Raw genomic sequence first — 57671 nt, forward strand, 5'->3', positions numbered from 1 at the left:
GGCCGACGAGGACCGGATCTACCGGCACTACGGGATCCAGCCCGACCCGCCCGAGCCGATGCCGACCCACTTCGCGCCGCGCGGCCGGCACGCCAAGGTACCCCAGCAGCCCCGGGGGCCCTTCTCCGCTCCGTCGTACGACCAGCCCCAGGTGTGAGACGCCCGCGTGCGGCGCCGGCCACTGCTTCCGTGGTCCGGCGCCGCACGCGACGGTCATGACTCCGTTCGTTCTGGGCATGGGTCGGGCAATTCGTGGATTCTCCGCAACTCGTCGGGTAGGGCGTACTCTGACCTGCTGTTACGACCGGTCCTGGTGGTGATGTCAGCAGGGACCGCCGCAGGCGGGACGACGATCAGGGGAGTTGATTTCCATGGCACCGAAGCTCGAAGTCCGGGAGCTGATCGACCACCGACTGCTCGACCGCGAGGGCAGCAATGTCGGCAAGATCGGTCAGGTCTACTTCGACGACCAGACCCAGACTCCGAGGTGGGTCACCGTGCACACCGGCTTCTTCGGGATGCACGAGAGCTTCGTGCCGCTGGAAGGTGCACAAGCCGCGGGCGAGGACCTGATGGTCCCCTTCGACAAGGACCTCATCAAGGACTCCCCGCGGTTCGAGGCGGGGCGGCACCTTTCCCGCGATGAAGAGGCCGAACTCTACCGCCACTACGGGGTCCGTCCCTCGGTGCCGGGCCAGCGCGCCGACACCGAAGGCGGTCAACACGCCAGTGGCGCACCCGCAGGAGTGAAGACGGCCGACACCGAGGGGATGGCGGAGACACCGGGCACGGCCGGGATCATCGACGAGGAGAGGACCGGGCCCGCCGGCACGGCGGGGACCGATGACATGGCCGCGATGCCGATGGCCGGGGCCGCCGACATGCGGGACGACGCCCACATGCGCGAAGACGCCCGCATGGGAGAGGCCGCCCGTGCCCGCGAGTCGGATTACGGCGACACCTTCATGACCCGCTCGGAAGAGCAGGCCCAGGTGGGAGTGGAGAGCCGGGAGAGCGGTCGGGCCCACGTGCACAAGTCAGTGGAGACCGAACACTTCGAACGCGATGTCCCGGTGACCCACGAGGAACTGCGGATCGAGCGCGAGCCGGTCACCGAGGCCGACATCGCCGCGGCCGATGCCCGGATCGAGGCCGACGACCAGGACATCATCCTGCACGAGGAGCGCGCGGTCGTCTCCAAGAAGACCGTCCCCGTGGAGAAGATCCGCATCTCCAAGGAGCAGGTGACCGAGGAGCAGCGGGTCCAGGGCGAACTGCGCAAGGAGCACATCGAGGTCGAGCGCGACGACGACGAGCCCGGATGGCGCGACGGCGCCTGACCGTCCGTCCGCGGGGCCGGGGCCTGGTCGGTGGCCCCGACCCCGGGACACGGGATCAGCGCCGTTCCACGGTGATCTCCGCGGGCTCCTCCGGAACGGGATCGGTGTGCACCGCCGCTGTCTTGAGCGGCCGGGTGTGCCGGATCATGTCCACGGCGAACAGCGCCAGGGCCGCCCACACGATCGAGAACCCGATCCATCGGCCAGGCGACATCGTCTCGTTGAAGATCAGCCAGGCAACCAGGAACTGCAGCACCGGCGCGATGAACTGCAACAGTCCGACCAGGCTGAGCGGAATCCGATGCGCCGCAGAACCGAACAGCATCAGCGGGACCGCGGTGACCAGCCCGGCACCGGCCAGGAGCGCCGAGTGGGCCGGTGAGATGCTCAGGAACGTCCCGGTTCCGTCAACCTCCAGGAACACCGCGAACGCCAACGCGGGCAGGAACAGTACGGCGGTCTCGACGGTGAGGCTCTCGACCCCGTCCAGACGCACGAACTTCTTCACCAGCCCGTAGAAGGCGAAGCTCAGGGCCATGGTGAGGGCCATCCACGGCAGCGACCCGTAGTCAACGGCCAAGACGACGACGGCGACGCCGCCCAGCGCGACGGCCACCCACTGGGTGACCCGCAGTCGTTCGGAGAACACCAGGACCCCCATGGAGACGCTTACCAGGGGGTTGATGAAGTAGGCCAGCGCTGCCTGGAGAGTGTTTCCACTGTTCACGGCGTAGATGAAAACGCCCCAGTTGAGTGCGATCAGTACTGCCGCCAAGGTGAGCAACAGCATCTGTCTGGGGCTGCGCAGTACCCCTAGGACCCATCGCCAGTGCCGTCGTGCCGCGAGCACCACCAGGACGACGACGAGCGACCAGATCATCCGTTGGGCGAGGATCTCCAGCGACCCCGAGGGGGAGACCAACGGCCAGTAGAGGGGGACGATGCCCCACAGCAGGTAGGCGCTCACCCCGTAAGCGACGCCCTTATTGAGTTCAGACACATGATTCAGATTATTGGAATTATCGTGCTATGAGTAATTAATTTTGCTTAAGTGTTCTCTTTAGTGCGGAATAGGGAGACGCAGGTCACCGGGTTCGACGAAACGCTGTTGCCGTCGTGCGTCCCACCAGAAGGAGGACCGTTCCCGAGAGGTGTTTCCGGTTCGGCGGATCACGTGGCCCCGGGCAGCGGCCCGGACCGCTCCGGGCCGTCTCCGCGCGGCGCCGTGCGCGTGGGCGCGGTGGACAGCCCGACTAGGCTGAAAGCATGTTCGGGTTCATGAAGAAAACGATGGTCAACCAGGCCGACGCGTTGTCCGGTCGGGACACGCGGATGCCGGTTCCCGATCACCACGAGGTCCTCGACACCCCGCCGGCCGGCCCGTACCCCGAGGGCGCCCAGATCGCCGAGTTCGGCATGGGGTGCTTCTGGGGCGTCGAACGGATCTTCTGGCGTCTGGGGCAGCAGAACGGCATCATCACCACGGCCGTGGGCTACGCGGGCGGGTACACCGCCAACCCCACCTACGAGGAGGTCTGTAGCGGGCGGACAGGTCACACCGAGGCGGTACGCGTTGTCTTCGACCCACGCCTCACCTCCTACGAAGACCTGCTCAAGGTTTTTTGGGAGGGGCACGACCCCACCCAGGGAATGCGTCAGGGCAACGACGCCGGCACCCAGTACCGCTCGATGATCCTCTACCGCGGCGAGGACCAGCGCAAGGCCGCGGAAGCGACGCGCGACGCCTTCCAGCCGGCCCTGACGTCGTCGGGATACGGGCCCATCACCACCGAGATCGTGCCGGCGGGCGAGTTCTACTTCGCCGAGCCCTACCACCAGCAGTACCTGTCCGATGCCAAGAACCCCAACGGCTACTGCGGTGTCGGCGGCACGGGCGCGGTCTGCCCGATCGGGGTGGCGCGCACCGACGGATAGCCCCTTGCGCCGTCCGGCCGGTACCCGTCCTCGACGGTGGCGGACGGCGCAGGATCGGGAAGGGCGCCACGAGGGCCGGTACGGGCCGTTGCCGAGTGCGATCGTAACGACAGCGATGCTCTGCTGCGCGTTGGCGTGCCGGGCCCAAGTGGTTGTCACGTCCAACCTGCGTGATTTTCCCCGATCCGCACTTGCCGACTGGGATGTCCATGCCAGGAGCCCGGACGATTTCATCGTGGACCAGATCCACCTGGATCGTAAAGTCGTGTGGTCCTGCGTCCGCCAGATCGCCGGCTCGTGGCGCAACCCTCCTGGAACGGTTGACGACGTCCTGTCACGTCTGGAACGAAGCGGATTACTTCGAGCCGTGGCCGAACTACAGTCGGGTGAATAGACGCCTCTGCTGACAGTGTCGGTACGAACAGAGGGCCCTGCGGTGAGGAACCGGGTGGTCTCGTGCCGACAGGGGCGATCAGGGTCGCCGCGCTCGCGTGTTCCGTCGGCCCGGCCGGTGCCGGCGATAGCGTCGGCTCGTCGCCTTTCGACTACGAGAACCGGTGGAGGGACCATGCCCGACGCGACGCCCACGCCCCCTGGTCCGGCCGAGATCCCCGACGACGCTTCGGTGATCACCAGTGACGTCCCCGGCTCGTTCGCCTGGCGGGTGATGCGCGAACGCAACCCCGCCCTGGTCCGCAAGGTGCGCGACGCCTTCCCGTTCTCCCCCGAACGGCGGGACCGCTTCGCGGCGCTGCTGGACCAACTCGACGTCGGCGTCGTCGAGCCGATCGGCGCGGACGCACACGACCACCGGTCCTGGCAGGACTGGGGAATCGCCCGCCACATCGGGACGTCCCTGCTGCACGCCCCGTTCCTGTGGGCGGAAAGCTATTTCTACCGGCTCCTTCTGGACGCCTCCGGATACTTCGGCCCCGGCCCCTGGCGGGGCGTCAACCCCTTCGCCCCGTTCAAACGGGCCGAGCTGGCCGGCCCCGAAACCGCCGCCGAGATCCGGGCACTGGACACCCTCACCGGGCTGGACCCGCGGGAGCGAGCCGACGTCCTGCTCCGGTCGTCGCTGTGGGGGAACCGAGCCGACCTCAGCTTCCAGGAGGGGGCCCACGGCGTGGACGCCGAGAAGTCCCGTCTGGTCGCCGACGCCACCGAACGCTTCTGGAACCTGCTCGACGAGGGTTCCGGCGGACGGGTCTGCCTCGTGGCCGACAACGCCGGCCGGGAACTGTTGCCCGACCTGGTGCTGCTCGACGACCTCCTGGCCACGGGGCGCGCGTCCGAGGTCGTGCTGCACGTCAAGCCGCACCCGTACTACGTTTCCGACGCGACCACGGCCGATGTCCTCGACTCGCTGCGCCACCTGTGTGCTCGTGAAGGACAGGCGTACGACGTGGGAACGCGGCTGTGGCGCGCCATGGAACAGGGCCGCCTGCGTGTGCGGGCGCACGCGTTCTCCTGCGCGCCGCTGCCCTATCAGGAGATGCCCGAGGACCTCGCGGCCGACTTCGCCGCGGCCTCGCTGACGATCATGAAGGGCGACCTGAACTACCGGCGCCTGGTCGGCGATCGCTACTGGGCGCCGACGACGTCCTTCGCCACCGCCACCGGCTACTTCCCCGGTCCGGTCGCCGCGTTGCGCACCCTCAAGTCCGACGTCGTGACGGGGTTGGATCGGGCGACAGTGGCCGCTCTGGACGAAAGCGGCCCGGCCTGGCGCTCCAGTGGAACCCACGCCCTCGTGCAGCTCCGGGGGTAGTGGGGGCGGCGCACCCCCGGAAAGGGCGGGCGGCCCCGATACGTGGTCGCGCCAGGGGCGGGGCCGCCCGCCTCCCGGTTCTCAGGACGCCTCCACCGCCTCCTGTACGTAGGCGATCAGCTCCGGTGTCGGACCGCCGTACTGCTGCCGGATCTCCTCGCTGTTCTCCGCCTGCATCCGGTACAGCGAGTCGCGCAGACCGGGGTCGCCGCCGTGAAACGCCTCCAGTAGCTCCATCCACCGCTTGGCCAGGGCCTGAACCCTGGGGGAGGCCGCAGGGGTGCCCGCGTCCAGCTCGGTCCGGACCTCGGCGATGAGCCGGGGCCACTCGGCCTGCACCTCGGTGACGAGTTGTTCGCCGACCTGCTCGCGGCGGGTCTCCAGCGCGGCCAGCTGCTCCGGGGAGAAGTACCGCTTCGTCGTCTCTTCCATCCTGATCACCTCTTCGGTCAGAGCGAGGAGTTCGATCGGGCCGGGCGTGCCCGCCGACCGGGTCGCGGCCAACAGGGCGGCCAACCGCGACCGCAGCGACATGAGCGCGGTGAGCCGGCGCTCCACGTGGTCCAGGTGCTCGCCCAGGACGACGGTGATGTCCAACTCGCCGGCGAGCACCGTCGCGACCGTCCCCAGGTCCAGACCGAGGTCGCGCAGCGCGACCACCTGGTAGAGACGCTGGACGTCGGTGCAGTTGTACAGCCGGTGCCCGGACTCCGTCCGCGCCGACGGCACCAGTACGCCCACGTGCTCGTAGTGGTGCAGCGTCCGCACGGTCAACCCGGTCAGCCGGGACACCTCCCCGACCTTCCACGTCTGTCCGCCGTTGTGCGCGGCCATGCCCGTTCCTCCTCGCGCCGCCCCACGCGGGGCGGCGCCACCGACGCTAGGACCTGACGTCGCGTCAGGTGCAAGCTGCTTCCCCCGCCTCCGGGACAATCACGGCACGGGCCGGGTCAGCGCAGGTCCAAAGACATCAGCACGTCGTCCACGTACTGGCCGTCGAGAAAGAACAGCCCTTTCAGCACACCCTCCGGTTCGTAGCCCGCCGACTGGTACAGCGCCATCGCGTGGTTGTTGGTGCCCAGCACCCTTAGCGTCAGCTTGCGTGCCTTTCGCGCCAGCGCGAGCTCGCGCGCGCCCTCCACCAGTGCCCGGCCGATCCCGCGCCCCTGCATGGCCGGATCCACCGCAAGGCCCCCGATCTCCTGGGTACGTGCCGCGCTCTCCAGTGGAAAGACCTGGGTCAGGCGTATCCAGCCCGCCACTCGGCCGTCCGCCTCGGCCACCAGGACGTCGGCGACCGCCACCCGGGGGCCGAAGAAGTCCGCGTCCTCGCGGCACGGGGGGCCGGGCGAGATCCGGGGGGACCAGGTCGCGATGTCGATGAGGGTGAGGGCCGGGCCGTCCTCGGCGGTGGCGGGTCTGATCACGGGGCCGGTGGTGCGAGCGGACACGGGGGAGGGCTCCTTCGGGGGTGGTACGGGGTGTCTGGCCAGACCCTAGCCGTCCGTGCACCGCGTCCGCGTCCATCAGCCCGGTGGTGTCCGGCGCGCACGGCGCAGGGCGCGCACCCGCCCCGACCTCCGGCGGTGCGGACAGGGCGTTGCCTCGCGTGCTCCGCGGCCCGCCCGGGCCCGCGCCGGCCGTAGCCAAAATACCCGGGCGGACGACCGGTCGGTCACGGCGACCGTGTACGACACAGGTCGCCCGGACCGGTCGGGCACGGTCATCGTCACCACAGGCCGACGGCCCCGGAACCGGTGGTGGCCCGGCTCCTCTCGGAAACCGGGCCACCACCGCTCGGGGCCGTCACCACTGCTGCTGGCCGTACCCCGGATATTGCTGGCCGTAGCCCGGATACCCCTGTTGCTGCGGGTATCCCTGCTGCTGGCCGTATCCCGGGTACTGCTGTTGCTGCTGGGGGTACCCGTGCTGGTCGTAGTGCTGTCCCGGCGGGTACTGGTAGCCGGCGTAGGGGTCCTGGTACGCCTGCTGCTGCCCGGACTGCTGGTTGGTCGGCGGTTGCTCCTGCGCGGCGGCCTCCGGCTCGGGCCGGTCCTCTTCCACGGGCGCGGGCCGGAACACGAACAGCTGGGCGGGCTCACCGTTGTTGTTCTGGCTGTAGGAGGTCTGGTCCAGGCGCCAGCCGGCCTCCTCGATCCCCTCAAGGATTCTGGTGAGGCCCGGCCGGACGCTGCTTGAAGCGTCGTCATAGGTGTTGACGCGCAACTGCACCACGAACATCTTGCGTTTCTGCTGCGCGGCGACCTTGGCGTGCTCGACGACAGTGCTGTCTCTCACGACCTGTGTGACGCTCATCTGTCCAACCGTACCCATCTGCCCTTGTCGCGCTTCGCAGCGCTGCTGTTCGTCCGCGGTGATCGCGGAGAAGACCCGCAGGGCCGTCTCTGTCCATGATGCCTTCTGGCGGCCCCTCCCGGCCACTGAATGAGGGGGAGGACTACCGGCCGACGGCAGTCACCGCGTCCCTGATCGGAGTATTGCCCCCGACCAGTTCCAGCACGTGTCCGATCGTGGCGGGTGCGTCAAGCAGTGCCACCAGCACCGCGGCGACGTCCTCGCGCGACACCTGCTCCCGCTCAACCTTGGGCGCAAGCCAGACCAGCCCGGTTCCCGGATCGTCGGTCAGGCCGCCCGGACGAAGGATCGTCCAGTCGAGCTCCAGGTAGCGCTCCCGAAGGTCGTCGTCGGCTGCCTTCTTGGCGTTGACGTAGGCCGCCCACACGGGTTCGGCGTCGGGAGAGGGGCCGTCGTCCACGGCGATGGCCGAGACCATGAGGAAACGGCGAACCCCGGCCAGAGTCGCCGCGTCTGCGAACAGCTTGGCGGCGGCACGGTTGACGGAGTCCTTGCGGGCCACACCGCTGCCTGGGCCGGCACCCGCGGCGAACACCACCGCGTCGGCGCCCATGACCGCCTCGGTGACCTCGGTGACGGTGGCCGACTCCAGGTCGATCACGACCGGTTCCGCGCCTATCGCGCGCAGTTCGTCGGCATGGTCGGGGTTGCGGATGAGGCCGACGGGAGAGTCACCCCGAGCGGCCAGAAGCCGCTCCAGGTGCAGTGCGATTTTTCCGTGGCCTCCGGCGATGACGATACGCATACCCGCAGGCTACGTGGTGATCGACCAAAGGCGCAGCAGGACTCAGCGCCAGTTGGCGGACTCGCGGTCCCAACGGCGTGCCACGGGCGGCAGGTAGGTCCAGGCCAGCATGGTCAGCGCCAATGCCACGATCCCCAGGCTCACCCCGGCGAAGATGTCGCTGAACCAGTGCACACCGAGCATCGGGCGGCTCAGTGCGGTGCTCATCGCGATCCCGATCGCCACCCAGCACGCCACATGACGCATCGCGCCCCGGAGCAGCGGCAGTGCCGCGAACAGTGCGATTCCCATGCCGGTCGTCGCCATCAGAGCGTGTCCGGACGGGAAGGAGGGGCCCACCCCGACCAGGATCGGGTCGGCGAACTCGGGCCGGGCGCGATCCACCGTCAACTTGACGACCAGTCCCAGCAGGTTGGCGGTGAACACCGCCGCGCACGCCCACGCCGCAGTGGCGAACTGGCGCCGGAAGACCAGCCAGGCAGCGGCCAACAGCGAGACGATCCGCATCGCCCAGGTGCCGAACAGCTCCGTCCAGATCTCCAGTCCGTGGGCGAAGGCCGGGTCGGGGTGCACCCGTTCGTAAAGACGTTCGGCGATCGTGGCGTCCGCGGTGAGCAACGGTGACCAGCCACCGGTGACGAGGGCGCTCAGGGCCAGGAAGGGCACCAGCGCCACGGCCACGGTCAGGCCCAGCACCGCCCGGTTGGTCGGAAGAGGACTGCCCGATTCGTGCGTGCGCGCACGGGGTTCACTGTCATGGTCGTCCTCGTACCCACGGCGGGAGGAGCGACGGCGGACGGTCGAGTCGAAGTCAGCTGAATCGAGGGTCACAAGTCGAAGAGATTACCGGTTTCCCACGGGAGTAAGGCATCTCGACGAACAAAAGCGAAATTTGCGATGGACCGGACATTCGACGTCGGTGGCATGACGTGGCCGTGCCGACCCGCCACCCAGCGGCGGCTCCACCGCGTTCAACCAGTTCATGAGGTGTACACGTCGCGCAGCGAGCGCTTCAACAACTTCCCGCTCCCATTGCGCGGCAGTGCGTCGGTCACGTGCACACGCTTGGGCACCTTGAAACCCGCCAGGTGTTGACGGGCGAAGTCGATCAGCTCCTGTTCCTCGGCGGCCTCCCGCAGCACCACGACGGCCGTCACCGCCTCGCCCCACCTCTCGTCCGGCACGGCGATGACAGCCGCCTCCGCCACCGCGCCGTGCCGGTAGAGAACGTCCTCGACCTCGCGCGACGCCACCAGGACGCCGCCGGTGTTGATCACGTCCTTCAACCGGTCCACGATCGTGAAGTAACCCGCGTCATCGCATCGGGCGAGGTCCCCGGAGCGGAACCAACCGTCGGCGAACGCCTGCTCGGTCTCGGCGGGGCTGTCCCAGTAGCCGTCGCACAACTGCGGGGACCGGTAGACGATCTCCCCGGTCCGCCCGACCGGCACATCGGCACCGTCCTCGCCCACCAGTCGCGCCTCGACGAACAGGACCGGCCTTCCGCAGGACTCCATCCGCCCCTCGACGTGTTCCTCGGGCCGCAGTACCGTCGCCAACGGACCGATCTCGCTCTGCCCGAAGCAGTTGTAGAACCCGATTCCCCGATAGCGCTCCCTGAGTTGACGCAGAATCGGGAGCGGCATGACGGCCGCTCCGTAGTACGCCTTGAGCAGCCCGGACAGGTCGCGGGTCGCGAAGTCCGGATGGTTGACCAACGCCATCCACACGGAAGGCGCGGCGAAGAACGAGGTGATGCCCGCGGAAGCGAGCCGGCGCAGGAGGTCCCCCGGCTCGGGCTCCTCCACCAGTTCGTTGACCGCCCCCACCATGAGGGACGGCATGAGGAACACGTGCATCTGCCCCGAGTGGTACAGGGGCAGCGCGTGCAGCGGCCGGTCCGCGGCGGAGAGGTCGAGTGCCTGAACACAGCTCAGGTATTCGTGCACCAGCGCCCGATGACTCATCATCGCGCCCTTGGGGCGCGATGTCGTGCCCGAGGTGTAGAGCAGCTGGACCAGGTCGGCGTCACCGACCGCCACGTTCACCGACCCGGGCGCTCCTGGATCCCGTGCGACCTCCAGGGCCGACTCCGGGGCCGAGCGAAGCGCCAGCACGTCGCGCACCCGTACCCGGGACCTGATCCGCTCGACCTCTCCTGCCAACGACGGGTCGGCCAGCAGCACGGTACTGCCCGACTGCGCCAACAGGTAGGACAGCTCGTCCCCGGTGAGGCTGTTGTTGATGGGCACGTGCACCAGGCCCGCTCGGGCGCAGGCAAGGAACGCCAGGACGTAGGCGTCGGAGTTGCGGCCGTAGGCGGCGACCCGGTCGCCCTTGGCCAAACCCAGTCCGAGCAGCCACGCGGCCACTCGGCTGACGCCGATGTCCAGTTCCGCATAGGTCCAGGACCGGTCGGCGAACCGCAGTGCCGTCCGGTCGGGGAAGCGCGCCGCCGACCGGCGCAGCACCCCGTCCACCGTGCTCGCCTGCGCCGGAAGTCCAACGGTCATGCCTGTCCTCCAGGTCCGGGTGCGCGCCACCGATGTGATGCGACGCACACCCCAACCTAGGTCGAGACCTGTCGGGCCGCCAGGAGGGCGCGGTCAGTCCACCGTCCAGGTGTCGCCGCCCGCCAACAGCGCGGCGAGGTCGCCCCGGCCCTGGACGGTCTCCGCCTCGGTGAGCTGCTCCAGCATCAGCTCGTCATAGCTGGGCCGTTCCACGTCGCGGAAGACACCGATCGGCACGTGTTCGAAAGCCGGGTAGTCCAGCCGGGACAACGCGAACGCGTACCCCGGATCGGCGCGGTGCGCGTCGTGGCGCACCACCCGCGCGGAATCCGCCCCCGAAAGCTCGGACACCCCCAATTCCCCGTACTCGCCCCGGACCACCCCGCGCCCCTCGCCGATGAGCAGTGGCTCGCCGTGCTCCATGCGCAGCAGTCTCAGGTCGCGCTGTCCGGGGTCCTTCAAGGGGGCGAAGGCGTCGTCGTTGAAGATCGGGCAGTTCTGGTAGATCTCCACGAACGACGCGCCCTGATGGTCGGCCGCGGCGCGAAGTACGCCGGTGAGGTGCTTGCGGTCGGAGTCCAGGGTGCGCGCCACGAACGTGGCCTCGGCGCCCAGCGCCAGCGACACCGGGTTGAAGGGGGCGTCCAGCGAGCCCATCGGAGAGGACTTGGTGATCTTGCCCGGCTCCGAAGTGGGGGAGTACTGGCCCTTGGTCAACCCGTAGATGCGGTTGTTGAACATCAGGATGTTGATGTTGACGTTGCGGCGCAGCGCGTGGATCAGGTGGTTGCCGCCGATGGACAGTCCGTCGCCGTCGCCGGTGATCACCCACACCGACAGGTCGGGCCGGCTGGCCGCGAGCCCCGTCGCCACGGCCGGGGCGCGTCCGTGGATGGAGTGCATCCCGTACGTGGTCAAGTAGTAGGGGAAGCGGGAGGAGCAGCCGATCCCCGAGACCATGACGATGTTCTCCCGCGGGACGCCCAGCTCCGGCAGGAAACTTTGGAACGCGGCCAGGACGGCGTAGTCCCCGCAGCCGGGGCACCAGCGCACCTCCTGGTCGGACTTGAAGTCCTTCATCGTGTACTGCTCGTCGCTCACCGGGACCAGCTTCAGGCCCTTGAACGCGGGCCCTTCGCGGTGCCCGCCGGTCTGCTCAGACATTGTCGATGACCTCCTGGAGCACCCCTGCCAGTTCTTCGGCCTTGAACGGCAGGCCACGGACCTTGGTGTAACTGATGGCGTCCACCAGGAACTTGCCGCGCAGCAGGAGCGCCAGCTGTCCGAGGTTGATCTCGGGGACGAGCACACGCTCGTAACCGCCCAGCACATCCGCCAAATTCTCGGGGAAGGGATTGAGATGGCGCAGGTGCGCCTGGGCGACTTCGCCACCGGCCCGCCGGACCCGGCGCACCGCCGCGCCGATCGACCCGAAGGTGCCGCCCCACCCCAGGACCAGCACCTTGGCCCGACCGCTCGGATCATCCACGTCGAGCCGGTCGATGTCGCGCGCGATCCCGTCGATCTTGCCCTGGCGGGTGCGCACCATCAGGTCGTGGTTGGCGGGGCTGTAGGAGATGTTGCCGGTGCGGTCGCTCTTCTCGATCCCGCCGATCCGGTGCTCCAGACCTGCCGTTCCCGGAACCGCCCACGGACGGGCCAGGGTCTCGGGGTCGCGCAGATAAGGGAGGAACTCGCCCTCGGGACCGTTGGGGGAGGAGGCGAAACGCACCGAGAGGTCGGGCAGCTGCGCGACCTCCGGAAGCCGCCACGGCTCCGAGCCGTTGGCCAAGTAGCCGTCCGACAGCACGATCACCGGTGTGCGGTACCGGGTGGCGATGCGTGCCGCCTCGATCGCGATGGCGAAGCAGTCGGCCGGCGAGCACGGCGCCAGTACCGGAACCGGCGACTCGCCGTTGCGACCGTACAGCGCCATCAGGAGGTCGGCCTGCTCGGTCTTGGTGGGAAGACCGGTTGAGGGGCCACCGCGCTGCACGTCGATGACGATCAACGGAAGCTCGGTCATCACCGCCAGCCCTACCGTCTCGGCCTTGAGGACCATGCCCGGGCCCGAGGTGGTCGTGACGCCCAGCGCACCGCCGAACGATGCGCCCAGCGCTGCTCCCACGCCGGCGATCTCGTCCTCCGCCTGGAAGGTGCGTACACCGAACCGCTTGTGTTTGGAGAGTTCGTGCAGGATGTCGGACGCAGGGGTGATCGGGTAGGAACCCAGGAACAACGGCAGACCGGTCAGCTCCGATCCCGCGATCAGTCCGTAGGACAATGCCGTGTTGCCGGTGATGTTGCGGTAAGTGCCCGGAGGGAGCGCGGCCGGCCTGATCTCGTAGGAGACCGCGAAATCCTCTGTGGTCTCGCCGAAGTTCCAGCCGGCCTTGAACGCCGCGATGTTGGCGGACATGATGTCGGGCCGATTGGCGAACTTGGCACGCAGGAAGCCGAGGGTGCCCTCGGAGGGCCGGTTGTACATCCACGACAGCAGCCCAAGAGCGAACATGTTCTTCGCCCGTTCCGCGTCCTTCTTGGAGATCGAGAACTCTTCCAGCGCCTTGACCGTCATTGAGGTCAGCGGCACGGCGCTCACCTTGAACTCGGCAAGGGAGCCGTCTTCGAGCGGATTGGCCGAGTAGCCGACCTTGGTCAGGGCGCGTTTGGTGAACTCGTCGGTGTTGACGATGATCGTCTCGCCCTTGGGGACGTCCTCCACGTTGGCCTTGAGGGCCGCCGGGTTCATCGCGACCAGTACGTTGGGGGCATCCCCGGGGGTCATGATGTCGTGGTCGGCGAAATGCAGCTGGAAGCTGGACACCCCCGGCAGGGTGCCGGCGGGGGCTCTGATCTCGGCGGGGAAGTTCGGAAGAGTCGAAAGGTCGTTGCCGAAGGATGCGGTTTCCTGGGTGAACCGGTCACCGGTCAGTTGCATGCCGTCGCCGGAGTCCCCGGCGAAGCGGATGATGACGCGATCGAGTCGTTGGACCTCTTTTGGCACTGAGATTGCCGACCTCCTCGGGAAGCCGCCGCGCGCGGCGCGGCGGTTCAGGGTTGCCTCGGCTTCGCTACGGTTTCGCCAACCGGGCGGCTGCCCGGCCGGCTATGGATCGTGCTTCTTGCACCCTATGAACCCGCGGGGTCGCTTGTCGGGTGAAGAGACGGGATGTGGCGCACCGGTCATTGGCGGTGCGCCCGGAGGGCGGTCAACGCGGACAGAGACCGCCGTTGATGTGCAGCAGATCCATGTACACCCGCTTGACGGGCAGGTGGCCAGGAGCCGCAGGGAGCGTAAGGAACGTCACATCCGAACTATAGGTGCTCCCTCTCCGCGGTGAGCGGGACAGGGGACACCGGTGATCGGGAGACCGCCCGCACCTCGTGCACGTACGTGAACTTCACCGCTGGGTCACGGGAACGCTGGACCCCGACTCAGACGTTTGTAACGGTGGACGGGCCTGGAGGAGGGCCGCGCCGAAGACGAGGAGAGAGGGCCGTGGTGACCCTGCACTACAACGCGCTCTTCACGGCGGGACTGCTCGCGGGCCTCTCCGGCCTGCTGGTTCTGTCCTGCTGGATGTGTGCGGGAGGGCTGGGGCTTCAGCTCGGTCTGGTCGCCGCCATCGTGGTCAACGGCCTCGTCTACTTCTTCGGTGACACCATGACGCTGCGCGCCATGCATGCCCGGCCCATCAGCGAGATCGAACGCCCCGACCTCTACCGGGTGGTGCGCGAGCTCGCCACGGAGGCACGCCAGCCGATGCCCCGGCTGTACCTGTCGCCCACGGTTGCGCCCAACGCCTTCACCGCGGGACGCAGCCGCCGCCGGGCCGTGATCTGCTGCACGACCGGTCTGCTGTCGTTGCTCAACGAGCGGGAGCTTCGCGGGGTAATCGCCCATGAACTCGCGCATATCCGCAAGGGCGACACCATCCTGTGCTCCATCGCCGCGATGCTCGCGATGATCATCGTCTCGCTCACGGCGTTGGCCATCCTGATGCCGCTCGGTGACGCCGACGACGACGACGGACCGGGGCTGCTCAGCGGACTGCTCTTCCTCGTGGTCGGCCCGATCGCCGCGATGCTGGTCCGGGGAGCCGTCGGCCGCAGCCGTGAGTTCCGCGCGGACGAGGACGCGGCCCGTCTCACCGGTGATCCGATCGGCCTGGCCAATGCGTTGCGCAAGATCGAGGTCGGGGCGCGCACCCACCCCCTGCCCACGGAGCGCGGCCTGCTCACCTCGAGCCACCTGATGATCGCCCACCCCTTCCCCAAGAGCGGGGAAGGCCGGCTCTTCGCGGCGCATCCGCCCACCCCGGAGCGGATCCGACGCCTGCGCGCGCTCGCGAAGGAGTGGGGAACCACCTGAACCGTTCCCGTCGGGCAGCGCCGACAGAAGCGGCGGCCCACCAGCCGGGGGAGCTGCGTCCGACCAATTGTCGAAGGCGCGACACTCCCCGACCCGTGCCTCCCGCCCCAAGGGAAGGGCGGCGCGGGCCGGACCCGTCACGACCCACCGTCGGTGCACCACACGTGTGGTGCACCGACGGTGGGGCCGCACCGACTACCTGAAGTTCACGAACTGCAGGGCGACATCCAACTCGGTCCCCTTGAGCAGGGTGATGACGGACTGGAGCTCGTCCTTCTTCTTGGAGCTGACCCGCAGTTCGTCGCCCTGGATCTGCGCCTTGACGCCCTTGGGGAACTCGTCCCGGATGATCTTGGAGATCTTCTTGGCGTCCTCGCTGCTGATGCCCTCCTTGAGCGAGATCGGCAGCCGGTACTCCTTGCCGGAGACCCGCGGTTCCTCTGCCGGGTCCAGGGTCTTCAGGGAGACCCCGCGTTTGATCAGCTTCTCCTTGAACACCTCAAGAGCAGCCTTGGCGCGCTCCTCGGAACTGGATCGGATCTCCACCGCCTGGTCGCCGGACCAGTCGATGGTGGACCCCGTCCCCTTGAAGTCGAAGCGCTGGGAGAGCTCCTTGCCGGTCTGGTTCACGGCGTTGTCAACTTCCTGCCGGTCAAGCTTGGAGACGACGTCGAAGCTGGATTCAGCGGCCACGTGTGCTCGCACCCCCGTTGTGGTTTCGAGCCGGGCTCTCTTGGGCGGCCCACGGCTCATTGTGGATCGCGGCCAGCCGGTAGCGACACGGCCCTGCCGCGGCAGTGACCGAGCTTAGCCGGGCGCCCGCACGAGCCCGTCCTCAGCGGCCTGCGGCGCAGATGTGCCAATCGATTTCGCGTCTGCGCCGGTGTCCGCTATTCTCTATTCATACGCGGCACGCGCAAGCGGTTCACGTAATCCCAGGCAGGTTGCCCGAGCGGCCAAAGGGAGCAGACTGTAAATCTGCCGGCTCAGCCTACGTAGGTTCGAACCCTACACCTGCCACCGAACGGCCTCCGGACTTCACGGTCCGGGGGCCTTTTCGTTGTCCCCCGTGCTTCGCGCGCAAGAACAGTTACCGTGCACCGTATCCAGGCCCGGGTAATCGATGTCCTGCGCCGGGCATTAATTCACCCCGCACTCCTGCTGCCTGGTCTTTTGTCGTCCGGGGCAGGGATGGGGCCCTTGATTAGGGCATGTCCGTAACACGCGCACGCGCGTGATGCGGCCGCTTGACCCCGAAGGTGCACTACCCACAGTAGCGACACGCTGGACGGTGCGTGACCGAGTTCCAAGAAATTTGTGACTCTGTGTCGTCATCCATGCTCGGAGAGTGTCCAGGTCTGTCCTGTGCTGCCCTGGGGAAGGTGCTTTTGCACGACACGGCAAAAAAGCCGGAAAATAAAGTTAAATGTCGCCGGGGCCTTTTATGTTTTTCTCTACGCAATGGTCTTTAAAGAGCGAATCAGACATATTGATTTCTTGCATTTTGGCGTTGACAAAAATCCTGGCCATGGTCAATGATTGCCTTAGTCCACCGCGGACATCGGGCGCCGCTCGGCGTCAATTGAATCCTTGCTAATTTCTCTCAGGGGAATTTGATGATCAAGAAGCTGGCTGCTGCTGGGCTTATTGCCGGCGCCGCGATGGGCGCCGTGCTGATGGCTGCTCCTGCCAACGCCGGAGACCAGCACTTCAACCAGAACCTCCAGGTCGTGCCCATCACGGTCTGCAACGCCAACATCGCCGTCCTGGGTGTCACCGCGCCGATCCTCTCCCCGCAGACGACCGGCCACTGCACCAACGGTCCCATCCAGACCCAGGTTGGCCACTAGCAGTACCGCTGGCCTCTTAATCGGCCAACACGATCTCTCTTTACTTTTCGCTCTTTTTCATTGTTAGGAATTACCATGCTGCGTAAGTTCGCTGCCGCCACCGCCATTGCTGGCGCTGCCCTCGCTTTCTCCGCCGCCCCGGCGCTGGCCCACAACCACGGCGACCAGAACTACAACCAGAACCTCCAGGTTGTTTCCGCCGCGGTCTGCAACGCCAACGTCGGTGCCGCGATCGGCGTCGTGGTCCCGGTCCTGTCGCCGCAGTTCGCGGGTGACTGCACCAGCGGCCCCATCCAGACCGTCGTCAACTAACGCGAACTTCTTCTAGGAGCTTTTGATCATGCTGCGCAAGATTGTTGCCGCCACCGCGATCGCCGGTGCCGCCCTCGCTTTCTCCGCCGCCCCGGCGCTGGCCCACGGCCACAACCACGGCGACCAGAACTACAACCAGAACCTCCAGGCCGTCGCCGCGACCGTCTGCAACGCCAACATCGGCGCCGTCGTCGGTGTCGTGGTTCCGGTGCTGTCGCCGCAGGTCACGGGCGACTGCACCAACGGTCCGATCCAGACGACCATCAACAAGTAGCAAAAGAGGATTCTCCGATGCTGCGCAAGATTGCCGTCGCCGGTCTGATCGCCGGTGCCGCCATGGCCTTCTCGGCCGCGCCGGCGCTCGCCGGGGACCAGACGTTCAACCAGAACCTCCAGCTCGTTCCGATCACGGTCTGCAACGCCAACGTGGCTGTTCTGGGTGCCACGGTTCCGGTGCTGTCGCCGCAGTCCACGGGCGACTGCACCAACGGTCCGATCCAGACCGTGCTGCAGGCTGCCGAGGGCCACCACGGTGGAGGTCACGGCCACCACCACGGTGGGGACGACAAGGAAGACTACGGCTACTAGGTAGTCGGTCTCATGAGGTGAATCGTCCGTGAGAGCGGGCCAGGGGCCGCGGCTGTGCTTCGTTGAGGCAGTCGCGGCGCCGACCCGCCCGAGCGAACTCCGGAGCTCCCCGACACCCGCCATTGCGCGGGGGTCGGGGAGCTCTTTTTGCTGCGTCCGAAAAAGACCTTTTCGGGCATATTGCAAGCGGCTGTGCGAGCGGCCAAATCTTTCCCCGAACTTGGGCGGCTACTGACAGGTGAGGCCGATCGTCCCTGGTCCTGCTGTCTAGCCTTGCGGGAAGAGTTGGCCGACGGTGGATGACAGCTGGGGGAATGACCGTGGGACGGGTAAACGCGCTGGGGATCGCGGGGCTGTGCGCGCTGGGACTGCTCACCGGATGCGGACCGCAGACACCCTCGCAGGTCGTTCCCGGCCCCACCTCGAGTCCCGCGGAAGGGGGACAGGCGGCCGATGTGTGGGTGTTCAACACCTGGTCGGCAGAGCAGGGAGCCGACTACCAGGAACCGAAGGGGCTCGTCCTCACCGAGTTCACCAGCCTCAACGAGATCGAATGGACGTCGTGGGAGCCGGACGAGGCCACCGGCAGCGGCGACCTCACCGGTACCTGGTGCCTTCCGCCGGACTGCGGGGGAGGCCCCTTTCCGGTCACGGTGCGCCTGAGTGACCCCCAAGAGGTCGCAGGCCGCAGCTACTACACCCGTTACGAGCTCCCCGAGATCGAGCAGCAGCTCCCGGAGAAGATCTACGAGAAGGTCGGATACGACGAGTTCTCCGGACGGTTGCAGCTCCCGCAGGGGTAGGCGGCAAGGAGGCGCGCGGATGCGCCCCGCCGGCCTCCCCCACATCACTGTTCTGTGTTCGGGAACTTGTCCGGCCGGGAAACCCGGTTAACCGGAGGGGTTTCGGACGCGGGTGGCCGGTGTCTCGGTCGGTTCGGGACGCGGGAACGCCCGAGTGTCTTTAGTCTGCTGAGGTGTGGGTGACTCAGTGAACCAGGACCGCGGCACCGGAGTGCCGCACGGGCGGGCGGCACTGCTGCGGTTGGCCGCCTGGTTCGACGGCGCCGACAGTGCGACCGCGCACCGCATCGCGACCGCGGCCTTCGCCATGCAGCCGGCCCGGCACCTCGGCGCTACATCCGAGGACCCCATCGCCGCGGCCGCGAGCTGGTGGGCGGCCCAGCCCGCCGATACCTCGGCGGTGCGGCCCGGAATCCGCGGAGTGCTCGCCCCCATCGAAGACCACGGCGCCCAGCAGGCCCGATTGCGCGACGCCGCAGAGGCGGCCGCGCACTGGCGCCGCACCGCAGCCGGTGAAGCCCGCTCCGTCCTCACCGAGCTCACCCCCGAAAAGGGACGGTTGCGGCTGTCCGGATCGGCGCTCGAAGTCCTCATGGAACTTCTCACCGCGGCACTCGGATCCGCAGACGTCACGGCCGGACCGGTCGCGGCCGGCGACCTCGAACTCGACATCCGGCTGCACGTCCGCCATGCGCCGGAGGCGGTCCTCACCATCGGACAGCCCGGCGGCGATCTCACCCTCGAAGGGCTTCGTCTGCAGGCCACCGAGTACGCGCGGCTGACACCCGACCCCGCAGACCCCGCCCCCGAGGAGCCGGGCGAAGCTGAAACCCCCGGTTCCGCCAACCGGTACCCGACGCCGCCTTCCGCGGCTCGACCCCAGTAGCGATCCCGCCCCGGTCCCGGGCGGGTGACGACCGCCCGGCGGCCCCGGGCACCCAAGCCGATGGAGGTGACGGCAACCGTGGCTGCCAAGGAGGACATCGCGCTCACCGTCGAGCGCCAGGCGGCAGCCCGTCGGCTGCTCGCGGATCCACTCATCACCACGGGCAGCCATCCCGACGAGTTCCCCCTCGTGCACGCCCACTCCGACTGGCTCATCCGCTGTTTTCACCGGGTCCTGGGCTATCACCTCACCGTCGCCGACGACCATGCCCGACTCGTCAAGACCGGCCTGGTCGATGCGGTCGTCGCACCCCTCCCGCGCACCAGCGGAGCCCCCTTCACCCCGCGGGCCTACACCTACCTCGCGCTGACCCTTGCCGCCCTTGCGGATTCACCGGCCCGCACCACCGTGGCCGAGTTGGCCGCCGGGGTACGCGAGGCCGCCGCAGAGGCCGGGCTGCGCCTGGACCCCGAGCGGAGGATGGGAGAGCGCCGGGCCTTCACCGCCGGTCTCGTCCGACTCACCGAGTGGGGGGCGCTCACCGTGCCCGAGGGGAGCCTCGACGCCTACGCCATGGACGGCACCGCCGAGGTCGCCATGAACGTCAACCACACGATCGCCGGCCGGATCCTGGCCCACCCGCCCAATGCCACCGCCGACCCCACAGATTTCGTCGCCCTGGTCCAACACGACTCCACCGCCCCGGACGACCGCGCCGCCGAGCTCACCCTTCGCCGCCTCCTCGCCGAGAACAGCGTCGTCTACCGCGCAGAACTCGGTCCCGAACACCGCAGCCGGCTCGCCGGACACCAGTGGCGCGCAGTGGCCGAACTCGGTGAACTCCTCGGCTGCGAGGCGGAGATCCGTGCGGAGGGAGTGGCGCTGATCATGCCCGCCAGCGATGCGGCCGACGCCCGCGGGCCCAAGCACTCCGTGGGATTTCCCAGCACCGGTCCGGTCGGCCACGCCGCCCTCACCCTGCTCGGTCGCCTTGCCACCCTCCTCGACCCGCCACCGTTCACCCACGCCATCGCGATCCCTCCCGACATGCTCGCCACCGAACTCGCCGCCGCGATCGACGCCCCGGAGACCAAGCGCTGGGCGCGCACCGCACTCAGCCACAACCCCGACCCTGCCGACCTTTCCGAACGGATTCTGGATCTGCTCACTCGCAGCCGCCTGATCGACCACCAGCCCGAGCAGGAGCCGACCGCAGGCCGGCGGCTGTTGGCCGCGGCCGCCCGTTACCGGATCCCCGCCCCGGGCACCGCGGAGCCGACGGAGCCAACAGAATGAGCGCCGAGCCCGCCAACCACGATCCACGCCGGGGGGCCGCCCAGAGTGCCCCGCGCATCCGCGACAATGTCAGCACCCCCGGCAGCCGCACGGTCGGCAGGGGCGTGTACGCAGACGGGCGGTACGAAACGGAGGAGGGTCGATGAGCAGCGAGGACAAGCCCGCCGTCATCACCCGGCCCAAGCGCTACCGGCTCCAGCGCGCCGGAATCCTCAACGTCTGGCAATACGACGACCACGTCTTCGAGTTCGCCGACGGACGTCTGCTGCTGCGCGGTCGCAACGGTGCCGGCAAGTCCAAGGCGCTGGAAATGCTGCTGCCCTTCCTCCTCGACGGCGACGCCCGCCGACTCGACACCACGGGGACCAGCCGGACCAGCTTGCGCTGGCTCATGCTGGAGGGCCGCACCGCCACCGAGTCCGGCGGCGATGCCGTCCCCGAGGACGGCGACACCACCCTGGGGTACCTGTGGGTGGAGTTCGGCGGGCGGGGAGCCGACGGCGCAGCGCGCACCCGCACGCTCGGAGCGGCGATCACCGCCTCGGCGGCCCAGCCCGAAGCCCGCGCGATGTTCTTCGTCACCGATCGCCGCATCGGTGACGACCTCTCGCTCAGCGTGGACGGACACCCCCTCCCCATCGAGCGGCTGCGCACCGAGGTCGGCCCCGACAACTGTTACGACACCGCCGTGGGCTACCGGGCCAGGGTCATGCACGACCTCTTCGGCCTCGACGACCCCATGCGTTACCGCAACCTCATCCACCTCCTCTACCGGTTGCGCCGCCCCACCGTCGGTGAGCGCCTGGAAGCCGGAGAACTCGTCTCCGTGCTGGCCGAGGCGCTGCCGCCCATGGACGACGCTGTCCTCGACGAGGTCGCCCGCAACATCACCGACCTCGACACCGCCCGCGCCCGTCTGACCGCCTTGCGCTCAGCGGAGGAGCAGGTCAGCGGTTTTCTCGGGGACTACCGCGGCTATTTGCACGGTGTCCTGCACGATCAGACCGTCCAGGTCCGTGCCCAGATCGACTCCTACGAAGAGCGCGACGCCGAACTCTCCCGCCTCGAAACCGAACTCGACGCCCTCGTCTCCACCGAGAGCAGCGTCCAGGAGGAGCGCGACCGGCTGCGGCGCAGCCGCGACACCGCCGCCTCCGACGCCTCCACACTCAGCGAAGGCGGCACCGGCGCCCCCGAGCCCGGAGAAGCCGAACAGCAGGCCCGCTACGCCGCTGTATCGGCCTACATCCGTGCGGCCGAAGCCGCCTGGTCCGCGGCCGAGCACGCACTCACCGCCGAGCAGCAGGCCCAGGCCCGCCTGGCCGGCGACAGCTCCGCGATCGAGCGCGGCATCGGAACCCTGCGCCGTCTGCACGTCGGTCTCCGCGACTCCGCCCGCACCGCGGGGATCGAATCGGCCTCCATCGGTGAGATCCCCCAGGTGGTGCGGGTTACCCTCGCCCCTCGGGAGAGCGTCACCCAGGTCAACCTCGACGGGTTGGAGCAGGCAGTCGAGCGCCGGCCCGTGAACGGCATCGAGGTCACGACTCTGCGCACCCGACTCGCGGGACTGCACGACCGGCTCAGCCGCGCAGGTGCCCAAGCCCTCGAACGTGAGAGCACCGTCGCCGACCTCTACCGGCGTGCCCTCGTGCTTGACGCCGCCGAGCGTCGGGAAAGCACCCTGGACAGCGAGGCCGAATGGGGCGACGATCTCGTCGAGCGCGCCCGCATGCGCGAACGCGCCGCCATCGAGGCCGTGCGCGAAGCGAGCACCGGCTATGCCGCTGACGTGCGGGACTGGAGCAACGCGCTGCGCGCCGCGGCCCCCGACGCCGCAGTGGCCTCGGCCCTCGCCTCTCTTGAGGAACGCGTCGAACTCCCTCTCGACGACACCCTGCGCGTCCTGCCCGCCGACACCCCCGAGTCCGTCGCCCGCGACGCCCACGCCATCGTCAACCCCCTGCTGCACGAGCTCCGGGACCGCCGCGACACCGCCATCGGGGAGGAACGCGAGCTCACCGCTGAGCTGGACGACCTCGACGAGCGCAAGGCCGCGGGCACCGAGTACGTCACCGCCCCCCGTCCTTCTTGGGCGACCGCGCCCAGGGACGGAGCGGCCGGTACCCCACTGCACCTGGCCGTGGACTTCGCCGAGGGCCTCGCCCCCGAACAGCAGGCCGGCCTGGAGGCCGCCCTGGAGGCGTCCGGTCTCCTCGCCGGGCTCATCACCCCCGACGGCTCCGTACTGGACCCCGACACACGCGACCTCCTGCTCACCGCAGGGGAGCCCGTCCGCGGCGCCACCCTGCTCGACGCGCTCGTCCCTCTCGACGTACCCGAAGCGGGTATCGGACGCGGCTCCGTCATCGCCCTGCTCGGCTCCATCCGCCTCGAAGGCGGTCCCGAGACGACCACCGACGAGGCGGCCCCGACCGAGTCCTGGTTCACCACCCCCAGCAGCCCGCGCCGCCGCCCCGACAACTCCGTCGGCCTCGACGGCCGCTGGCGCCTCGGCGTGGCCACCGGCTCCCACCGCAAGGCCGCCCCCGAATACATCGGGGAGGCCGCCCGCGCCGAGACCCTGAAACGCAACCGGGCCAAGACCGAGCGCCGCATCGAAATGGCCAGGGACCTCCTCGACGAGGCCCTGGAGCGCCGCAGCGATATCGAGAACCGCCATGACAGTCTGATCCGGGTCAACCGGTCCGTCCCCTCCGGGGGCGGTCTCGTCGCGGCGTGGGCGGCCCTGGACAACGCCCGCGACTGGCTCGCCTCTGCGGTGCGCGAGCACGCCGCAGCCCGTTCCGCCGCCGACACCGCGCGCAAGACCGCCCTGGCGCTGCGTGCCGCACTCGTCGAACCGGCGCTCGAACACGGACTGCCGGCCGACCGCGACGAGCTCACCGGTGTCCAGGCGGCCCTGGGCATGCTCCGCGTCCAGATCGCCTCTGCCCACCGCGATCTCGAAGCGCTGGCCGTCCGTCTTGAGGACTACCACCAGCACACCGTCGCGTGGGAGCGCGCTCGTGAGGCCCGGATCCTCTCCGAGGACGCCCGCGGCGCAGCCATCGGCGACATGATCACCGTGCGCCGTGAGACCGAGCTCACCGATCGGGCCCGCTCCGCCGCCCCCGACCAGATCGAAACCGCCGTCGCCCAGGTCCGTGCCCGGATGAACGACGCCGGCGATGCGCTGACCGCGCTCGAACGCGAGGCCCAGCGTGCTCGCGACGCCCGCGTGGCCGCCGAAACCCGTTACGACACCGCCCTCCTGGAGCGTGCCGAGCAGGCTCGTCGTGCCTTGGACGCAGGGGCCCGGCTGCGTGCCATGCTCGCCACCCCGGAGGGGGGCGCGGACTCCGCTCTGCTCGCCGCCGCGGGGCTCGCCGGCCTGGCCGGGGAATCCGGCCCGATCGCCGCCTATGACGCCGCTGAGCAGGTCGAGGACGGCGGTGACGAGCTCCCCAAGCGGGTCCAGGCCCTGGGTGCACTGGTCGCCGAGATCGAGACCGGCCTCGCCGCCTACCCCGACCTCCCCGTCATCGACGACAGCGGGATCCTGCGGCGTCGCGAGGAGCTGCACCGTCGCCTCGGCGACGACGCGGTCCTCGGAGCCCGCACCGAACTCACCGAGCCGCTGGGGACGAAACGCGTCACCGTGCACGACGACCACGGTGCACACGACATCACCGACTACGCCCACCGCCTGAGCGCCGGCATCGTCGAGGCCGAGGAGACCGCTGCCGTGCGTGAGGAGGAAGCGTACGAACGGCACCTCCTCGGTGAGCTCGCCGGTCACCTCTCCCGCCAGATCGACGAGGCCCGCGAACTCATCGCCACGATGAACGATGTGCTGGGCGACGTCACCACCTCGCAGGGCCTGGGGGTACGCCTGGACTGGCGGTTGGCCCCCGACGCCGACGCCGATATCCACGCGGTGGTCCCGCTGCTGCGCCGCCCCGCCGAGCAGCGAACCCGGGTCGAGACCACCCGGCTGCGCGATGCCCTGCGCCGCTGTATCGAGGCCATCCGTCAACTCGATCCCACTGCCGTCGGCGGTGCCCAACTGCGAGCGGCCCTGGACTACCGCTCCTGGTTTGCTTTCACCGTCTACGTCACCGATGCCGCACACCCGGAGCGCGAGCGCCGCCTCACCCACCGCACCGCGCTCAGCCAGGGGGAACAGCGGGTCATCGCCTATCTGGTTCTATTCGCCGCCGCGGCAGCACAGTTCGGGGCACTCGCCCTGGAGGCACCGCAGTCTCCACGACTCATCCTTCTCGACGACGCCTTCGCCAAGGTCAACGAACCGACCCACGGCAGGCTGTTGGGAATGCTCGTCCAGCTCGACCTCGACTTCGTCCTCACATCCGAGCGCGTCTGGGGCTGCTTCCCCAGCGTGCCCCGGCTGCACGTCTACGAGTGCCTGCGGGACCCGGCCGTCCCGGGCATCGCCACACTGCACTTCACCTGGGACGGCAATCGACGCAGGTTGAACGGCGTGTGATTCTCGCCGCACCCGCTGCGGTGACCGGTAGTGGTTGTCTTCGCCGATAGCCCTACTCGTTTCACCCCATCTGCCCTAATCTGCAGAGGCGAGGCCACGAACGGAGCGGGTGTTGTGACGACGGCTACGACGGCCCAAGCGGCGTTCTCCGCAGAGCCCCCCAGGCGACGCCGCAAGGCGACCGCCCCCGCGGGGCTGCTCCTGGACCGGTTGGCGCGGTCTCCCCTCGATGCCACCGCCAGGCAGTGGGTCGCCGCAGCCGCGCACGGCGACGAGGCGCTGGCTGCCTGCGCCCGCGGTGAGACCCTCGATCTCCCCGAGCCCCACGAACCCGTGGCACCGGTCCAGCACGCGCGGCGCTGCTTCCTCAGCCGCGTCGAAGTACAGGGATTTCGCGGCATCGGCCGCTCGGCCGCACTGGAGTTCCCGCCCGGGCCCGGCCTGACCGTGATCGTCGGCCGAAACGGCTCGGGCAAATCCAGTTTCGCCGAAGCCGTCGAGGCGGCGTTGACCGGCCGAAACCTTCGCTGGGACGGTATGCCCACCGCCTGGCGCGACGGCTGGCGCAATCTGCACTTCGACGACCGCACCGAGATCACCGTGGAGCTCCAGCGCTCCGGGGAGCGGCGGCCCACCCGCGTCACCCGCTCCTGGAACGGCGACAGCGTCCGTTCGGCACGCGGAGAGGTCTCCCTGCCCGACGGACGCTCCGGTTCGCTGGCGAGCCTCGGCTGGGGCGAGGATCTCTCCCGCTACCGCCCTTTTCTGTCCTACGACGAACTCGGCCGGACGGTCACCGGGCGCGCGGCCGAGCTCTACGACACCCTCACCACCCTGCTCGGACTCACCGAGCTCACCGAGACCGAACGGCGTCTGGCCAAGGCGTGCGACCGTCTCGCGAAGACCGAGGGCCGGCCCGGCCGCGACCTTCCCTTCCTGGTCGAGCGATTGCACGCCAGCCCCGACCCCCGTGCCCGTAGGGCCCGCGACCTTCTGGCCGCACCCTCCATCGACCTCGACCGTCTGGCGGCGCTGGCAGCCGACGACGGCCCCAGCGACCCCGCCCAGCAGGTGGTCCTGCGCCGATTGCGCCGCCTGGCGGTTCCGGAACGGGCCCTCATCGGCGACGTCGTCAACGAGCTGCGCGGTGCCGCCATGGAGATCGCCATGGCCTCGGGCACCAAGGGCACCCGGGCCCGCGGCCTGGTCGAACTCCTGAGGCAGGCCATCGACCATCACGAGCGCCATCCCGCGGAAGCGGACTGCCCCACGTGTGGCACCGAGTCGGTCCTCGGAACGGCCTGGGCGCACCGGGCACGCGCCGAGATCGCCAAACTGGAGCCGATCGCCGCGAGCACCGCGGCGGCCTACGCGCGCGCGGACAGCGCCCGGGACCAGGCCCGGTTCCTGCTCGCCCCGCCCCCGGGCTGGTTGCCCCCCGACAGCGAATTGGGGCGCATCTGGGCGGACTGGGCGGCGGGTACCGCCATCACCGACCTGGGCGAGTTGGCGACCCACGTCGAAACGGTCGGGCGGCGGCTGCGCACGGCCGCGGTTGCCGCGCGCAAGGCCGCAACCGAGAGTCTCACCGATCCCACCGACGGCTGGGCCGAGCTCACCGAGCAGCTGGCGGCGTGGGTCAACGACGCGCGCGAGGCCATACGCGCGCGCAGCGCACTGGCGCCGGCCGTACAGGCCCTGGACTGGTTCACCGCACTTGCCCGCGAGCTGCGCGAGGAGCGTCTGGGCCCTCTGGCCGCGCAGGCGGAGAAGGTCTGGTCCCGATTGCGCCAGGAACGCCACATCGATCTGGAGGCACTGCGCCTCGTCGGCCGGGGCGCCTCGCGCAGAGTGGCCGTCAACGTCGCGGTGGACGGCAGCGAGGGCGCCGGAAACTCGCCCGGACTGCTCAGCCAGGGCGAGTTCCAGGCGTTGGCACTGTCCATCTGCCTGCCGCGCACCCTCGCCCCGGGCAACCCGTTCGGTTTCCTTCTCCTGGACGATCCCGTGCAGGCCATGGACACCGAGACCGTGGAAGGGCTCTCGGCGGTGCTCGCCGAAGTGGGCCGGCACCGTCAACTCGTCGTCTTCACCCACGACACGCGGCTTCCCGACGCCATGCGCAGACTCGGTCTGCCCGCGACCATCCGGACCATCCAGCGCGACGCCATGTCCAACGTCTGGGTGGCGGACTGACGACACCCGGACACCGGGCCGCGGGCGTCTCCTCGGTGGGACGCCGATTTGGCAGAGCACCCCAAAGTCACGCTATAGTCGTGTCAACGCGAACGGCGGAACCCGCAAGGGAAACCCGCAGGAGCGCGCCCCTTTAGCTCAGTCGGCAGAGCGTCTCCATGGTAAGGAGAAGGTCTACGGTTCGATTCCGTAAAGGGGCTCCACCACTTGATGAAACCCGGTCCACTCAGGTGGGTAGGCGGCGGAGTGTGATTCGCCGGAGCGGCCGGGTTCGGGTAACCTTGCTGTTGAGTCCGGTTATCCCGGTCCAGGCGGAGTAGCTCAGTCGGTAGAGCAAGCGGCTCATAATCGCTGTGTCGTCGGTTCAAGTCCGGCCTCCGCTACTACCCGCGAGGCCCCTGATCGTTTTTCAGGGGTCAACGCGGGTCTTTTTCAGTGTTCGTAGTTTGCTCAGCGAGAAAGGCACTCCAACGTGGCTGCCACAGACGTGAGGCCGAAGATCACCCTGGCCTGCCAGGAGTGCAAGCACCGTAACTACATCACGCGCAAGAACCGTCGGAACACCCCCGACCGTCTTGAGCTCCAGAAGTACTGCCCGAACTGCCGTGAGCACCGCGCTCACAAGGAGACCCGCTAGCCCCTCGGGTGCCTCGCGTAGCCCCACGTGCGCGCGATGCGGCCCGACGGCCTACAGGCGGCAGCGGATCCTTTTCCGTTCGGCAAGCAGTGTCGAAAGCACCGGTAGCCCGGTGAGCCCAACGGCTCACCGGGCTACTACTGTGTGGGGGTCCGTTCCACCGGCCGTGGCCTGGCACGACGACACAAGCGAAGCGTTGAGAGGGAGCCCATGGCGATCAACCGCGACTTTCTGGGACGGGTGTACGAGTCCCCGCAGCCCTACGAGGTCACCCGGGGGAAGATCCGCGAGTTCGCGGACGCGATCTCCGACCCCAACCCCGTCTACCGGGACCGCGCCAGCGCCGAGGCCGCCGGTCATGCCGACGTCATCGCGCCGCCGACCTTTCCCATCATCATGGGGATGGAGGGGGCGGGGCAGGCGATCGTCAACCCCGACCTGCGCCTGGACTACTCGATGATGGTGCACGGCGAGCAGCGCTTCAGCTACAGTCGCCCGATGCGAGCCGGAGACGTGGTGAACTGCGTCACCACGATCACCGAGATCAAATCCCTGGGGCGCAACGAGCTCATCACTCTAAAGAGCGAGCTCTCCACTGTGGAGGGCGAGCACATCGTGACAACGCGCAACCTCCTCGTCGTGCGCGATGGCGCCGAACCCGCCGAGCAGAAGTAGGGAGTCCGGCACATGACCGCCAACGTCCGTTACGCCGACGTCGAAGTGGGCACCGAACTGCCCGAGCAGACCTACCCCGTGCGCCGTCTCGACCTCGTCCGCTACGCGGGCGCCTCCGGTGACTTCAACGACATCCACTGGAACGAGCGCATCGCCAAAGCGGTGGGGCTCCCCAATGTGATCGCGCACGGGATGTTCACCATGGCCGAGGCCGGACGCCTCGTCACCGACTGGGTCGGTGACCCCGGCGCGCTCGTGGAGTACGGGGTGCGCTTCTCCGCTCCGGTCGTCGTCCCCGACGACGACAAGGGCGCCGAACTTGTGGTGACCGGTGTGGTCACCGAGAAGCGCGACGACAACCGCGTGGTCGTCGCCATTACCGCCCGGTCCGCGGGCGCCAAGGTGTTGGCGCGCTCCACCGCTGTCGTGCGTCTGGCCTGACAGCCCCCGCCGCTCCGACCGCCGGTCCCGCGTCCTGACGGGGCCGGCGTGCTTGATTTCTACCGACCAGAGGTGACCGCCGTGTCCGCTGCTATCGATCACAACGTGCCGCTCGGGCCTTTCACCACCCTTGGGGTGGGCGGCCCCGCCGACGTCTTTCGGACCGCCGCCGACACCGCGGGGCTGATCGAGGTCGTACGGGAGGCCGACAGCGCCGGTACGCAGTTGCTCATCCTGGGCGGCGGCAGCAACCTTGTCGTCTCCGACGAGGGGGTTCGCGGCACGGTGGTCCTCGTCGAGTCCGACCGGACGGGAATAGTGGCCGACGACGGCACGACCGTGCGGGTGCGCGTCGATGCCGGGGTCGAGTGGGACGCGTTCGTCCGTCAGCAGACCGGTGCCGGGCTCAGCGGCCTCGAATGCCTGTGCGGCATCCCGGGAAAGGTCGGCTCCACCCCCATCCAGAATGTCGGAGCCTACGGCCAGGACGTCAGCCAGAGCATCGTCGAGGTCGTCGTCTACGACCGGGAATCGGGCCGTATGCGGGCTATGGACAACGACGAATGCGGGTTCACCTACCGGGACAGCGCCTTCAAGGGCCATTCCCGCTACGTGGTGTGCGAAGTCGTCTTCGAACTGACGCGCTCCGACCTGAGCACGCCGATCCGCTACGCCGAGCTGGCCAGGTTCCTGGGGGTGGAGACCGGCGAGCGAGTCCCCCTCGCCACCGTGCCCCCCGCGGTGCTGCAGCTGCGCCGCAGCAAGGGGATGGTCGTGGACCCCGCCGACCCCGACAGCCATAGCGCGGGCTCCTTCTTCACGAACCCGATCCTGAGCGCCGAGGAGTTCGCGGACTTCACCAAGCGCGCAGTCACGGTACTGGGCCCCGATGTGCAGCCTCCCGTCTATCCGGCGGGAGAGGGGAGGGTCAAGCTTTCCGCGGCCTGGCTGATCGAGCGTGCGGGATTCGCCAAGGGACACGGCACCGGACCGGCCCGCATCTCCACCAAGCACACCCTCGCCCTCACCAATCCCGGCGGGGCGACCACCGCGGACCTGTTGGAACTGGCACGCGAGGTGCGCGCGGGAGTGGGCGAGGCGTTCGGCGTCACCCTGGTCAACGAGCCGGTCATGGTCGGCGTCTCCCTCTAGCGCCACCGCCCCTTCCCACGGACGAGAAGGGGAGTGCCGGGACAGGGACGGTGGCCGCAGCGCCGCCGACAAAATAAATTAGGCAAGCCGAACTCTTTTATTCGCCAAAGGCGCGAATTCTACTGGCCTTGCCAATGAATTGCCATTTGTCAATTGTTTGCTACTCTTGAAATTCATCGAGGGGGAGTAGTCCTCAATCCTTGCGATCGACACGCTGGAAAGCCGCTCCTGAGGGGCTTCCCGGTCGCATGAGCCTTTAAGGCGGACGAGACCTTCGGACTGGCATCACTGCTGGACCGAAGCGTGGCGTTCGCCTTTTTCGTGCTTCGGCTCGGCGTGTATTCGAAGGGCAGAGATTGGCATGGGATTCCTGACGGCACTGGGCGTGAGTACCGCCGCGATCTTTATCGCCGAAATGGGCGACAAGACGCAATTGGTGGCGATGTCGCTCGCCAGCCGCTACCGCGCGCTGACGGTGCTCCTCGGGATCACCGTTGCCACGGTCGCCGTCCACGGCGTCAGCGTGCTGGCCGCAGAGGTCCTGGGCCTGGCCATCCCCACCGACTGGGTCACCCTCATCGCCGGACTGGCCTTCCTCTTCTTCGGTTTTTGGACCCTGCGCGGCGACGAGCTCACGGACAAGGACGAGGAGCGTGCGGCAAGCCGCCGCAACCGCTCCGCCTTCCTGACCGTCGCGATGGTCTTCTTTCTCGCTGAGCTCGGCGACAAGACCATGCTCGCCACCATCACCGTGGGCGCCAACTATTCGGGAACGCCACTCGCCTGGCTCGCGGTCTGGATCGGCTCCACCGTCGGAATGGTTGCCGCAGACGGCATCGCCATCGCCATCGGCTCGGTCCTGGGCAAGAAACTGCCGGAGCGCGCCATCCAGATCGGCGCCGCTGTGCTGTTCTTCATCGCCGGCGCGGTCATGACCTGGCAGGGACTGGCCATGCTGCTGGCCTGATCCGCAGGAAGTGGCACCGTTTCGTCCGAGGCGCTGGATCGATCGCGGCACCGGAGTCCGGAGCCCGGAGCGCGGGGGCGGCTCCGGTGCCGCGCTGTTCTCCTGTACGGACCCGGTCCACCCGCTCAGACACTCGGCGGCGGGACGGCCAGCCAGGCGTCCACGCCCGCCAGGAGTTCCTTTTTGAGGCTGTCGGGTGCGGCCGAGCCGCGGACCGACATTCGGGCGAGCTCCGCCAGTTCCGGATCGGAGAAGCCGAACACCTCTCTGGCGATCGCGTACTGCTCCACCAGGCGCGGTCCGAACAGCAACGGATCGTCGGTGCCCAGTGCGATCGGTGCTCCGGCGGAGAAGAGGCGGCGCAAGGGGATGTGTGCGACGTCCTCGACCACGCCCAGGCTCACGTTGGAGCTCGGGCACACCTCCAGAGTCACCTCCTGGGTGGCGATCCGCTCGATCAGGTAAGGATCCTCGACCGCGCGCACGCCGTGCCCGACCCGGTCGGCGTCCAGGGTGTCCAGGCACTCGCGCACGCTGCGCGCGCCCGACAGCTCCCCACCGTGGGGCACCGACAGCAGGCCGGCCCGTCGAGCGATCCGAAAGGCTCCCTCGAATTCGAGGGCCCGGCCCCGGCGCTCGTCGTTGTTGAGACCGAAGCCGACCACGCCGCGTCCCGCGTACTGTGCGGCAAGACGGGCCAGTGCCTTTGCGTCCATCGGGTGCTTGGTCCGGTTGGCGGCCACCACCAGGCCCACGCCCACGCCGGTCTCGCGTTCGGCGACCCGGGCGGCGTCCAGCATCAGCTCCAGCGTCGAGGTGAGCCCGTCGAAGCGGGACGCGTAACCGCTGGGGTTGACCTGGATCTCCAGCCAGCCCGAGCCCGCGGCCCGCTCGTCCTCGGCCGCCTCCAGCACCAACCGGTACAGGTCGTCGGAGGTCTTCAGGACCGAGCGGGCGATGTCGTAGAGGCGCTGGAAGCGGAACCAGCCTCGTTCGTCGGTGGCGCGCAGTTTCGGGGGCCACTCCTCGACGAGCGCCTGGGGGAGGTGCACGCCGCGTTCCCGGGCCAGTTCCACCAGGGTGGAGTGCCGCATCGAACCGGTGAAGTGCAGGTGCAGGTGCGTCTTGGGCAACCGCTCCAAAGGACGGGTATTGACCGGTGTCTCCATGAACCAAGGGTGCCGTATCCCGAACCCGCGCGTTGCCAGAAGACCGGGGCGAGCCGGGCGGGGCGATCGCGTACACGGGCGGGACCGGTGGTCCAGGAGCATCGCACGAGGGGCGCCCCCGTAATAATGGAAGCGCCCCCTCCGCGGCTTGGTGCGGTGCGCTCTAGTGTGCCTCGGCCAGCAGCTTGGCGATCCGGCCCACGCCTTCGGTGAGGTCGGCGTCGCTCAGGGCGTAGGACAGGCGCAGGTACCCGGGAGTGCCGAACGCCTCACCCGGGACGACGGCTACCTCGGCCTGCTCCAGGATCAACCCGGCCAACTCGGCGGAGGACCGGGGACGCTGTCCGCGGATCTCCTTGCCGAGGACCTCCTTGACGGAGGGGTAGGCGTAGAACGCGCCCTGCGGTTCGGGGCAGAGGACGCCGGGGATCTCGTTGAGCATCCGGACGACGGTCTGACGGCGGCGGTCGAAGGCCACCTTCATTTCGTCCACGGCCGCGAGGTCGCCGGAGACGGCGGCAAGCGCGGCGGCCTGGGAGACGTTGGCGACGTTGGAGGTGGCGTGCGACTGGAGGTTGCCGGCCGCCTTCACCACGTCCTTGGGGCCGATCACCCATCCGACCCGCCAGCCGGTCATCGCATACGTCTTGGCCACTCCGTTGACGATCACGGTGCGGTCCGCCAGCTCGGGCACCTCGACGGGCAGCGAGGAGAACCGGGCGTCACCGTAGACCAGGTGCTCGTAGATCTCGTCGGTGAGGACCCACAGGCCGTTGGCCGCGGCCCACTGGCCGATCTCGCGCACCTGGGCCGGAGTGCTCACCGCTCCGGTGGGGTTGGAGGGGGAGACGAACAACAGGACCTTGGTGCGCGCGGTGCGTGCCGCCTCCAACTGCTCCACGCCGGCCAGGTAGCCGGTGGACTCGTCGGTGACCACGTAGACCGGGACGCCGCCCGCGAGCTTGATCGATTCGGGGTAGGTGGTCCAGTACGGGGCGATGACGATGACCTCGTCCCCCGGGTCCAGCAGGGTCGCGAACGCCTCGTAGATGGCCTGCTTGCCACCGTTGGTGACCAGTACCTGGCTCGGGTCCACCTGGTAGCCGGAGTCCCGCAGCGTCTTGGCGGCGATCGCCTCCTTCAGCTCGGGCAGGCCGCCGGCCGGGGTGTAGCGGTGGAAGCGAGGGTCGTGGCAGGCCTTGGCCGCCGCCTCGACGATGTAGTCCGGGGTGGGGAAGTCGGGTTCCCCGGCCCCGAAGCCGATCACGGGACGGCCTGCGGCCTTCATGGCCTTGGCCTTCGCGTCCACCGCGAGGGTCGCGGACTCGGAGATGCCGCCGATACGTGCGGAGATACGGGGTCGCTCAGTCATGGCCCCATGTTTTCACGTGCCGGCTCAGTGCGTACGACAAGGGGTGAGGACCGCTTGTCGGCGTCCGGATCGGACCTCCGGGTTGGTTCCGGAACCGGATTGGGCATAGAATCTGGCAACCGATGGGATGGTTGCGGCCCGGAAGTTCGTTCTATTGACGAGCGAACGCCTCCGATAGCAGCTATCGTGTTACCCGCACGACCCAAGGGCAGTGGCTCAATTGGTAGAGCACCGGTCTCCAAAACCGGCGGTTGGGGGTTCGAGTCCCTCCTGCCCTGCAAGGCACTCTGAGAAGAGCATCCGGCAATCCCTAAGGACCTCAGGTGACACAGACTGACGCGGACGCCAAGCCCGAGAAGGAGCGCAAGCGTCGTACCGGTCCGGTGACGTTCACCAAGCAGGTCGTCGCCGAGCTGCGCAAGGTTCGCTGGCCAACCCGGCGCGAGCTGGTCACCTACACCGTCGTGGTGATCATCTTCGTCCTCGTGATGGTCGGCTACATCGCCCTCCTGGACTTTGGTTTCGGTGAAGCCGTCACCTGGTTCTACGGGACGGTCGTCTCCGGCTGATCCATCAGCATCTTCGGGCCGGCACGGCCAGTTTGGTCCCATCGTCTCTGGTGAGACCATAAGCTGGCAGTGCTGGCCTCTTGTGCTTTCGGGCCAGTCGCGCCAGCGCCTATCCGACGAGAGAAAGAGCAGCCGTGTCCGAGTCCCCACTGACAGCTGACGGCTTCCCCAACGAGGAGCGGGATCAGTCGTCGGCGGAAGAGACCGGTCCGCGTGCCGAGCAGGCGGAAGCTGCTGAGGCTGAGGCTGCCGACGCGGTCGCGGCCGAGGAGACCGACGCCCAGTCCGGCGACGAAACCGAGTCCGAGTCCGGTGACGACACCGACTCCGAAGGCGAGATCACCGAGGTCGAGCTGCCCAAGCTCGACCCCGTCGAGGAGTTCAAGATCGAGCTCCGGCTCCTGCCCGGAGACTGGTACGTCGTCCACACCTACGCGGGCTACGAGAACCGGGTGAAGGCCAACGTCGAGAGCCGTACCCAGTCGCTCAACATGGAGGAGTACATCTTCCAGGTCGAGGTGCCCACGCAGGAGGTCACCGAGGTCAAGAGCGGCAAGCGGCAACTGGTCACCGAGAAGGTGCTGCCCGGCTACGTGCTCGTGCGCATGGACCTCACCGACGAGTCCTGGGCCGCGGTGCGCAACACCCCCGGCGTCACCGGATTCGTCGGCCTGTCCAACCGCCCGGCGCCGCTGAGCGTCCAGGAGGTCGCCGACCTCCTCGCGCCCGAGCCCGAGGAGACCCCGGAGCAGGCCAAGAAGAAGGAGTCGGAGACCCGTTCCGACGTGGCCTACGAGGTCGGCGAGTCCGTCACCGTCATGGAAGGCCCCTTCGCCACGCTGCCCGCCACGGTCAGCGAGATCAACCCCGACACCCAGAAGCTCAAGGTGTTGGTGTCGATCTTCGGCCGCGAGACCCCCGTGGAGCTTGCGTTCAACCAGGTCTCCAAGATCTGACGCATGATCTAGACTTGGTGGGTCCGCCCTTGATCGGGCGGGCCCATCGCGCCCCGCTCCGGCGGGGCTTTCGCGCGGTCCGCACGGGTCCCGGCGGTCGCGCGCACTCCCGAATCCGCGCAGGGAGACGTCCAAGGGCTCGTCCCTTGTTCAGGGTGGGGCCACGGCTGCACCCCCTGCGCGCCTGCGGGCCCGGGACCACCGCAATTCGCAAATCAGGCAAAGGACCCGAATCATGCCTCCGAAGAAGAAACTGGCCGCGCTGGTCAAGGTTCAGCTTCCCGCTGGCCAGGCCACCCCGGCGCCGCCCGTCGGTACCGCTCTCGGTCCGCACGGCGTCAACATCATGGACTTCTGCAAGCAGTACAACGCTGCTACCGAAGCCCAGCGCGGCAGCGTCATCCCCGTCGAGATCTCCATCTTCGAGGACCGCTCCTTCACCTTCGTCACCAAGACGCCGCCGGCTCCCAAGCTCATCCTCAAGGCCGCCGGCCTCGACAAGGGTGCGCCGGACCCCAGCCGCAGCACCGCCGGTTCCATCACCCGGGACCAGGTGCGTGAGATCGCGCAGACCAAGCTGCCCGACCTCAACACCGACAACATCGACGCCGCGGAGAAGATCGTCGCCGGCACCGCCCGTTCCATGGGCATCGAGGTCAAGTAGCGCACTGGCGCCACCCCCTCTGTTTTTCGTGGCAGGGCCAAGCGCTGGCCCGGACCACACGCCTCTGAAATCTGGAGTTTTTCGTGAAGCGCAGCAAGAGCTACCGCAAAGCGGCTGAGAACATCGACACCGACCGGCTGTACACGCCGGTCGAGGCCGTGAAGCTGGCCAAGGAGAACCTCGTCGTCAAGTTCGACGCCACCGTCGAGGTCGCCATGCGTCTGGGCATCGACCCCCGCAAGGCCGACCAGATGGTGCGCGGCACCGTGAACCTGCCGCACGGCACCGGCAAGACCGCCCGGGTCCTGGTCTTCGCCACGGGTGAGCGTGCCGAGCAGGCGCGGGCCGCCGGCGCCGACTTCGTCGGCGACGACGACCTCGTCGAGGAGATCCAGAAGGGTTTCCTCGACTTCGACGCCGTTGTGGCGACCCCGGACCTCATGGGCAAGGTCGGCCGCCTGGGCCGCGTGCTCGGCCCCCGTGGCCTCATGCCCAACCCCAAGACCGGCACCGTCACCCCTGATGTCGCCAAGGCCGTCACCGACATCAAGGGCGGCAAGATCGAGTTCCGTGCCGACCGGCACGGCAACCTGCACTTCATCATCGGCAAGGCATCCTTCGACGACGTCAAGCTCGCCGAGAACTACGCCGCCGCGATCGACGAGGTGCAGCGTCTCAAGCCCTCCGCGGCCAAGGGCCGTTACATCCGCAAGGCGACCATGAGCACCACCATGGCCCCCGGCATCCCGCTGGACGCGACCGCCTAAGCGGTCCGCGCCCTGCGCACGGGGCGCCCCGACGCTGAGCAGGCCCTTTCGGGCCCGGCGCCGGGGCGCCCCTTTTCGTGTGTCCTGGGAGTATTCGCCCAGGTGGCGTCACCCGGCCAGATGTCGGCCGCAAGCGGCAAGGTTGCCGCCAGGTCGGTTCTGCCAGCTCAGCGAGACCGTAAATGTCGTTTTCGATCGGTATGTTCATCTTCCTCGGCCGCACCGGTGGCCGTGACCCGATCTGGAGAAACGATCCACATGTTGCGTACATTCGGCACCGCAGTCGTTGCGGGAAGCACGGTCCTGATGCTGGCCGCCTGTGGTGGCGCCGGGGACACGCCGACCGAAGCCCCGGCGTCCCCCGTAGAAGAGTCCGCCGACACCGGTTCGGGCGGGCTGGACATCCTCCAGAAGCTCGTCGGTTCCACCGAGGAGGTCACCAGCTTCCGGGCGGTGAGCAGTATCCAGGGAGGGGAGGCCGGGGAGCAGGAGGTCGCCCTTGAGCAGGAGATCCGTTACACCGCCTCCCCGGAGCCCGTCTACGAGGCGAAGTCGGACCTGATGGGGATGGAGATCGTCACCATCATCCACGGCGACGAAGTGCTGATGGACATGGGATCCGGATGGACCCGCACCAGCCTTTCCGACGTCGGCGAACTCGGTGTCAACGTCAGTGAGGCCGTCAACCCCGGGGCCCAGGTCGCCAAGCTCCAGGAGGCCGCGGACCTCTCGGAGGAAGGGCAGGAGGAGGTCAACGGCGTGGCCACCACCAAGTTCGCCGGCACCCTGCCGGTCTCCAGCGCGATCGAGACGCTCCCCGAGGACGTGCGGGCCGCGACCGAGCAGGAGTACGCCGACGCCGGCCTCACCGAGATCCCCTTCACCCTTTGGGTGGACGGCGACGACCTGCCCCGCCGGATCGTCACCGACATGGGGCAGTCGTCCATGACAGTGGAGTACCTGGAGTTCAACGGCGACATCACCATCGAGTTGCCGTCCGAGGACCAGATCACCGACGGGGGCTCCCTCCTGGGCGGCTGACCCGGAGCGTGCCGGCCGGGCGAGGGGACGTCCCTTGCCCGGTTCGACGCACGGGGAAACATCGCCTACCATTGGTATCTGCCGAAGACCGCCGGTCGTCACCCGTCGGGTGACCTAAGGTCCCAGTCTGTTGTGGGGCGCCTGCGTAGGTTGCTGTGAGCGTTGGATTCCCGCGTGCCTTCGCACGCCCATGATTCTCGATGCCCCGTGCGCCTGCGCCGGGGCATTTCTGCTTCTCTCGGGTGCTCGCCCGGACTGCGGCCTTGAAATCGGTGTTCACAGTTGGAAGGAGTCCCATGGCGAGGCCGGATAAGGCAGCCGCGGTCGCCGAGCTCAAGGAAGAATTCGAGAGCTCCAACGGCGCCGTGCTGACCGAATACCGTGGGCTCACTGTTGCGCAGGTCACCGAACTGCGCAACAGCCTCGGCCAGAACACGCGTTTCCGCGTTGTGAAGAACACGCTGACCAAGATCGCCGCCACTGAGGCCGGTCTGGACGAGCAGGTCCTCGACCTGTTCCAGGGTCCCTCCGCCATCGCCTTCGTCAAGGGCGACGTCGTTGAGGCCGCCAAGGGTCTGCGTGACTTCTCCAAGGCGAACTCGCCCCTGGTGATCAAGGGCGGTGTCATCGACGGTAAGCCGATGAGCCCCGAGCAGATCACCAGGCTGGCCGACCTTGAGTCCCGCGAGGTGCTCCTCTCGAAGCTTGCCGGTGCCCTCAAGGGCAAGCAGGGCCAGGCCGCGGCCCTGTTCCAGGCGCTGCCGTCCAAGACCGTGCGTCTTGCCCAGGCCCTGGCCGACAAGCGCGCCGAGTCGGAGTCCGAGTAGCGCGATCGCCTCGGCCGCCCTTGGCGTGCCGAAGCCCGCGCGACATGAGTACCTGGTTGGCGCGCCACGCGCCGCCGTTCACATTTCGGTCCCTCGTCAACGGACGCGGGAACCGGTAGAGAAAGAGAGATCGCAACCATGGCGAAGCTCAGCAACGAAGAGCTGCTCGGCGCGTTCGAGAACATGACCCTGCTGGAGCTCGCGGACTTCGTGAAGCTCTTCGAGGAGAAGTTCGACGTCACCGCCGCCGCCCCGGCCGCCGTCGTCGCCGCCGCCCCCGGTGGCGCTGCTGCCCCCGCCGAGGAGGAGAAGGACGAGTTCGACGTCGTTCTCGAGGCCGCCGGCGACAAGAAGATCCAGGTCATCAAGGAGGTCCGCGGCCTCACGAGCCTGGGCCTGAAGGAAGCCAAGGACCTGGTCAACAACGCTCCCAAGCCGCTGCTCGAGGGCGTCAACAAGGAGACCGCGGAGAAGGCCAAGGCCACCCTCGAGGGTGCCGGCGCCACCGTGACCCTGAAGTAGTCTCCCCCGAGAGACGTTCGGGCGGCCGTCCCCTCCGGGGCGGCCGCCTTTGTCGTGTCCGGGGTGCGTGACGCCGAAGCGCTGAAACGCGCTGTCGGCAAGAGACGGGGGCGGTTGGGCTGAACGGGGCGGGGTGCGCTCCGAGCCGCTCTGGACGCGTTTGAACCGGCGTGCGTGCGACCGTTTTGCCCGGATGGCCCGACGGCTCTCGTTGTGTCCGGCGTCGGCGGCCGTCGCACGCGGCCGTCGTGCAGTGAAGGGGCCGCGGCGCCCGGGGCGGGGACCGGATCTCTGTCGTCCCCTGCTGTTACCGTGAACCCCGGTTCATTCCCCTATGTCTGCTGGCTCACACCTCGTTTCGCCTGTGGGTCCTCTCACGGTGCCGGAAACCCCCTATGGGGCCGACTCGGGCTTGACGGATCCGCCTGTTGGAGCGATGCTGCGTGGTGTCTTGAGGAGTTACGTGGCGCCATGTTGGACAGCGGTGTAGTATTCAGCTACACTGCCCTTTTGCGCTGCCCTTTGACGTATCCTCTGCCAGAGCCCGTGCGTTGTGTCCAATTTCTTCGTTGATTGGCCTGGATCGCACGTTCTCTAGAGCTGAAGACGCCGCCCCGTTCGGTGGGTCCTCGACACATTGGATCGTCCGGCGTGCGCGCGCATCAACCGCCACAAGCCTTCGGAAGGACCCCTGTTGGCAGCCTCGCGCATCGCCTCCGCTAACGCCCTTGGTCCGAACCGCGTTTCTTTCGCCCGCATTCAGGAACCACTCGAGGTCCCCAATCTCCTCGCCCTGCAGACCGAGTCCTTCGACTGGCTGCTCGGCAACGAGGAATGGCGTACCCGAGTTGAAGCGGCCCGTAACGCAGGCCGCAAGGACGTTCCGGAGCAGTCCGGCCTCGAAGAGATCTTTGAAGAGATCAGTCCCATCGAGGACTTCTCGGGCACCATGTCCTTGTCGTTCCGCGATCACCGGTTCGAGCCGCCCAAGTACTCCGAGGAGGAGTGCAAGGACAAGGACATGACCTACTCCGCCCCGATGTTCGTCACGGCGGAGTTCATCAACAACGACACCGGTGAGATCAAGAGCCAGACGGTGTTCATGGGCGACTTCCCGCTCATGACCGTCAAGGGCACCTTCATCATCAACGGCACCGAGCGTGTCGTCGTGTCCCAGCTCGTCCGTTCGCCCGGCGTCTACTTCGACCGCCAGGTTGACAAGACCTCGGACAAGGACCTCTACGGGTGCAAGGTCATCCCGTCGCGCGGTGCCTGGCTGGAGTTCGAGGTCGACAAGCGCGACTTCGTCGGAGTCCGCATCGACCGCAAGCGCAAGCAGGGCGTCACCGTCCTGCTCAAGGCGCTGGGCTGGACCACGGACCAGATCCTGGAGCGCTTCGGCCAGTACGAGTCGATCCGCAACACCCTGGAGAAGGACCCCACGGCCGGCACCGATGACGCGCTGCTGGACATCTACCGCAAGCTCCGTCCGGGCGAGCCGCCCACGAAGGAGTCCGCGCAGACGCTGCTGGAGAACCTCTACTTCAACCCCAAGCGCTACGACCTCGCCAAGGTCGGCCGCTACAAGATCAACAAGAAGTTGGGGCTTGAGGCCGAGTTCACCCAGGGGACGCTGACCGAGGACGACATCGTCGCCACGGTCAACTACATCGTCCGCCTGCACGCGGGCGAGGACACCCTGGAGCGCCCGCACGGCACGTTCCCGATCGAGGTCAACGACATCGACCACTTCGGAAACCGCCGCCTGCGCACCGTCGGTGAGCTCATCCAGAACCAGGTCCGCCTGGGTCTGGCCCGCATGGAGCGCGTCGTGCGTGAGCGCATGACCACCCAGGACGTCGAGGCCATCACGCCGCAGACCCTGATCAACATCCGGCCGGTCGTCGCCTCCATCAAGGAGTTCTTCGGCACCAGCCAGCTGTCGCAGTTCATGGACCAGACCAACCCGCTCGCGGGCCTGACCCACAAGCGCCGCCTGTCCGCGCTCGGTCCCGGCGGTCTGTCCCGTGAGCGCGCGGGCTTCGAGGTCCGCGACGTCCACCCGTCGCACTACGGCCGCATGTGCCCGATCGAGACCCCGGAAGGCCCGAACATCGGCCTGATCGGCTCGCTCGCCGCCTACGGCCGGGTGAACTCCTTCGGGTTCGTCGAGACCCCGTACCGCAAGATCTCCGAGGGCAGGCTGACCGACGAGATCCGCTACCTCACCGCCGACGAGGAGGACCGCTACGTAATCGCCCAGGCGAACACGCCGGTCGCTCCCGACGGCAGCTTCGCCGATGCCCGTGTGCTGGTCCGCCGTAAGGGCGGGGAGTTCGAGGCAGTGGCCGCCGGCGAGGTCAACTACATGGACATCTCGCCGCGCCAGATGGTGTCGGTCGCGACCGCGATGATCCCGTTCCTGGAGCACGACGACGCCAACCGCGCGCTCATGGGTTCCAACATGCAGCGCCAGTCGGTTCCGCTCCTGCGCGCGGAGTCCCCGTTCGTGGGCACCGGCATGGAGTACCGTGCCGCCACCGACGCCGGCGACGTGATCCTGGCGGAGAAGGCGGGGGTCGTCGAGGACGTCACCGCCGACTACATCACGGTCATGGCCGACGACGGCACGCGCAAGACCTACCGGGTCGGCAAGTTCAAGCGCACCAACCAGGGCACCAGCTTCAACCAGCGCCCCATCGTGGCCGACGGCCAGCGGGTCGAGGTCAAGCAGGTCCTGGCCGACGGCCCCTGCACCGACAACGGTGAGATGTCGCTGGGCAAGAACCTCCTCGTCGCCTACATGTCGTGGGAGGGCCACAACTACGAGGACGCCATCGTCCTCTCCCAGCGCATCGTCCAGGACGACGTCCTCTCCTCGATCCACATCGAGGAGCACGAGGTCAACGCCCGCGACACCAAGCTGGGCCCCGAGGAGATCACCCGCGAGATCCCCAACGTCAGCGAGGAAGTCCTCGCCGACCTGGACGACCGCGGCATCATCCGCATCGGTGCCGAGGTCGTCAACGGCGACATCCTGGTCGGCAAGGTCACGCCCAAGGGCGAGACCGAGCTCACCCCCGAGGAGCGGCTCCTGCGCGCGATCTTCGGTGAGAAGGCCCGAGAGGTCCGAGACACCTCGCTGAAGGTGCCCCACGGCGAGTCCGGCAAGGTCATCGGCGTGCGCGTGTTCAGCCGCGAGGAGGGCGACGAGCTCCCCCCCGGCGTCAACGAGCTGGTCCGCGTGTACGTGGCCCAGAAGCGCAAGATCACCGATGGTGACAAGCTCGCCGGCCGTCACGGCAACAAGGGCGTCATCTCCAAGATCCTCCCGCAGGAGGACATGCCGTTCCTCGAGGACGGCACCCCGGTGAACATCGTGCTGAACCCGCTGGGCGTGCCCGGCCGGATGAACGTCGGCCAGATCCTCGAGATTCACCTGGGCTGGTTGGCCAAGAGCGGCTGGAAGATCCAGGGGGACGACGAGGAGTGGAAGCGCGCGATGAGGGCGATCGGCGCGGATGACGTCCAGCCCGGCGTCCGTGTCGCCACGCCTGTCTTCGACGGTCTGCGCGAGGACGAGATCGGCGGGTTGCTGGAGTCCAGCCGGCCCAACGCCGACGGCGTCCAGCTGGTCAACAAGGACGGCAAGGCCCGACTGTTCGACGGCCGGACCGGTGAGCCCTTCAAGGAGCCGATCGCGGTCGGTTACACCTACTTCTTGAAGCTGCACCACCTGGTGGACGACAAGATCCACGCGCGTTCCACCGGCCCGTACTCGATGATCACCCAGCAGCCGCTGGGCGGCAAGGCGCAGTTCGGTGGCCAGCGCTTCGGTGAGATGGAGGTGTGGGCACTGGAGGCGTACGGCGCCGCCTACGCGCTCCAGGAACTGCTCACCATCAAGTCCGACGACGTCCTGGGCCGGGTCAAGGTCTACGAGGCGATCGTCAAGGGCGAGAACATTCCCGAGCCCGGCATCCCCGAGTCCTTCAAGGTGCTCATCAAGGAGATGCAGTCGCTCTGCCTCAACGTGGAGGTGCTGTCCAGTGACGGCATGTCGATCGAGATGCGTGACAGCGATGAGGACGTTTTCCGTGCGGCGGAAGAACTGGGTATCGACCTTGGTCGGCGTGAGCCGAGCAGCGTCGAAGAGGTCTAATTCCGCGATCCAAGAGCAGGGGACGAATTAAGTGCTCGACGTCAACTTCTTCGACGAGCTGCGCATTGGCCTCGCCACCGCCGACGACATCCGTCAGTGGTCGCACGGTGAGGTCAAGAAGCCGGAAACCATCAACTACCGGACCCTCAAGCCCGAGAAGGACGGACTCTTCTGCGAGAAGATCTTCGGTCCGACCCGGGACTGGGAGTGCTACTGCGGTAAGTACAAGCGCGTCCGCTTCAAGGGCATCATCTGCGAGCGTTGCGGCGTGGAGGTCACCCGGGCCAAGGTCCGGCGTGAGCGCATGGGCCACATCGAGCTCGCCGCTCCCGTGACCCACATCTGGTACTTCAAGGGCGTACCCAGCCGCCTGGGGTACCTGCTCGACCTGGCCCCGAAGGATCTCGAGAAGATCATCTACTTCGCGGCCTACATGGTCACGTGGGTGGACACCGACGCCCGGGAGCGCGACCTCCAGTCGCTGGAAGCGCGGATCTCGGTCGAGCGCCAGCACCTTGAGCAGCGTCGCGACTCCACGGTCGAGGAGCGTCACCGCAAGCTGGAGACCGACCTCGCCGAGCTTGAGGAGCAGGGCGCCAAGGGCGACGCGCGCCGCAAGGTGCGCGAGGGTGCCGAGCGCGAGATGCGCCAGATCCGCGACCGCGCCCAGCGGGAGATCGACCGTCTCGACGAGGTGTGGAGCCGGTTCAAGAACCTCAAGGTCCAGGACCTCGAAGGCGACGAGCTGCTCTACCGCGACATGCGCGACCGCTTCGGCAAGTACTTCCGCGGTGGGATGGGCGCCCAGGCCATCCAGGAGCGCCTTGCCAACTTCGACCTCGATGCCGAGGCCGAGAAGCTGCGCGAGACCATCCGCAGCGGCAAGGGCCAGAAGAAGGCCCGCGCGCTCAAGCGGCTCAAGGTCGTGTCCGCGTTCCTCAACACCCGCAACAGCCCCAACGGCATGGTGCTGGACTGCGTCCCGGTGATCCCGCCGGACCTGCGTCCGATGGTTCAGCTCGACGGTGGCCGTTTCGCCACCTCCGACCTGAACGACCTGTACCGCCGTGTCATCAACCGCAACAACCGGTTGAAGCGTCTGCTGGACCTCGGTGCGCCCGAGATCATCGTGAACAACGAGAAGCGGATGCTCCAGGAGGCCGTCAACGCCCTGTTCGACAACGGCCGCCGCGGCCGTCCGGTCACCGGACCGGGCAACCGACCGCTCAAGTCGCTGTCGGACATGCTCAAGGGCAAGCAGGGCCGGTTCCGCCAGAACCTGCTCGGCAAGCGTGTGGACTACTCCGGTCGTTCGGTGATCGTCGTCGGTCCGCAGCTCAAGCTGCACCAGTGTGGTCTGCCCAAGCAGATGGCGCTGGAGCTGTTCAAGCCCTTCGTGATGAAGCGCCTGGTCAACCTGAACCATGCGCAGAACATCAAGAGCGCCAAGCGAATGGTCGAGCGGTCCCGCCCGGTGGTCTGGGATGTCCTCGAAGAGGTCATCACCGAGCACCCGGTGCTGCTCAACCGTGCGCCGACCCTGCACCGTCTGGGTATCCAGGCGTTCGAGCCGCAGCTGGTCGAGGGCAAGGCCATCCAGATCCACCCGCTCGTGTGCACCGCGTTCAACGCGGACTTCGACGGGGACCAGATGGCGGTGCACCTGCCGCTGTCGGCGGAGGCCCAGGCCGAGGCGCGCATCCTGATGCTCGCCACGAACAACATCCTGAAGCCGTCCGACGGCAAGCCGGTCACCATGCCCACCCAGGACATGATCATCGGCCTCTACTACCTGACCACCCACAAAGAGGGTGCGCCGGGCGAGGGTCGCGCGTTCCGTACGCCGGCCGAGGCGATCATGGCCTACGACCTGGGAGCCCTCGACATTCGGGCCCAGATCAAGCTGCGCATCGAGGGAGACGCCCCGCCGCCCCGCGGCTGGACCTTCCCCGACGACCACGTGGCGGGCGAGCCGTACATCCTGGAGACCACTCTGGGCCGGTACCTGTTCAACGAGACCACCCCGTTGGACTACCCGTACGTGAACCAGCAGATGGGCAAGAAGCAGCTGTCGGTTCTGGTCACCGAGCTGGCCGAGAAGTACCCCAAGGTGCAGGTCGCCACCACGCTGGACGCCCTCAAGGACGCCGGCTACCACTGGGCGACCCGTTCCGGGCTGACCATCGGCATCGGCGACGTCGTCGCCCCGCCGAACAAGCAGCAGATCTTGGACACCTACGAGAAGCAGGCGGACAAGATCCAGCGGGAGTACGACCGCGGTCTGATCACCGACGACGAGCGTCGTCAGGAGCTGACCGAGATCTGGACCAAGGCCACCAACGAGGTGGCCAAGGAGATGGAGGACAACTTCCCCATCGACAACCCGGTCTGGATGATGGTCAACTCCGGTGCCCGAGGCAACCCGATGCAGGTGCGTCAGATCGCCGGTATCCGTGGTCTGGTCTCCAACACCAAGGGTGAGACCATCCCGCGTCCGATCAAGTCCTCCTACCGTGAGGGCCTGTCGGTGCTGGAGTACTTCATCTCCACGCACGGGCAGCGAAAGGGCCTTGCCGACACTGCGCTGCGCACCGCCGACTCCGGGTACCTCACCCGTCGTCTGGTGGACGTGGCCCAGGACGTCATCGTCCGCGAGATCGACTGCGGCACCGACCGTTCGCTGTGGCACGAGATCGGCGAGGTCCGTCCGGACGGCACCGTCGTGCGCAAGCACAACGTCGAGAACACCGGTACCGCACGCACTTTGGCCGAAGACGTCGTCGTAGACGGTAAGGTCGTGGCACCCGCACTGGGCGACACCACTGAGACCGTCATCGACGATCTCATCGCGGCCGGCCTGACCCGGGTCCGGGTACGTAGCTCCCTGGTGTGCGAGGCCAAGATCGGCGTCTGCACCACCTGCTACGGTCGCTCCCTGGCCACCGGCAAGCCGGTGGACGTGGGCGAGGCCATCGGCATCATCGCGGCCCAGTCGATCGGTGAGCCCGGTACCCAGCTGACCATGCGTACCTTCCACATGGGTGGTTCGGCCGGTCTGGACATCACGCACGGTCTGCCGCGTGTCCAGGAGCTGTTCGAGGCGCGCGTCCCCAAGGGTGTCGCGCCGATCAGCGAGGTCGAGGGTCGGATCCGCATCGACGAGACCGAGAAGAGCCGCAAGCTCATCTTGATCCCGGACGACGGTTCCGAGGAGATCGCCTACCCGGTGCCGATGCGTTCGCGCCTGCTGATCAAGGAAGGCGACCACGTCACGGTCGGCCAGCAGCTGATCCAGGGTGCGATCAACCCGCACGAGGTCCTGCGCATCCAGGGACCGCGAGCGGTGCAGCAGCACCTGGTGTCGGAGGTCCAGGAGGTCTACAAGTCGCAGGGTGTCTCGATTCACGACAAGCACATCGAGATCATCGTGCGGCAGATGCTCAAGCGGGTGAACACCCTGGAGTCCGGCGACACCTCACTGCTGCCGGGTGAGATGGTCGAGCGTCCCAAGTTCGAGGCGATGAACCGTCAGGTCGTGGCCGAAGGCGGCCAGCCGGCCTCCGCGCGTCCCGTCCTGCTGGGCATCACCAAGGCGTCGCTGGCCACCGAGTCGTGGCTGTCCGCGGCCTCCTTCCAGGAGACCACCCGGGTCCTCACCGAGAACGCCATTCACGGCAAGAGCGACCCGCTGCTGGGCCTCAAGGAGAACGTGATCCTCGGTAAGCTCATCCCGGCCGGTACCGGAATGCCGCAGTACCGCAACATCCGGGTGGAGCCCACCGAAGAGGCCAAGGCATCGATGTACTCTGTCTCCTCCTACGAGGAGCCCAGCGAGTACACCTTCGGTCAGGGATCCGGCGAGGCCGTCCCGCTGGAGGAATACGATTTCGGTCCCTACAACAGGTGACCTGAAGGACAACCGGTGAGTGTGGTTGTCTGACCTGGCGACGGCGGTAGTCCACCCCCCGTAACGGGGTGGGACTACCGCCGTTCGTCTTTGTCAGTGGGCATACTCATAAGGGGGACTGTCGGTTGAGCGCGCACGCGCGGTCGGGAGATCGAACACAGTGACCGAAAACGGGGGAGCGGCCCACGGGGCGCCCAACGGAGAGCAGGGGTACCCGAAGGAGGATTCGGGCTCCTGGTTCAAACCGAGTGGCGACCGCTACCGCACACAGGCGGACTACCAAGATCCGTACGAGGACGAGCAGCAGAGGCCGGACTACGGTTCCGAGGCTCGCGACGACGGGACCGACCAGTCGGGTCCGGCCGGCTCTTCGCCGTACCCGGACTCCGGCGGCTATCCCGGCCTGGGATACCTGGGGCGCTCGGCCACACCGGGTATGGCTGAGCCCTACCCCTCCGCATTGGGCGACCTCGGAGCCCCGCCCGGGGCGGCGGAGCCCGCCCGCCCCGCACCGCAGCCGTCGAGCCGGGACGACTACCCGTTCGACCTGCCGCCCCGCGGACCGGGCGCGCCGTTCTCCGCCGCGCCGGCGAGCACCGGCAGCTACCCGGGTCCGGAGGCCGACGAGCAGCCGTCCATGGATGCCGGTTCCTCCGGGAACGAGGCCTCCTACGACCTCTCCTCGGCCTCCTACCGGCCGGAGGAGCTCTATCCGGACGCCGAACCCGGTTCGGTGCAGGGCACGACCTATCTGTTCGACTCCGAGCCCGGCCGGCGGTCCGAGCCGCAGGAGTCCGAAACGGCGCATGAGACCGGTTCGCATCCGGGAGTGACGTTCCTCTTCGACACCCCCGACAGTGCGACCGGTACGGAGTCCGGGGCAGCCGCCCCGGAGTACGACTTCGACGGGCCACGGGGCGAGCCGACCGCCTACCAGGCTTCCGACACGTTCAGCCGGGAACCGGATGCCGGTTCCTGGTCCGGCGACGCCGCTCCGGCTTTCGACGAAGCGCCGGAGTCCCGGACCCCGTCACCCGCCGACGTCTACCGGATCCCCGACACCTCGGCGGGTGCGGACCGTCCGGCCGGGGCGGCGGGTTACTCCAGCGGCGGTTACTCCAGCTGGTCGAGCGCCACCGGCGCCACCGACCGCCCCTGGGCGGCCTCCCCGGATGCGTCGTCGTCCTCGGCCGGTGGGGGACAGCCCGACCAGGACACGGACGAGGCTCGCCCCGCCTATGGCGTCAGCGGGTCTGCCGCGCCGGACCCGCTGACGGACTTCTCACGGTCCGCGTACGAAGAGAACGACTCCTCGGCCCGGCGGGACGACGACTACTCCGACAGCGGCTGGCAAAGGACCGCGGACTACTCCTTCGACGACGAGCCCGACACCGTCAGGCGTTCCGATGAGCGCTCCTTCGCCTCCGGCGGCGATTTCGGCGGCGATCTCGGCACCGGTAGCGGAAACACCTGGGCGTTCAGCCGGGACGACCCGCGGCTGCCCGACAGCGTGCGCGAGGTCGCCGAGCGGGAGAGGGAGGAGCGGGAACGGCGTCGTGCAGAAACCGCCGATCCGCTGACCGGTGACGACCACTGGTCCCGCTCTGAGGAGCCGGAGACACCGGCGGCCACCGACGACCCGCTCCTGGCGATCGCCAACGAGCAGGCGCAGGCCAGGGCCAGGGAACGCGAGGCGGAAGCTGGCGTCGGCGGCTTCGACGGTGACGCGGGCACCCAGGCCATGCCGGTGATCGGCGACGCCTCCGACTACGACCGGTACGAGGATTTCTCGGCGTCGGGTGGTGACCGGGGGTACGGCGACGGGCTCGGGTACGACGACCGTCGTGATGCCCGTGGGGCCGACTCCTACGACGAGCTCGGTTTTGACGAGCGCCGTGGGGGCCGGGAGACGGATGCGTCGTACGACTCCGACCGGTACGAGGATTTCTCGGCGTCGGGTGGTGACCGGGGGTACGACGGGCTCGGGTACGACGACCGTCGTGATGCCCGTGGGGCCGACTCCTACGACGAGCTCGGTTTTGACGAGCGCCGTGGGGGCCGGGAGACGGATGCGTCGTACGACTCCGACCGGTACGAGGATTTCTCGGCGTCGGGTGGTGACCGGGAGTATGACGACGGGCTCGGGTACGACGACCGTCGTGATGCCCGTGGAGCGGATTCCTACGACGGGCCCGGCTACGCCTCCTCCCACGGCCCGGCCGATGACGGCTACCGGCGGATGGACGCCGACGCCGACTACGACGAGCTGGGATACGGTTCCCCCTCGGCCCGGGGGGACGAGGGACGGGATGACGATCCGGACGGTCTGGACGCGGACCGTTTCGACGCCGGCGAGGGCACCCAGGCGATGCCGGTGCTCGGAGCGGACGACGAGGAGGACGAGGAAGGACGCGGTGGTCGGCACGGCTCCCGGGCACGGTACGACGACGTCAACGACCGGGAACCGGCCTCCGGCGACGACTACGACGACGACGTCGATGACCGCTACTATCCGGAGCCGCTGCCGGAGAATCGCGGTCGTGGTCGCAAGCGGGACAAGATCTCCGAAGAGTTCCCCGGCTTCAGTGGGCCCTTGGGCGGCGACCTCGACTCGGAGTACCCCGGATACGACAACATCGAGGTCTGGCCTGAGACCGATGGACTGGCCACGGCGACCGTCTGGCTCGGCGCTCTTTCGCTCATCCCCGGCCTGGGTTTGCTGCTGGCCGCGATAGCGCTGGTCCTCGGACCGAAGGCGCGACGCAACATCCGCAAGTCGCGGGGAACCCTCGAAGGGGAGCAGCTGGTCAAGACCGGCACGACCCTCGCCTTCGTCGGCATCGCGGTGAGCATCGCCGCCGGGGTCGGGTACGTCCTGCTCTAGGGAGTCAACTGTTCAGGAGGGGCCGGGCGCATCGCCCGGCCCCTCCGGTCGTGCAGCGCCGGCGTGGTGGGACGCAGTGGGGGGTGCGGCATGGTAAAGGGGATCGTCTGCGCGGAACCCGGAAATCAACGCGACCACTCTTGACAGGCCGTACACTGGAAGAGACCTACGGCAGCATGAGGCTGCGAGGTATGGGTACCAACGTTTCCACCGTCGTTTTGACCAGGTGGTTCAAATTAGGTACTCTTTAACTTCGTGCCCGTGAGTCTACGGGTCACACGTGTGCGCTTTTTACGTCTCGCTGCCGGCTGTTTCTGCGGGCGGCGAAGGCAAGAGCGGCGCGTGACACCTCCTCCCATGACAATCGACCACCAGGTCGGGCGTATTCGGTGCCGCCATGCGTGGATTCGAGCGCGACACGCCCGAGTGCGTGGGTCGGGGGGAACGGGAAATCCAGCAGGTCGATAGCGCAGCGGTTTGGTTATCGAGCCGGCGTAGGTCAAAGAGGGAAGACGGAGACGCGGTGCCCACGATTCAGCAGCTGGTCCGTAAGGGCCGGAAGACCAAGGTTTCTAAGAACAAGACCCCGGCGCTTAAGGGGAGTCCCCAGCGTCGCGGCGTGTGCACGCGTGTCTACACGACCACGCCGAAGAAGCCGAACTCCGCCCTTCGCAAGGTGGCTCGTGTCCGGCTGAGCAGCCAGATCGAGGTCACCGCCTACATCCCGGGTGTCGGCCACAACCTCCAGGAGCACAGCATCGTCCTGGTCCGCGGTGGTCGTGTGAAGGACCTTCCGGGTGTTCGCTACCGCATCGTCCGCGGCTCGCTCGACACCCAGGGTGTCCGCAACCGCAAGCAGGCGCGTAGCCGCTACGGCGCCAAGAAGGAGAAGTAAATGCCGCGCAAGGGTCCGGCGCCGAAGCGCCAGCTGATCACCGATCCTGTATACGGATCCCCCCTGGTCACCTCCCTGATCAACAAGGTGCTGCTGGACGGTAAGCGCTCCATTGCCCAGGGCATCGTCTACGAGGCCCTGGAAGGCGCTCGCGAGAAGACCGGGCAGGACCCGCTCGTTGTTCTCAAGCGTGCGCTCGACAACGTGAAGCCCGCCCTCGAGGTGCGCAGCCGCCGTGTCGGTGGCGCCACCTACCAGGTGCCGGTCGAGGTTCGCGCGTCGCGGAGCACCACCCTCGCGCTGCGTTGGCTCGTCCAGTACAGCCGCGCCCGTCGCGAGAAGACCATGACCGAGCGCCTCATGAACGAGCTGGTCAACGCCAGCAACGGTCTGGGCGCCGCTGTCAAGCGTCGCGAGGACACCCACAAGATGGCCGAGTCCAACAAGGCCTTCGCTCACTACCGCTGGTAATCCCCGCGGCTTTTCGATACGAGAGACCGAGAGAAGACGAGCCACATGGCTACCACTGCTCTTGACCTTGCCAAGGTCCGCAACATCGGGATCATGGCGCACATCGACGCGGGCAAAACCACGACGACCGAGCGGATCCTCTTCTACACCGGTGTTAGCTACAAGATCGGTGAAGTCCACGATGGCGCAGCCACCATGGACTGGATGAAGGAAGAGCAGGAGCGCGGCATCACGATCACGTCGGCCGCGACGACCACTCACTGGGACGACCACACGATCAACATCATCGACACGCCCGGCCACGTCAACTTCACGGTCGAGGTCGAGCGGTCGCTGCGTGTGCTCGACGGCGCGGTCACCGTCTTTGACGGTAAAGAGGGTGTCGAGCCCCAGTCCGAGCAGGTGTGGCGCCAGGCCGACCGGTACAACGTGCCGCGGATCTGCTTCGTCAACAAGATGGACAAGATCGGCGCCGAGTTCCAGCGCTGCGTCAACATGATCTCCGACCGGCTGGGGGCCAACCCGCTCCCCATCCAGCTTCCGATCGGTGCCGAGTCCGAGTTCAAGGGCGTCATCGACCTCGTCCGCATGAAGGCCTACGTCTGGAGTGACGAGGCCGCCAAGGGCGAGATGTACGACACCATCGAGATCCCGGACACGCACGTCGATGCCGCTCGCGAGGGCCACGACCGCCTGATCGAGATCCTGGCCGACGCCGACGACGAGATCATGGAGCTGTACCTGGAGGGGCAGGAGCCCACCCTGGAGCAGATCGTCCCCGCGATCCGTCGCGCCACCCTCGCCGGCACGGCCATCCCCGTGCTCTGTGGCACGGCCTTCAAGAACAAGGGCGTCCAGCCCCTGCTCGACGCGGTCGTCGCCTACCTCCCCTCGCCCCTGGACATCGACGAGATCGTCGGTCACGACCCCAAGGACGAGAGCGAGGAGACCAAGCTCTCGCGCAAGCCGAGCGAGGACGAGCCGCTGTCCGGCCTGGTCTTCAAGATCATGAGCGACCCGCACCTGGGCAAGCTGTCCTACGTGCGTGTCTACTCCGGTCGTCTTGAGGCCGGCACCCAGGTGCTCAACAGCATCAAGGGCCGCAAGGAGCGCATCGGCAAGATCTACCGGATGCACGCCAACAAGCGCGAGGAGATCGCCTCGGTTGGCGCCGGTGACATCGTTGCCGTCATGGGCCTCAAGGACACCACGACCGGTGAGACCCTGTGCGACCCCTCGTCCCCGATCGTCCTCGAGTCGATGACGTTCCCCGCCCCGGTCATCGAGGTCGCGGTGGAGCCCAAGACCAAGAGCGACCAGGAGAAGCTGGGCATCGCGATCCAGCGTCTGGCCGAGGAGGACCCGTCCTTCCAGGTCAAGACCGACGAGGAGACTGGCCAGACGGTCATCTCCGGCATGGGCGAGCTGCACCTCGAGGTGCTGGTCAACCGGATGCGCACCGACTTCAAGGTCGAGGCCAACATCGGCAAGCCCCAGGTGGCCTACCGCGAGACCATTCGCAAGAAGGTCGAGAAGGTCGAGTACACCCACAAAAAGCAGACGGGTGGCTCCGGCCAGTTCGGTCGCGTCATCATCGACCTTGAGCCCATCACCGCCGACGCCGATGGCGACGGTGCGGGTTACGAGTTCGTGAACAAGGTCACCGGTGGCCGGATTCCGCGGGAGTACATCCCCTCGGTCAACGCCGGTTGCCAGGAAGCCGCCCAGTTCGGCATCATGGCGGGCTACCCGCTCGTGGGCGTCAAGGTGACTCTGCAGGACGGCGCCTACCACGACGTCAACTCCTCCGAGCTCGCGTTCAAGGTCGCCGGTTCCATGGCTTTCAAGGAAGCGGCGCGCAAGGCCAAGCCGGTTCTCCTTGAGCCGGTCATGGCGGTCGAGGTCACCACGCCCGATGACTACATGGGCGATGTGATCGGCGACCTGAACAGCCGACGGGGTCAGATCCAGCAGATGGACGAGCGCTCCGGCGCCCGCATCATCAAGGCCACCGTCCCCCTGTCGGAGATGTTCGGCTACGTGGGCGACCTGCGCAGCCGTACGCAGGGTCGAGCGCAGTACACCATGGTGTTCGACTCCTACGCGGAGGTCCCGACCAACGTCGCGGAAGAGATCGTGTCGAAGGTCCGCGGCGAATAGCCGCACACGTAATCAGTCAGCTAAGCAACCCGTACGTCTAGGAGAAATCCAGTGGCGAAGGCCAAGTTCGAGCGGACCAAGCCGCACGTAAACATCGGCACCATCGGTCACATTGACCACGGTAAGACCACTCTTACCGCGGCGATCACCAAGGTTCTGCACGACGCTTACCCGGACCTCAACCCCTTCACGCCTTTCGAGGACATCGACAAGGCCCCTGAAGAGCGCGAGCGCGGTATCACCATCTCCATCGCTCACGTGGAGTACCAGACGGAGTCGCGTCACTACGCGCACGTCAACTGCCCCGGTCACGCGGACTACGTGAAGAACATGATCACCGGTGCCGCGCAGATGGACGGCGCCATCCTGGTCGTCGCCGCGACCGACGGTCCGATGCCCCAGACCAAGGAGCACGTGCTCCTGGCCCGCCAGGTCGGCGTGCCCTACATCGTGGTGGCCCTGAACAAGGCCGACATGGTGGACGACGAGGAGATCTTCGAGCTCGTCGAGCTCGAGGTCCGTGAGCTCCTCAGCGAGTACGAGTTCCCCGGCGACGACCTGCCGGTCGTGCGCGTCTCCGCGCTGAAGGCGCTGGAGGGCGACGCCAAGTGGGGCGAGGCCATCCTCGAGCTCATGACCGCCGTGGACGAGAACATCCCCGAGCCGGTTCGTGACGTCGAGAAGCCCTTCCTGATGCCGATCGAGGACGTCTTCTCGATCACCGGTCGCGGCACGGTCGTCACCGGCCGTATCGAGCGCGGTATCGTGAACGTCAACGAGACCGTCAACATCGTGGGCATCAAGGAAGACAAGCAGACCACCACGGTCACCGGCGTCGAGATGTTCCGCAAGCTGCTCGACCAGGGTCAGGCCGGCGACAACGTTGGCCTCCTCCTGCGCGGCATCAAGCGCGAGGACGTCGAGCGCGGCCAGGTTGTCATCAAGCCGGGCACCACCACCCCGCACCTCCAGTTCGAGGGCCAGGTCGTCATCCTGTCCAAGGACGAGGGCGGCCGCCACACGCCGTTCTTCAACAACTACCGTCCGCAGTTCTACTTCCGGACGACCGACGTCACCGGCGTCGTCACGCTGCCCGAGGGCACCGAGATGGTTATGCCCGGCGACAACACCGAGATGACCGTTGAGCTCATCCAGCCGGTCGCCATGGAGGAGGGCCTCAAGTTCGCCATCCGTGAGGGTGGCCGGACCGTGGGCGCGGGTCGCGTTACCAAGATCCTCAAGTAGCACGCCTGTAGTAGCGGGCGGTCGAGTCCGTCAGATCTGACTCGACCGCCCGCACCATGAAGGACGTCATCGGGCTCTGTAGCGGTGATGCCACCTCAGGGGACAGCCCTGTAGCAGTTTCTCAGGTGAATAGAGCCTCAAAAGGCGAAGGGCAAGTCCCAAGGCATCGCGCCTCTACGGACACTGAAGCGAAGGACGAAAAGGCCACCATGGCGGGACAGAAGATCCGCATTCGGCTCAAGGCCTATGACCACGAGGTCATTGACAGCTCGGCGCGTAAGATCGTCGAAACTGTGACGCGTACTGGCGCACAGGTTGCTGGCCCGGTGCCGCTGCCGACGGAGAAGAACGTTTACTGCGTAATCCGATCGCCGCACAAGTACAAAGACTCGCGCGAGCACTTCGAGATGCGTACGCACAAGCGGCTGATCGACATCATCGACCCGACGCCGAAGACCGTCAACTCGCTCATGCGACTCGACCTTCCGGCCGGCGTCAACATCGAGATCAAGCTCTAAGGGACGCTGAAGACATGACCAAGCAGATCAAGGGAGTTCTGGGCGAAAAGCTCGGCATGACCCAGGTCTTCGACGACGCCGGCAAGATGGTGCCGGTGACGGTCCTGAAGGCCACTCCGTCAGTCGTGACTCGCGTGCGCACCCCGGAGACCGACGGCTACTCGGCCGTGCAGCTGGGCTACGGCCAGATCAACCCGCGCAAGGTGAACAAGCCGCTCGGCGACTACCTGCGCAAGCACGAGCTGACCCCCCGCCGCCACTACGTCGAGGTCCGGACCTCCGACGCCAGCGAGTACTCGCTCGGCCAGGAGATCACCGCCGACATCTTCGAGGTCGGCCAGCGGGTCAACGTCACGGGCAAGAGCAAGGGCAAGGGCTTCGCCGGCGTCATGAAGCGTCACGGCTTCAAGGGCCTCAGCGCGTCGCACGGTACCCAGCGCAAGCACCGCTCTCCCGGTTCCATCGGCGGCTGCGCCACGCCCGGCCGCGTGTTCAAGGGCCTGCGGATGGCCGGTCGCATGGGCAACGTGCGCAAGACCATCCAGAACCTCACCGTGTTCTCGGTCAACACCGAGAAGGGCCTCATTCTGGTCAAGGGTGCGGTTCCCGGCCCCAACGGCGGCCTGGTGCTCGTTCGCACCGCCGCGAAGGGGGAGAAGTAAGTCATGGCGACCATCGAGGTCAAGAACCCCGACGGCGGCGCGGCCAAGGGCAGCCTTGAGCTTCCCGAGGCGATCTTCGGTGAACAGGTCAACATCCCGTTGATCCACCAGGTCGTCATCGCGCAGGAGGCTGCTGCCCGTCAGGGCACGCACTCCACCAAGACCCGCGGCGAGGTCCGTGGCGGTGGCAAGAAGCCGTACCGCCAGAAGGGCACCGGTCGCGCCCGGCAGGGCTCCATCCGCGCTCCGCAGTTCACCGGCGGTGGCGTGGTGCACGGCCCCAAGCCGCGCGACTACAGCCAGCGGACGCCCAAGAAGATGAAGGCCGCCGCCCTGCGCAGCGCCCTCTCCGACCGGGCCAACCACGGCCGCGTGCACGTCATCAGCGAGTTCCTCGCCGAGGACGTCATCACCAAGCGCACCAGCACTGCTCTGACCGCGCTGCGCACGATCACCCAGTCCGACAAGGTTCTGGTCGTCCTGGCGCACGCCGACGAGCACAACCGGGTCGCGCTGCGCAACCTGCCCGAGGTGCACATCCTCGACGCCGACCAGCTCAACACGTACGACGTGTTGTACGCGGACGACATCGTGTTCTCCGAGGCCGGTTACGAGGAGTTCCTGGCGCACGCCCAGGGCGCCAAGGCCACGGCGTCTCAGGAGGACGACCAGTGAGGATCCCCGACCCTCGGGACATCATCATCGAACCGGTGATTTCCGAGAAGAGCTACGGCCTGATCGACCAGAACAAGTACACGTTCATGGTCCGGCCCGACGCCAACAAGACCCAGATCAAGATCGCGATCGAGAAGATCTTCGAAGTGAAGGTCACCTCCGTGAACACGATCAACCGTCAGGGCAAGCGCAAGCGCACCAAGTTCGGTTTCGGGAAGCGTCCCGACACCAAGCGCGCGATCGTGAGCCTCAAGGACGGCGACCGGATCGACATCTTCGGAGTCTGATCCACCCGCTGTGCCGTTTCGTCTCAAGTAACACGTAAAGGAATGCGCGAAGAAGATGGGCATTCGTAAGTACAAGCCGACGACCCCGGGTCGCCGCGGATCGAGCGTGAGCGACTTCGTCGAGATCACGCGCTCGACCCCGGAGAAGTCCCTGGTCCGTCCGCTCCACTCCAAGGGTGGGCGTAACGGCCACGGCCGTATCACCGCTCGCCACCAGGGCGGCGGCCACAAGCGCGCCTACCGCGTGATCGACTTCCGTCGTCACGACAAGGACGGCGTGCCGGCCAAGGTCGCGCACATCGAGTACGACCCGAACCGCACCGCGCGGATCGCCCTCCTGCACTACGTGGACGGCGAGAAGCGCTACATCCTGGCGCCCGCCGGCCTCAAGCAGGGCGACAAGATCGAGAACGGCCCCACGGCCGACATCAAGCCGGGCAACTGCCTCCCGCTGCGCAACATCCCCACGGGTACGTTCGTGCACGCGGTCGAGCTGAAGCCGGGCGGCGGCTCCAAGCTGGGCCGGTCGGCCGGATCGCAGATCCAGCTC

The 57671-nt window shown here is 67.7% G+C and carries 51 protein-coding genes and 4 tRNA genes (2 of these 55 cut by a window edge); 43 read left to right on the forward strand and 12 right to left on the reverse strand.

Features of this window, described 5'->3' with window-relative positions; genetic code table 11:
• Both AC0VYP_RS02385 and AC0VYP_RS02390 read left to right on the forward strand, forming a co-directional pair.
• A protein-coding gene (locus tag AC0VYP_RS02385; RefSeq protein WP_475472244.1) for a PRC-barrel domain-containing protein crosses the window boundary here: on the forward strand, window positions 1–157 show its end. It extends 269 nt beyond the left edge of the window; only the last 157 of its 426 coding nucleotides appear in the window; its start codon lies off the left edge, out of view; its stop codon occupies window positions 155–157.
• Between the two features lie 214 nt (window positions 158–371).
• Window positions 372–1340 (forward strand): PRC and DUF2382 domain-containing protein, encoded by a 969-nt coding sequence (locus tag AC0VYP_RS02390; RefSeq protein ID WP_475472246.1) that lies wholly within the window; start codon window positions 372–374, stop codon window positions 1338–1340.
• Between the two features lie 55 nt (window positions 1341–1395).
• Here AC0VYP_RS02390 and rarD read toward each other — a convergent pair whose 3' ends face one another.
• Window positions 1396–2340 carry an EamA family transporter RarD gene (rarD, locus tag AC0VYP_RS02395; protein ID WP_285760723.1) on the reverse strand — a complete coding sequence of 315 codons (945 nt, stop codon included), beginning with the start codon at window positions 2338–2340 and terminating at the stop codon, window positions 1396–1398.
• A 266-nt stretch (window positions 2341–2606) separates the two neighbouring features.
• Between rarD and msrA the strand changes: the two genes are divergently transcribed.
• The 3 genes from msrA (at window position 2607) to AC0VYP_RS02410 (ending at window position 5046) form a co-directional block, all read left to right on the forward strand.
• The gene (msrA, locus tag AC0VYP_RS02400; RefSeq protein ID WP_475472248.1) at window positions 2607–3275 is read left to right on the forward strand and encodes a peptide-methionine (S)-S-oxide reductase MsrA; all 669 of its coding nucleotides are present in this window, start codon (window positions 2607–2609) and stop codon (window positions 3273–3275) included.
• Between the two features lie 115 nt (window positions 3276–3390).
• Window positions 3391–3669, forward strand: a complete 279-nt coding sequence (locus AC0VYP_RS02405; protein WP_475472250.1) for a VapC50 family PIN domain-containing toxin — start codon at window positions 3391–3393, stop codon at window positions 3667–3669.
• Window positions 3670–3843: 174 nt separating this feature from the next.
• Window positions 3844–5046: a damage-control phosphatase ARMT1 family protein gene (locus AC0VYP_RS02410; protein WP_475472252.1), complete on the forward strand. Its 1203-nt coding sequence runs from the start codon at window positions 3844–3846 to the stop codon at window positions 5044–5046.
• Window positions 5047–5127: 81 nt separating this feature from the next.
• Here AC0VYP_RS02410 and AC0VYP_RS02415 read toward each other — a convergent pair whose 3' ends face one another.
• The 8 genes from AC0VYP_RS02415 to AC0VYP_RS02450 all read right to left on the reverse strand — a co-directional run bounded on the left by AC0VYP_RS02415 (window position 5128) and on the right by AC0VYP_RS02450 (window position 13687).
• Window positions 5128–5880, reverse strand: a complete 753-nt coding sequence (locus AC0VYP_RS02415; protein WP_285760726.1) for a MerR family transcriptional regulator — start codon at window positions 5878–5880, stop codon at window positions 5128–5130.
• Window positions 5881–5996: 116 nt separating this feature from the next.
• Window positions 5997–6497: an N-acetyltransferase family protein gene (locus tag AC0VYP_RS02420; RefSeq protein ID WP_475472253.1), complete on the reverse strand. Its 501-nt coding sequence runs from the start codon at window positions 6495–6497 to the stop codon at window positions 5997–5999.
• A gap of 355 nt (window positions 6498–6852) precedes the next feature.
• Window positions 6853–7362: a hypothetical protein gene (locus AC0VYP_RS02425; RefSeq protein ID WP_285760728.1), complete on the reverse strand. Its 510-nt coding sequence runs from the start codon at window positions 7360–7362 to the stop codon at window positions 6853–6855.
• Between the two features lie 142 nt (window positions 7363–7504).
• Window positions 7505–8167: an SDR family oxidoreductase gene (locus tag AC0VYP_RS02430; RefSeq protein ID WP_475472255.1), complete on the reverse strand. Its 663-nt coding sequence runs from the start codon at window positions 8165–8167 to the stop codon at window positions 7505–7507.
• A gap of 42 nt (window positions 8168–8209) precedes the next feature.
• Window positions 8210–8998, reverse strand: a complete 789-nt coding sequence (locus AC0VYP_RS02435; protein ID WP_285760730.1) for a phosphatase PAP2 family protein — start codon at window positions 8996–8998, stop codon at window positions 8210–8212.
• Window positions 8999–9147: 149 nt separating this feature from the next.
• Complete coding sequence (locus AC0VYP_RS02440; RefSeq protein WP_475472256.1) at window positions 9148–10680, reverse strand: fatty acyl-CoA synthetase; 1533 nt, start codon at window positions 10678–10680, stop codon at window positions 9148–9150.
• Window positions 10681–10773: 93 nt separating this feature from the next.
• The gene (locus AC0VYP_RS02445) at window positions 10774–11844 is read right to left on the reverse strand and encodes a 2-oxoacid:ferredoxin oxidoreductase subunit beta (protein ID WP_285760732.1); all 1071 of its coding nucleotides are present in this window, start codon (window positions 11842–11844) and stop codon (window positions 10774–10776) included.
• Complete coding sequence (locus AC0VYP_RS02450; RefSeq protein ID WP_285760733.1) at window positions 11837–13687, reverse strand: 2-oxoacid:acceptor oxidoreductase subunit alpha; 1851 nt, start codon at window positions 13685–13687, stop codon at window positions 11837–11839. The genes AC0VYP_RS02445 and AC0VYP_RS02450 overlap by 8 nt, the downstream gene beginning before the upstream one ends.
• A gap of 504 nt (window positions 13688–14191) precedes the next feature.
• Here AC0VYP_RS02450 and AC0VYP_RS02455 point away from each other — a divergent pair.
• Window positions 14192–15055 (forward strand): M48 family metalloprotease, encoded by an 864-nt coding sequence (locus tag AC0VYP_RS02455; RefSeq protein WP_285760853.1) that lies wholly within the window; start codon window positions 14192–14194, stop codon window positions 15053–15055.
• A 195-nt stretch (window positions 15056–15250) separates the two neighbouring features.
• Here the strand turns inward: AC0VYP_RS02455 and AC0VYP_RS02460 are convergent, their stop codons facing one another.
• A complete protein-coding gene (locus tag AC0VYP_RS02460) occupies window positions 15251–15748 on the reverse strand; it encodes a YajQ family cyclic di-GMP-binding protein (protein ID WP_285760734.1) in 498 nt (165 codons plus the stop codon).
• Window positions 15749–15993: 245 nt separating this feature from the next.
• Here AC0VYP_RS02460 and AC0VYP_RS02465 point away from each other — a divergent pair.
• The 17 genes from AC0VYP_RS02465 (at window position 15994) to AC0VYP_RS02545 (ending at window position 31368) form a co-directional block, all read left to right on the forward strand.
• Window positions 15994–16075 (forward strand) — tRNA-Tyr (locus tag AC0VYP_RS02465).
• 596 nt (window positions 16076–16671) lie between these two features.
• Complete coding sequence (locus AC0VYP_RS02470) at window positions 16672–16905, forward strand: hypothetical protein (protein ID WP_285760736.1); 234 nt, start codon at window positions 16672–16674, stop codon at window positions 16903–16905.
• A 75-nt stretch (window positions 16906–16980) separates the two neighbouring features.
• On the forward strand, window positions 16981–17217 hold the full coding sequence (locus AC0VYP_RS02475; protein WP_285760737.1) for a hypothetical protein: 237 nt from the start codon (window positions 16981–16983) through the stop codon (window positions 17215–17217).
• A gap of 28 nt (window positions 17218–17245) precedes the next feature.
• Window positions 17246–17491, forward strand: a complete 246-nt coding sequence (locus AC0VYP_RS02480) for a hypothetical protein (RefSeq protein WP_285760738.1) — start codon at window positions 17246–17248, stop codon at window positions 17489–17491.
• A gap of 17 nt (window positions 17492–17508) precedes the next feature.
• Window positions 17509–17805, forward strand: a complete 297-nt coding sequence (locus AC0VYP_RS02485) for a hypothetical protein (protein WP_285760739.1) — start codon at window positions 17509–17511, stop codon at window positions 17803–17805.
• Between the two features lie 299 nt (window positions 17806–18104).
• Complete coding sequence (locus AC0VYP_RS02490) at window positions 18105–18608, forward strand: hypothetical protein (protein ID WP_475472258.1); 504 nt, start codon at window positions 18105–18107, stop codon at window positions 18606–18608.
• Window positions 18609–18795: 187 nt separating this feature from the next.
• Window positions 18796–19494: a DUF2397 family protein gene (locus tag AC0VYP_RS02495; RefSeq protein WP_475472260.1), complete on the forward strand. Its 699-nt coding sequence runs from the start codon at window positions 18796–18798 to the stop codon at window positions 19492–19494.
• Between the two features lie 78 nt (window positions 19495–19572).
• Window positions 19573–20790 carry a TIGR02678 family protein gene (locus tag AC0VYP_RS02500; RefSeq protein ID WP_475472261.1) on the forward strand — a complete coding sequence of 406 codons (1218 nt, stop codon included), beginning with the start codon at window positions 19573–19575 and terminating at the stop codon, window positions 20788–20790.
• 142 nt (window positions 20791–20932) lie between these two features.
• Window positions 20933–25300 (forward strand): TIGR02680 family protein, encoded by a 4368-nt coding sequence (locus AC0VYP_RS02505; protein WP_475472263.1) that lies wholly within the window; start codon window positions 20933–20935, stop codon window positions 25298–25300.
• 114 nt (window positions 25301–25414) lie between these two features.
• Window positions 25415–27496, forward strand: a complete 2082-nt coding sequence (locus tag AC0VYP_RS02510; RefSeq protein WP_475472265.1) for an AAA family ATPase — start codon at window positions 25415–25417, stop codon at window positions 27494–27496.
• A gap of 127 nt (window positions 27497–27623) precedes the next feature.
• Window positions 27624–27699, forward strand: a tRNA-Thr gene (locus AC0VYP_RS02515).
• Between the two features lie 107 nt (window positions 27700–27806).
• A tRNA-Met gene (locus AC0VYP_RS02520) sits at window positions 27807–27879 on the forward strand.
• A gap of 89 nt (window positions 27880–27968) precedes the next feature.
• Entirely contained in the window at window positions 27969–28133 is a 165-nt protein-coding gene (rpmG, locus tag AC0VYP_RS02525; RefSeq protein WP_285760745.1) for a 50S ribosomal protein L33, read from the forward strand.
• A 210-nt stretch (window positions 28134–28343) separates the two neighbouring features.
• The gene (locus AC0VYP_RS02530; protein WP_475472267.1) at window positions 28344–28808 is read left to right on the forward strand and encodes a MaoC family dehydratase N-terminal domain-containing protein; all 465 of its coding nucleotides are present in this window, start codon (window positions 28344–28346) and stop codon (window positions 28806–28808) included.
• Window positions 28809–28820: 12 nt separating this feature from the next.
• Window positions 28821–29249 (forward strand): MaoC family dehydratase, encoded by a 429-nt coding sequence (locus AC0VYP_RS02535; RefSeq protein WP_285760747.1) that lies wholly within the window; start codon window positions 28821–28823, stop codon window positions 29247–29249.
• 81 nt (window positions 29250–29330) lie between these two features.
• Window positions 29331–30401: a UDP-N-acetylmuramate dehydrogenase gene (locus AC0VYP_RS02540; protein WP_475472269.1), complete on the forward strand. Its 1071-nt coding sequence runs from the start codon at window positions 29331–29333 to the stop codon at window positions 30399–30401.
• A 361-nt stretch (window positions 30402–30762) separates the two neighbouring features.
• On the forward strand, window positions 30763–31368 hold the full coding sequence (locus AC0VYP_RS02545) for a TMEM165/GDT1 family protein (RefSeq protein WP_475472271.1): 606 nt from the start codon (window positions 30763–30765) through the stop codon (window positions 31366–31368).
• Between the two features lie 125 nt (window positions 31369–31493).
• Here AC0VYP_RS02545 and AC0VYP_RS02550 read toward each other — a convergent pair whose 3' ends face one another.
• Window positions 31494–32537 (reverse strand): adenosine deaminase, encoded by a 1044-nt coding sequence (locus tag AC0VYP_RS02550; RefSeq protein ID WP_475472273.1) that lies wholly within the window; start codon window positions 32535–32537, stop codon window positions 31494–31496.
• A gap of 163 nt (window positions 32538–32700) precedes the next feature.
• Entirely contained in the window at window positions 32701–33909 is a 1209-nt protein-coding gene (locus AC0VYP_RS02555; RefSeq protein WP_285760751.1) for a pyridoxal phosphate-dependent aminotransferase, read from the reverse strand.
• A gap of 205 nt (window positions 33910–34114) precedes the next feature.
• On the opposite strand from AC0VYP_RS02555, the gene AC0VYP_RS02560 reads away from it, so the two are divergent.
• From AC0VYP_RS02560 to rplB, 20 genes are all read left to right on the forward strand, one after another.
• Window positions 34115–34187: transfer RNA gene (locus tag AC0VYP_RS02560), tRNA-Trp, on the forward strand.
• Between the two features lie 45 nt (window positions 34188–34232).
• A complete protein-coding gene (gene secE, locus AC0VYP_RS02565) occupies window positions 34233–34478 on the forward strand; it encodes a preprotein translocase subunit SecE (protein ID WP_285760753.1) in 246 nt (81 codons plus the stop codon).
• Window positions 34479–34612: 134 nt separating this feature from the next.
• Entirely contained in the window at window positions 34613–35434 is an 822-nt protein-coding gene (gene nusG / locus AC0VYP_RS02570) for a transcription termination/antitermination protein NusG (RefSeq protein ID WP_285760754.1), read from the forward strand.
• A gap of 235 nt (window positions 35435–35669) precedes the next feature.
• On the forward strand, window positions 35670–36098 hold the full coding sequence (rplK, locus tag AC0VYP_RS02575) for a 50S ribosomal protein L11 (protein ID WP_285760756.1): 429 nt from the start codon (window positions 35670–35672) through the stop codon (window positions 36096–36098).
• An 83-nt stretch (window positions 36099–36181) separates the two neighbouring features.
• On the forward strand, window positions 36182–36865 hold the full coding sequence (gene rplA, locus AC0VYP_RS02580) for a 50S ribosomal protein L1 (RefSeq protein WP_285760757.1): 684 nt from the start codon (window positions 36182–36184) through the stop codon (window positions 36863–36865).
• Window positions 36866–37123: 258 nt separating this feature from the next.
• A complete protein-coding gene (locus AC0VYP_RS02585; protein ID WP_475472277.1) occupies window positions 37124–37906 on the forward strand; it encodes an SCO4651 family lipoprotein in 783 nt (260 codons plus the stop codon).
• Between the two features lie 296 nt (window positions 37907–38202).
• Complete coding sequence (gene rplJ / locus AC0VYP_RS02590) at window positions 38203–38733, forward strand: 50S ribosomal protein L10 (RefSeq protein WP_285760759.1); 531 nt, start codon at window positions 38203–38205, stop codon at window positions 38731–38733.
• Between the two features lie 138 nt (window positions 38734–38871).
• The gene (gene rplL / locus AC0VYP_RS02595) at window positions 38872–39255 is read left to right on the forward strand and encodes a 50S ribosomal protein L7/L12 (RefSeq protein WP_475472279.1); all 384 of its coding nucleotides are present in this window, start codon (window positions 38872–38874) and stop codon (window positions 39253–39255) included.
• Window positions 39256–39949: 694 nt separating this feature from the next.
• The gene (gene rpoB / locus AC0VYP_RS02600; protein ID WP_475472281.1) at window positions 39950–43417 is read left to right on the forward strand and encodes a DNA-directed RNA polymerase subunit beta; all 3468 of its coding nucleotides are present in this window, start codon (window positions 39950–39952) and stop codon (window positions 43415–43417) included.
• A 31-nt stretch (window positions 43418–43448) separates the two neighbouring features.
• Window positions 43449–47324, forward strand: a complete 3876-nt coding sequence (locus tag AC0VYP_RS02605; RefSeq protein WP_475472283.1) for a DNA-directed RNA polymerase subunit beta' — start codon at window positions 43449–43451, stop codon at window positions 47322–47324.
• A gap of 160 nt (window positions 47325–47484) precedes the next feature.
• On the forward strand, window positions 47485–50208 hold the full coding sequence (locus AC0VYP_RS02610) for an RHS repeat domain-containing protein (RefSeq protein WP_475472285.1): 2724 nt from the start codon (window positions 47485–47487) through the stop codon (window positions 50206–50208).
• Between the two features lie 523 nt (window positions 50209–50731).
• Window positions 50732–51103, forward strand: a complete 372-nt coding sequence (rpsL, locus tag AC0VYP_RS02615; RefSeq protein ID WP_133742145.1) for a 30S ribosomal protein S12 — start codon at window positions 50732–50734, stop codon at window positions 51101–51103.
• Window positions 51104–51574, forward strand: a complete 471-nt coding sequence (rpsG, locus tag AC0VYP_RS02620) for a 30S ribosomal protein S7 (RefSeq protein ID WP_475472287.1) — start codon at window positions 51104–51106, stop codon at window positions 51572–51574. It abuts the gene before it with no gap.
• A gap of 45 nt (window positions 51575–51619) precedes the next feature.
• Window positions 51620–53734, forward strand: a complete 2115-nt coding sequence (fusA, locus tag AC0VYP_RS02625; protein ID WP_475472289.1) for an elongation factor G — start codon at window positions 51620–51622, stop codon at window positions 53732–53734.
• A gap of 51 nt (window positions 53735–53785) precedes the next feature.
• Window positions 53786–54979: an elongation factor Tu gene (tuf, locus tag AC0VYP_RS02630; protein WP_475472291.1), complete on the forward strand. Its 1194-nt coding sequence runs from the start codon at window positions 53786–53788 to the stop codon at window positions 54977–54979.
• A gap of 209 nt (window positions 54980–55188) precedes the next feature.
• Window positions 55189–55497 (forward strand): 30S ribosomal protein S10, encoded by a 309-nt coding sequence (gene rpsJ, locus AC0VYP_RS02635; RefSeq protein WP_475472293.1) that lies wholly within the window; start codon window positions 55189–55191, stop codon window positions 55495–55497.
• 14 nt (window positions 55498–55511) lie between these two features.
• The gene (gene rplC / locus AC0VYP_RS02640; RefSeq protein ID WP_475472295.1) at window positions 55512–56159 is read left to right on the forward strand and encodes a 50S ribosomal protein L3; all 648 of its coding nucleotides are present in this window, start codon (window positions 55512–55514) and stop codon (window positions 56157–56159) included.
• 3 nt (window positions 56160–56162) lie between these two features.
• The gene (rplD, locus tag AC0VYP_RS02645) at window positions 56163–56834 is read left to right on the forward strand and encodes a 50S ribosomal protein L4 (RefSeq protein WP_475472297.1); all 672 of its coding nucleotides are present in this window, start codon (window positions 56163–56165) and stop codon (window positions 56832–56834) included.
• Window positions 56831–57121: a 50S ribosomal protein L23 gene (gene rplW / locus AC0VYP_RS02650; RefSeq protein WP_285760770.1), complete on the forward strand. Its 291-nt coding sequence runs from the start codon at window positions 56831–56833 to the stop codon at window positions 57119–57121. Before rplD ends, rplW begins: the two co-directional genes overlap by 4 nt.
• Window positions 57122–57176: 55 nt before the next feature.
• Window positions 57177–57671, forward strand: the 5' portion of a protein-coding gene (gene rplB, locus AC0VYP_RS02655; protein ID WP_285760771.1) for a 50S ribosomal protein L2. Its footprint extends 339 nt past the window's final position; only the first 495 of its 834 coding nucleotides appear in the window; it begins with the start codon at window positions 57177–57179; the stop codon falls past the right edge of the window.

The organism is Nocardiopsis sp. iso_186, from assembly GCF_056173365.1.

Coding starts and splice junctions, on each gene's coding strand:
- AC0VYP_RS02390 (WP_475472246.1), top strand. CDS start 372: ATGGCACCGAAGCTCGAAGTCCGGGAGCTGATCGACCACCGACTGCTC.
- msrA (WP_475472248.1), top strand. CDS start 2,607: ATGTTCGGGTTCATGAAGAAAACGATGGTCAACCAGGCCGACGCGTTG.
- AC0VYP_RS02405 (WP_475472250.1), top strand. CDS start 3,391: ATGCTCTGCTGCGCGTTGGCGTGCCGGGCCCAAGTGGTTGTCACGTCC.
- AC0VYP_RS02410 (WP_475472252.1), top strand. CDS start 3,844: ATGCCCGACGCGACGCCCACGCCCCCTGGTCCGGCCGAGATCCCCGAC.
- AC0VYP_RS02415 (WP_285760726.1), bottom strand. CDS start 5,880: ATGGCCGCGCACAACGGCGGACAGACGTGGAAGGTCGGGGAGGTGTCC.
- AC0VYP_RS02425 (WP_285760728.1), bottom strand. CDS start 7,362: ATGAGCGTCACACAGGTCGTGAGAGACAGCACTGTCGTCGAGCACGCC.
- AC0VYP_RS02430 (WP_475472255.1), bottom strand. CDS start 8,167: ATGCGTATCGTCATCGCCGGAGGCCACGGAAAAATCGCACTGCACCTG.
- AC0VYP_RS02440 (WP_475472256.1), bottom strand. CDS start 10,680: ATGACCGTTGGACTTCCGGCGCAGGCGAGCACGGTGGACGGGGTGCTG.
- AC0VYP_RS02445 (WP_285760732.1), bottom strand. CDS start 11,844: ATGTCTGAGCAGACCGGCGGGCACCGCGAAGGGCCCGCGTTCAAGGGC.
- AC0VYP_RS02470 (WP_285760736.1), top strand. CDS start 16,672: ATGATCAAGAAGCTGGCTGCTGCTGGGCTTATTGCCGGCGCCGCGATG.
- AC0VYP_RS02475 (WP_285760737.1), top strand. CDS start 16,981: ATGCTGCGTAAGTTCGCTGCCGCCACCGCCATTGCTGGCGCTGCCCTC.
- AC0VYP_RS02480 (WP_285760738.1), top strand. CDS start 17,246: ATGCTGCGCAAGATTGTTGCCGCCACCGCGATCGCCGGTGCCGCCCTC.
- AC0VYP_RS02485 (WP_285760739.1), top strand. CDS start 17,509: ATGCTGCGCAAGATTGCCGTCGCCGGTCTGATCGCCGGTGCCGCCATG.
- AC0VYP_RS02490 (WP_475472258.1), top strand. CDS start 18,105: ATGACAGCTGGGGGAATGACCGTGGGACGGGTAAACGCGCTGGGGATC.
- AC0VYP_RS02505 (WP_475472263.1), top strand. CDS start 20,933: ATGAGCAGCGAGGACAAGCCCGCCGTCATCACCCGGCCCAAGCGCTAC.
- AC0VYP_RS02530 (WP_475472267.1), top strand. CDS start 28,344: ATGGCGATCAACCGCGACTTTCTGGGACGGGTGTACGAGTCCCCGCAG.
- AC0VYP_RS02535 (WP_285760747.1), top strand. CDS start 28,821: ATGACCGCCAACGTCCGTTACGCCGACGTCGAAGTGGGCACCGAACTG.
- AC0VYP_RS02545 (WP_475472271.1), top strand. CDS start 30,763: ATGGGATTCCTGACGGCACTGGGCGTGAGTACCGCCGCGATCTTTATC.
- AC0VYP_RS02550 (WP_475472273.1), bottom strand. CDS start 32,537: ATGGAGACACCGGTCAATACCCGTCCTTTGGAGCGGTTGCCCAAGACG.
- AC0VYP_RS02555 (WP_285760751.1), bottom strand. CDS start 33,909: ATGACTGAGCGACCCCGTATCTCCGCACGTATCGGCGGCATCTCCGAG.
- rplK (WP_285760756.1), top strand. CDS start 35,670: ATGCCTCCGAAGAAGAAACTGGCCGCGCTGGTCAAGGTTCAGCTTCCC.
- AC0VYP_RS02585 (WP_475472277.1), top strand. CDS start 37,124: ATGTTGCGTACATTCGGCACCGCAGTCGTTGCGGGAAGCACGGTCCTG.
- rplJ (WP_285760759.1), top strand. CDS start 38,203: ATGGCGAGGCCGGATAAGGCAGCCGCGGTCGCCGAGCTCAAGGAAGAA.
- rplL (WP_475472279.1), top strand. CDS start 38,872: ATGGCGAAGCTCAGCAACGAAGAGCTGCTCGGCGCGTTCGAGAACATG.
- rpsG (WP_475472287.1), top strand. CDS start 51,104: ATGCCGCGCAAGGGTCCGGCGCCGAAGCGCCAGCTGATCACCGATCCT.
- fusA (WP_475472289.1), top strand. CDS start 51,620: ATGGCTACCACTGCTCTTGACCTTGCCAAGGTCCGCAACATCGGGATC.
- rpsJ (WP_475472293.1), top strand. CDS start 55,189: ATGGCGGGACAGAAGATCCGCATTCGGCTCAAGGCCTATGACCACGAG.
- rplC (WP_475472295.1), top strand. CDS start 55,512: ATGACCAAGCAGATCAAGGGAGTTCTGGGCGAAAAGCTCGGCATGACC.
- rplD (WP_475472297.1), top strand. CDS start 56,163: ATGGCGACCATCGAGGTCAAGAACCCCGACGGCGGCGCGGCCAAGGGC.